General features: G+C 41.3%; 53 protein-coding genes, 1 pseudogene and 1 riboswitch. Of the genes and pseudogenes, 19 read left to right on the top strand and 35 right to left on the bottom strand.

Annotated elements, in window-relative coordinates; all coding sequences use genetic code 11:
* Nucleotides 1-166: 166 nt before the first annotated feature.
* The 7 genes from J7I80_RS06545 to pdxR form a co-directional block, all read right to left on the bottom strand.
* A complete protein-coding gene (locus tag J7I80_RS06545; protein ID WP_214736786.1) occupies nucleotides 167-2,743 on the bottom strand; it encodes a DEAD/DEAH box helicase in 2,577 nt (858 codons plus the stop codon).
* A gap of 183 nt (nucleotides 2,744-2,926) precedes the next feature.
* Nucleotides 2,927-3,307: a hypothetical protein gene (locus tag J7I80_RS06540; protein WP_214736784.1), complete on the bottom strand. Its 381-nt coding sequence runs from the start codon at nucleotides 3,305-3,307 to the stop codon at nucleotides 2,927-2,929.
* Between the two features lie 179 nt (nucleotides 3,308-3,486).
* Nucleotides 3,487-6,159, bottom strand: a complete 2,673-nt coding sequence (ppdK, locus tag J7I80_RS06535; protein WP_214736782.1) for a pyruvate, phosphate dikinase — start codon at nucleotides 6,157-6,159, stop codon at nucleotides 3,487-3,489.
* Nucleotides 6,160-6,164: 5 nt separating this feature from the next.
* Nucleotides 6,165-6,977, bottom strand: coding sequence for a pyruvate, water dikinase regulatory protein (locus tag J7I80_RS06530; RefSeq protein WP_192471751.1), 813 nt, complete (start codon nucleotides 6,975-6,977; stop codon nucleotides 6,165-6,167).
* Between the two features lie 14 nt (nucleotides 6,978-6,991).
* Nucleotides 6,992-7,639, bottom strand: coding sequence for a transcriptional regulator CcpN (gene ccpN / locus J7I80_RS06525; protein WP_192471750.1), 648 nt, complete (start codon nucleotides 7,637-7,639; stop codon nucleotides 6,992-6,994).
* A gap of 586 nt (nucleotides 7,640-8,225) precedes the next feature.
* Nucleotides 8,226-8,981, bottom strand: coding sequence for an exodeoxyribonuclease III (locus tag J7I80_RS06520; protein WP_214736780.1), 756 nt, complete (start codon nucleotides 8,979-8,981; stop codon nucleotides 8,226-8,228).
* 52 nt (nucleotides 8,982-9,033) lie between these two features.
* The gene (gene pdxR, locus J7I80_RS06515) at nucleotides 9,034-10,443 is read right to left on the bottom strand and encodes a MocR-like pyridoxine biosynthesis transcription factor PdxR (protein ID WP_214736778.1); all 1,410 of its coding nucleotides are present in this window, start codon (nucleotides 10,441-10,443) and stop codon (nucleotides 9,034-9,036) included.
* A gap of 138 nt (nucleotides 10,444-10,581) precedes the next feature.
* Between pdxR and J7I80_RS06510 the strand changes: the two genes are divergently transcribed.
* The gene (locus J7I80_RS06510; RefSeq protein WP_214736776.1) at nucleotides 10,582-11,475 is read left to right on the top strand and encodes a DMT family transporter; all 894 of its coding nucleotides are present in this window, start codon (nucleotides 10,582-10,584) and stop codon (nucleotides 11,473-11,475) included.
* Here the strand turns inward: J7I80_RS06510 and J7I80_RS06505 are convergent.
* From J7I80_RS06505 to J7I80_RS06490, 4 genes are all read right to left on the bottom strand, one after another.
* The gene (locus J7I80_RS06505) at nucleotides 11,458-12,846 is read right to left on the bottom strand and encodes an FAD-binding domain-containing protein (protein WP_214736773.1); all 1,389 of its coding nucleotides are present in this window, start codon (nucleotides 12,844-12,846) and stop codon (nucleotides 11,458-11,460) included. The two genes, J7I80_RS06510 and J7I80_RS06505, sit on opposite strands and share 18 nt — an antisense overlap.
* A gap of 100 nt (nucleotides 12,847-12,946) precedes the next feature.
* Nucleotides 12,947-13,819 carry a DUF3307 domain-containing protein gene (locus J7I80_RS06500; RefSeq protein WP_214736771.1) on the bottom strand — a complete coding sequence of 291 codons (873 nt, stop codon included), beginning with the start codon at nucleotides 13,817-13,819 and terminating at the stop codon, nucleotides 12,947-12,949.
* Between the two features lie 21 nt (nucleotides 13,820-13,840).
* Complete coding sequence (locus J7I80_RS06495) at nucleotides 13,841-14,584, bottom strand: hypothetical protein (RefSeq protein WP_214736769.1); 744 nt, start codon at nucleotides 14,582-14,584, stop codon at nucleotides 13,841-13,843.
* 208 nt (nucleotides 14,585-14,792) lie between these two features.
* Complete coding sequence (locus J7I80_RS06490) at nucleotides 14,793-15,230, bottom strand: peptidylprolyl isomerase (protein WP_214736767.1); 438 nt, start codon at nucleotides 15,228-15,230, stop codon at nucleotides 14,793-14,795.
* A gap of 381 nt (nucleotides 15,231-15,611) precedes the next feature.
* Between J7I80_RS06490 and J7I80_RS06485 the strand changes: the two genes are divergently transcribed.
* Together J7I80_RS06485 and J7I80_RS06480 are read left to right on the top strand one after the other, a co-directional pair.
* Nucleotides 15,612-16,103: a VanZ family protein gene (locus J7I80_RS06485; RefSeq protein WP_214736765.1), complete on the top strand. Its 492-nt coding sequence runs from the start codon at nucleotides 15,612-15,614 to the stop codon at nucleotides 16,101-16,103.
* The gene (locus tag J7I80_RS06480; RefSeq protein ID WP_214736763.1) at nucleotides 16,093-16,548 is read left to right on the top strand and encodes a GNAT family N-acetyltransferase; all 456 of its coding nucleotides are present in this window, start codon (nucleotides 16,093-16,095) and stop codon (nucleotides 16,546-16,548) included. Before J7I80_RS06485 ends, J7I80_RS06480 begins: the two co-directional genes overlap by 11 nt.
* A gap of 20 nt (nucleotides 16,549-16,568) precedes the next feature.
* Here the strand turns inward: J7I80_RS06480 and mug are convergent, their stop codons facing one another.
* The 6 genes from mug to J7I80_RS06450 all read right to left on the bottom strand — a co-directional run bounded on the left by mug (nucleotide 16,569) and on the right by J7I80_RS06450 (nucleotide 22,697).
* Entirely contained in the window at nucleotides 16,569-17,099 is a 531-nt protein-coding gene (gene mug, locus J7I80_RS06475) for a G/U mismatch-specific DNA glycosylase (protein WP_214736761.1), read from the bottom strand.
* A 39-nt stretch (nucleotides 17,100-17,138) separates the two neighbouring features.
* Nucleotides 17,139-17,384, bottom strand: a complete 246-nt coding sequence (locus J7I80_RS06470; RefSeq protein ID WP_214736759.1) for a hypothetical protein — start codon at nucleotides 17,382-17,384, stop codon at nucleotides 17,139-17,141.
* Nucleotides 17,385-17,518: 134 nt separating this feature from the next.
* Nucleotides 17,519-18,343, bottom strand: a complete 825-nt coding sequence (gene fdhD / locus J7I80_RS06465) for a formate dehydrogenase accessory sulfurtransferase FdhD (RefSeq protein ID WP_214736757.1) — start codon at nucleotides 18,341-18,343, stop codon at nucleotides 17,519-17,521.
* 125 nt (nucleotides 18,344-18,468) lie between these two features.
* Nucleotides 18,469-19,026: a helical membrane plugin domain-containing protein gene (locus J7I80_RS06460; RefSeq protein WP_214736755.1), complete on the bottom strand. Its 558-nt coding sequence runs from the start codon at nucleotides 19,024-19,026 to the stop codon at nucleotides 18,469-18,471.
* Entirely contained in the window at nucleotides 19,019-21,976 is a 2,958-nt protein-coding gene (gene fdhF / locus J7I80_RS06455) for a formate dehydrogenase subunit alpha (protein ID WP_214736753.1), read from the bottom strand. Before fdhF (J7I80_RS06455) ends, J7I80_RS06460 begins: the two co-directional genes overlap by 8 nt.
* Nucleotides 21,977-22,265: 289 nt before the next feature.
* Nucleotides 22,266-22,697 carry a hypothetical protein gene (locus J7I80_RS06450; protein WP_214736751.1) on the bottom strand — a complete coding sequence of 144 codons (432 nt, stop codon included), beginning with the start codon at nucleotides 22,695-22,697 and terminating at the stop codon, nucleotides 22,266-22,268.
* A gap of 178 nt (nucleotides 22,698-22,875) precedes the next feature.
* Between J7I80_RS06450 and J7I80_RS06445 the strand changes: the two genes are divergently transcribed.
* Entirely contained in the window at nucleotides 22,876-23,031 is a 156-nt protein-coding gene (locus J7I80_RS06445) for a hypothetical protein (RefSeq protein WP_214736749.1), read from the top strand.
* 111 nt (nucleotides 23,032-23,142) lie between these two features.
* On the opposite strand, the gene J7I80_RS06440 is transcribed toward J7I80_RS06445, so the two are convergent.
* Nucleotides 23,143-23,385 (bottom strand): hypothetical protein, encoded by a 243-nt coding sequence (locus tag J7I80_RS06440; protein ID WP_167832490.1) that lies wholly within the window; start codon nucleotides 23,383-23,385, stop codon nucleotides 23,143-23,145.
* Between the two features lie 174 nt (nucleotides 23,386-23,559).
* Nucleotides 23,560-23,748 (bottom strand): hypothetical protein, encoded by a 189-nt coding sequence (locus J7I80_RS06435; protein ID WP_214736747.1) that lies wholly within the window; start codon nucleotides 23,746-23,748, stop codon nucleotides 23,560-23,562.
* A 305-nt stretch (nucleotides 23,749-24,053) separates the two neighbouring features.
* Between J7I80_RS06435 and J7I80_RS06430 the strand changes: the two genes are divergently transcribed.
* From J7I80_RS06430 to J7I80_RS06410, 5 genes are all read left to right on the top strand, one after another.
* Nucleotides 24,054-24,302, top strand: a complete 249-nt coding sequence (locus J7I80_RS06430) for a hypothetical protein (RefSeq protein WP_214736745.1) — start codon at nucleotides 24,054-24,056, stop codon at nucleotides 24,300-24,302.
* Nucleotides 24,303-24,379: 77 nt separating this feature from the next.
* Nucleotides 24,380-24,478, top strand: a riboswitch (TPP riboswitch).
* Between the two features lie 100 nt (nucleotides 24,479-24,578).
* A complete protein-coding gene (locus J7I80_RS06425; RefSeq protein WP_214736743.1) occupies nucleotides 24,579-25,181 on the top strand; it encodes a YkoF family thiamine/hydroxymethylpyrimidine-binding protein in 603 nt (200 codons plus the stop codon).
* Complete coding sequence (locus tag J7I80_RS06420) at nucleotides 25,181-25,777, top strand: ECF transporter S component (protein ID WP_214736741.1); 597 nt, start codon at nucleotides 25,181-25,183, stop codon at nucleotides 25,775-25,777. The genes J7I80_RS06425 and J7I80_RS06420 overlap by 1 nt, the downstream gene beginning before the upstream one ends.
* Nucleotides 25,764-27,437, top strand: coding sequence for an ABC transporter ATP-binding protein (locus tag J7I80_RS06415; RefSeq protein WP_214736739.1), 1,674 nt, complete (start codon nucleotides 25,764-25,766; stop codon nucleotides 27,435-27,437). Before J7I80_RS06420 ends, J7I80_RS06415 begins: the two co-directional genes overlap by 14 nt.
* Nucleotides 27,424-28,203, top strand: a complete 780-nt coding sequence (locus tag J7I80_RS06410; protein WP_214736737.1) for an energy-coupling factor transporter transmembrane component T family protein — start codon at nucleotides 27,424-27,426, stop codon at nucleotides 28,201-28,203. The genes J7I80_RS06415 and J7I80_RS06410 overlap by 14 nt, the downstream gene beginning before the upstream one ends.
* 44 nt (nucleotides 28,204-28,247) lie before the next feature.
* On the opposite strand, the gene J7I80_RS06405 is transcribed toward J7I80_RS06410, so the two are convergent.
* The 4 genes from J7I80_RS06405 to J7I80_RS06390 all read right to left on the bottom strand — a co-directional run bounded on the left by J7I80_RS06405 (nucleotide 28,248) and on the right by J7I80_RS06390 (nucleotide 31,689).
* Complete coding sequence (locus J7I80_RS06405) at nucleotides 28,248-29,180, bottom strand: c-type cytochrome (protein WP_214736735.1); 933 nt, start codon at nucleotides 29,178-29,180, stop codon at nucleotides 28,248-28,250.
* Nucleotides 29,181-29,330: 150 nt separating this feature from the next.
* Complete coding sequence (locus tag J7I80_RS06400) at nucleotides 29,331-29,759, bottom strand: ferritin-like domain-containing protein (RefSeq protein ID WP_214736733.1); 429 nt, start codon at nucleotides 29,757-29,759, stop codon at nucleotides 29,331-29,333.
* Between the two features lie 66 nt (nucleotides 29,760-29,825).
* Nucleotides 29,826-30,425 (bottom strand): class I SAM-dependent methyltransferase, encoded by a 600-nt coding sequence (locus J7I80_RS06395; RefSeq protein WP_214736731.1) that lies wholly within the window; start codon nucleotides 30,423-30,425, stop codon nucleotides 29,826-29,828.
* Between the two features lie 130 nt (nucleotides 30,426-30,555).
* Nucleotides 30,556-31,689 carry a zinc-dependent alcohol dehydrogenase gene (locus J7I80_RS06390; protein ID WP_214736729.1) on the bottom strand — a complete coding sequence of 378 codons (1,134 nt, stop codon included), beginning with the start codon at nucleotides 31,687-31,689 and terminating at the stop codon, nucleotides 30,556-30,558.
* A 145-nt stretch (nucleotides 31,690-31,834) separates the two neighbouring features.
* Between J7I80_RS06390 and J7I80_RS06385 the strand changes: the two genes are divergently transcribed.
* The gene (locus tag J7I80_RS06385) at nucleotides 31,835-32,035 is read left to right on the top strand and encodes a hypothetical protein (protein WP_214736726.1); all 201 of its coding nucleotides are present in this window, start codon (nucleotides 31,835-31,837) and stop codon (nucleotides 32,033-32,035) included.
* Nucleotides 32,036-32,038: 3 nt separating this feature from the next.
* Complete coding sequence (locus tag J7I80_RS06380) at nucleotides 32,039-32,290, top strand: sigma-G-dependent sporulation-specific acid-soluble spore protein CsgA (protein WP_214736724.1); 252 nt, start codon at nucleotides 32,039-32,041, stop codon at nucleotides 32,288-32,290.
* A gap of 139 nt (nucleotides 32,291-32,429) precedes the next feature.
* Here J7I80_RS06380 and J7I80_RS06375 read toward each other — a convergent pair whose 3' ends face one another.
* On the bottom strand, nucleotides 32,430-33,290 hold the full coding sequence (locus J7I80_RS06375) for a YihY/virulence factor BrkB family protein (protein ID WP_214736723.1): 861 nt from the start codon (nucleotides 33,288-33,290) through the stop codon (nucleotides 32,430-32,432).
* A gap of 129 nt (nucleotides 33,291-33,419) precedes the next feature.
* Nucleotides 33,420-34,175: a TraR/DksA C4-type zinc finger protein gene (locus J7I80_RS06370; RefSeq protein ID WP_214736721.1), complete on the bottom strand. Its 756-nt coding sequence runs from the start codon at nucleotides 34,173-34,175 to the stop codon at nucleotides 33,420-33,422.
* Nucleotides 34,176-34,326: 151 nt separating this feature from the next.
* Between J7I80_RS06370 and J7I80_RS06365 the strand changes: the two genes are divergently transcribed.
* Complete coding sequence (locus J7I80_RS06365) at nucleotides 34,327-35,106, top strand: hypothetical protein (RefSeq protein WP_214736719.1); 780 nt, start codon at nucleotides 34,327-34,329, stop codon at nucleotides 35,104-35,106.
* A gap of 42 nt (nucleotides 35,107-35,148) precedes the next feature.
* Here the strand turns inward: J7I80_RS06365 and J7I80_RS06360 are convergent, their stop codons facing one another.
* From J7I80_RS06360 to J7I80_RS06345, 4 genes and pseudogenes are all read right to left on the bottom strand, one after another.
* Nucleotides 35,149-35,916, bottom strand: coding sequence for a 3D domain-containing protein (locus J7I80_RS06360; RefSeq protein WP_214736716.1), 768 nt, complete (start codon nucleotides 35,914-35,916; stop codon nucleotides 35,149-35,151).
* Between the two features lie 368 nt (nucleotides 35,917-36,284).
* Nucleotides 36,285-38,207 (bottom strand): formate dehydrogenase subunit alpha, encoded by a 1,923-nt coding sequence (gene fdhF / locus J7I80_RS23640; protein WP_353050088.1) that lies wholly within the window; start codon nucleotides 38,205-38,207, stop codon nucleotides 36,285-36,287.
* Nucleotides 38,187-38,345: pseudogene (locus tag J7I80_RS23635) on the bottom strand (hypothetical protein); the annotation flags it as partial. The pseudogene J7I80_RS23635 and the gene fdhF (J7I80_RS23640), both read right to left, overlap by 21 nt.
* 200 nt (nucleotides 38,346-38,545) lie before the next feature.
* The gene (locus tag J7I80_RS06345; RefSeq protein WP_214736710.1) at nucleotides 38,546-40,705 is read right to left on the bottom strand and encodes a PAS domain S-box protein; all 2,160 of its coding nucleotides are present in this window, start codon (nucleotides 40,703-40,705) and stop codon (nucleotides 38,546-38,548) included.
* 342 nt (nucleotides 40,706-41,047) lie between these two features.
* On the opposite strand from J7I80_RS06345, the gene yhfH reads away from it, so the two are divergent.
* The 4 genes from yhfH to J7I80_RS06325 all read left to right on the top strand — a co-directional run bounded on the left by yhfH (nucleotide 41,048) and on the right by J7I80_RS06325 (nucleotide 43,921).
* A complete protein-coding gene (gene yhfH / locus J7I80_RS06340) occupies nucleotides 41,048-41,179 on the top strand; it encodes a protein YhfH (protein ID WP_214736707.1) in 132 nt (43 codons plus the stop codon).
* 830 nt (nucleotides 41,180-42,009) lie between these two features.
* Nucleotides 42,010-42,180 carry a hypothetical protein gene (locus tag J7I80_RS06335; RefSeq protein ID WP_214736705.1) on the top strand — a complete coding sequence of 57 codons (171 nt, stop codon included), beginning with the start codon at nucleotides 42,010-42,012 and terminating at the stop codon, nucleotides 42,178-42,180.
* Nucleotides 42,181-42,302: 122 nt separating this feature from the next.
* Nucleotides 42,303-42,551 carry a transcriptional regulator SplA domain-containing protein gene (locus J7I80_RS06330; RefSeq protein ID WP_214736703.1) on the top strand — a complete coding sequence of 83 codons (249 nt, stop codon included), beginning with the start codon at nucleotides 42,303-42,305 and terminating at the stop codon, nucleotides 42,549-42,551.
* A 338-nt stretch (nucleotides 42,552-42,889) separates the two neighbouring features.
* Nucleotides 42,890-43,921, top strand: coding sequence for a class I SAM-dependent methyltransferase (locus tag J7I80_RS06325; protein WP_214736701.1), 1,032 nt, complete (start codon nucleotides 42,890-42,892; stop codon nucleotides 43,919-43,921).
* A 33-nt stretch (nucleotides 43,922-43,954) separates the two neighbouring features.
* Here J7I80_RS06325 and J7I80_RS06320 read toward each other — a convergent pair whose 3' ends face one another.
* The 3 genes from J7I80_RS06320 to J7I80_RS06310 all read right to left on the bottom strand — a co-directional run bounded on the left by J7I80_RS06320 (nucleotide 43,955) and on the right by J7I80_RS06310 (nucleotide 45,659).
* A complete protein-coding gene (locus tag J7I80_RS06320) occupies nucleotides 43,955-44,113 on the bottom strand; it encodes a hypothetical protein (protein ID WP_214736795.1) in 159 nt (52 codons plus the stop codon).
* A gap of 21 nt (nucleotides 44,114-44,134) precedes the next feature.
* Nucleotides 44,135-44,338: a DUF4025 domain-containing protein gene (locus J7I80_RS06315; RefSeq protein ID WP_214736699.1), complete on the bottom strand. Its 204-nt coding sequence runs from the start codon at nucleotides 44,336-44,338 to the stop codon at nucleotides 44,135-44,137.
* Between the two features lie 142 nt (nucleotides 44,339-44,480).
* Nucleotides 44,481-45,659, bottom strand: a complete 1,179-nt coding sequence (locus J7I80_RS06310; RefSeq protein ID WP_214736697.1) for an MFS transporter — start codon at nucleotides 45,657-45,659, stop codon at nucleotides 44,481-44,483.
* A 208-nt stretch (nucleotides 45,660-45,867) separates the two neighbouring features.
* Here J7I80_RS06310 and J7I80_RS06305 point away from each other — a divergent pair, with 208 nt between their 5' ends.
* Nucleotides 45,868-46,038: a XapX domain-containing protein gene (locus tag J7I80_RS06305; protein ID WP_214736695.1), complete on the top strand. Its 171-nt coding sequence runs from the start codon at nucleotides 45,868-45,870 to the stop codon at nucleotides 46,036-46,038.
* A gap of 180 nt (nucleotides 46,039-46,218) precedes the next feature.
* On the opposite strand, the gene J7I80_RS06300 is transcribed toward J7I80_RS06305, so the two are convergent.
* Nucleotides 46,219-47,055 (bottom strand): formate/nitrite transporter family protein, encoded by an 837-nt coding sequence (locus tag J7I80_RS06300; protein ID WP_214736693.1) that lies wholly within the window; start codon nucleotides 47,053-47,055, stop codon nucleotides 46,219-46,221.
* Nucleotides 47,056-47,358: 303 nt separating this feature from the next.
* Nucleotides 47,359-49,287, bottom strand: a complete 1,929-nt coding sequence (locus J7I80_RS06295; protein WP_214736691.1) for an endonuclease MutS2 — start codon at nucleotides 49,285-49,287, stop codon at nucleotides 47,359-47,361.
* 524 nt (nucleotides 49,288-49,811) lie between these two features.
* Here J7I80_RS06295 and J7I80_RS06290 point away from each other — a divergent pair.
* Both J7I80_RS06290 and J7I80_RS06285 read left to right on the top strand, forming a co-directional pair.
* Nucleotides 49,812-50,474 (top strand): Crp/Fnr family transcriptional regulator, encoded by a 663-nt coding sequence (locus J7I80_RS06290; protein ID WP_214736793.1) that lies wholly within the window; start codon nucleotides 49,812-49,814, stop codon nucleotides 50,472-50,474.
* 461 nt (nucleotides 50,475-50,935) lie between these two features.
* Nucleotides 50,936-51,535, top strand: coding sequence for an SCO family protein (locus tag J7I80_RS06285; protein WP_214736688.1), 600 nt, complete (start codon nucleotides 50,936-50,938; stop codon nucleotides 51,533-51,535).
* Between the two features lie 132 nt (nucleotides 51,536-51,667).
* On the opposite strand, the gene J7I80_RS06280 is transcribed toward J7I80_RS06285, so the two are convergent.
* The gene (locus J7I80_RS06280; protein WP_023627787.1) at nucleotides 51,668-51,805 is read right to left on the bottom strand and encodes a hypothetical protein; all 138 of its coding nucleotides are present in this window, start codon (nucleotides 51,803-51,805) and stop codon (nucleotides 51,668-51,670) included.
* Nucleotides 51,806-51,961 lie beyond the last annotated feature (156 nt).

Raw genomic sequence — 51,961 nt, 5'->3', positions numbered from 1 at the left:
CCATAACTGATATGGATGACGAGGTTTTTTGGAGTTTCACCACAAAACTCGGACTTTACCGAATTTATGACTAAATGCTGGCTTAAATTTTCGGACATAGATTTCGATAAAGACTACCTCAAAAAGAAGCAGAGCTTCCATATGAAAGCCCCGCTTACACTACTGGTTATCTCCATCGGTCCCTGTTGTCCGTCCTTTTCCTGTTTCTTGCTGAATAGCAGGAATCACAGATTTGATAAGGGGAATCGACATGGATTCCCTTGCCGCAATGCCTGCATTTCTTTTTATAATTTTTGACTTCTGACTTTAAAAACTCATGAACATCGTCACTTAATTCAGTACGAACCCTTTCCCAATAAACAGCCTCCGTTTTTCTGCCAAGCTTATATAAAAACAGCAAATGGAGCCCAATTGCTTTATAAGAAAGCTCCAGTTCCTCCAGGGAGGCAGTTTTAACAGGCGGTTCCGGCAATTCTGCACCATCTACAATCGCTTTTATTGTTTCAAGCCATTGTTCAATAAGAGCTGGTTCTTTTGATGAAAAAGGAAGATGAAGAAATCCATACAGCTCCATCATCGGTAGTCTTGCCTCAATTTCAGTATCCCTGACGTATTCATAAAGCTCTCTTTCTTCCGACAGCGAAGCTTTGCTAGTCCCTTTAGGGCTCTCGAACTTATTCCATAACTCAAAGAAAACAGCAAGCGACCGGTGATATTTTTGAAACCTTTCAAAAATACCCGCAGTCGGGGCAATTGAAAATGTCTCTACCGGTTTATCTTCTTTTTCGAGCAGCTTTGTCATCAAGCCAATATCTGACGTAAAAGCAACCCGGCCGACATTGTAAATGCCTTTTCTGCCAGCACGGCCAGCTATTTGCTTTACTTCCTGGGAAGTAAGTCTTCTTCTCCTCGTCCCATCGAATTTTTCAGTTTCTAAAAAGACAATTCTCCTGATTGGCAAATTCAGCCCCATGCCAATAGCGTCGGTAGCCACAACTACACTTGTTTCTCCTTTGATGAAACGGTCAATTTGCTTTTTTCTTGTTTCTGGCGGCATGCTGCCATAAATCATGCTTACCTGGCGACCGCTGTTTTGCAGTTTTGAGGCATTCTCAAGCACCTGTTTTCTTGAAAAGCAAACAAGTGCATCGCCTTTCTTTGTATGCTTTAGGCTGAATTCTTTGTTTTCAACCTGGAGTGGAATATCACGGCTGTATTCGTAAATCTCTGCCACACCTTCATCCAGCAGGTCCATCATCATAGCCTTGATATTCTTGCTTCCGATAATATGGACTTCCTCTGCATTTGCTTTAGTGATGGCTTTAAACCAGGAAAACCCTCGATCCTTATCAGCAATCATCTGTGATTCATCAATGACGACCACTTCATAAAAGTCCTTTTCGTAAAACATTTCAACTGTACAGGAAATATGGTTGGCCCCCTCAACTGGCTTTTCTTCCTCGCCTGTTTTAAGGGAACATGGAACACCCTCTGTATTGAGCTTTTCATAAACTTCAAGAGCAAGCAGACGAAGCGGAGCCAGATACAAACCTGTTTTTGCCTCCTTCATCCTTTCAAGAGCATGGTGGGTCTTTCCCGTATTCGTTTCACCGATGTGAAGAATATACCTGACATTTCTTCTCAGCGAAGGATTGTATTCGCGTCCAAATATGTCCTCGAGCATACGTGCTTCTTCTTTCCTTTTACGTTCAAGCTCTGCCTGCTCCTCTGCCTTCCTGCGTTCCCTCTCTACAAGGTCTCTTTCATATATCGCCTGATGTGTACTTTCTTCATATTCAATTTCAGCGAGACGCAATAGGTCAGTTACATACTCTTCCTGCAGCTTATAAAGAAATCCATCTAAATAAACTTCTGCTAGATCGTTAATGATTCTTTTAGTCTCTGCAGCTGAAAGTTTATCCTCAAACACTTCCTCGTACTCGCTGATTAATTGCTGATCTAGATTCTTCATTACTTCTTCAGCAGAAATCTGCGTATAATACTCCAATACCTTGTGTTCAAAATGATACTGGTAGGTCTCATATTCAAAATAAAATCGTCCCCAGTTGGCTGTTTGATGGATTTGGCCGGTCAATTCATCAAAAAAGTCAACCATCATTCTGTAATCATCTGGATTGAAGGATCCAATCACGGTTAATCTTTCTTCCAGCATGTTTGTATCGATATCCTCAAACTTTTGATTTTCATTTAAGATTGTCTTTAATTCCTTTGCCATCTTATATCTTATTTTAAGATAGGCTGACTCTTGAAAGTCACTTAAAACCGTGTGAGAAACCTGATAAATTTTTTCCTTAATGCCTGCCTTTTGCTCAAGCATCCGGTCTTCCTCAGCTTTTTTGAGGAAATTCTTTCTCGCGCTGTTATAGTGTGTTTCCCAACTGAGTTCATCAATAGCGGACTTAATCCACTCTTTTGTGTTGAAGGGCTTAAAGTCTCTCATTTCATTCCTGAAAAGCTTATTGATCAACTTTCTGTCCACACCTTCAACCACATATCCCCGCTCACTTAAAAAAGCCTTCTTATCACGCTTCGAAAAGTCATTCGTAGACTTTGTCAGCCACACATTGAGCCAGATTTGGCTGATATAAGTATTTCTTATTTCTAAGTAATTCTCGAATTCAGGAAGAACTTCATGTTCACCAAGGAATTTTTCGATATCATCCATTATTTTGGTTTTTGTGTTCTCCACCGCCTGCTGGTGGATTATTTCAATTTGTTTCATATTTGAACCCCTTAAAATATGTAAAGTATAAAAGCATCGTATACATAGTACTTTTTCTTTTTCATGAAAACTATGATATCGTACCCCGCACATGACTAACAATGACTATATAAATAAAAGGCCGCACAACAAATGTGCGTGCCCTTCCATTTAATTTGCTTCATAAATCAGTGGAACGGCTGACTATGCGTTCTTCACCTTCAACTTTTTCATTACTTTAGTCAGAACCTTTTTATCGTCCTTTGTTACACTTTTAGGTTTAATCGGTGATACTGGTTTAATTTTATCGACATTATCTATACTTAGGATTTCAAGGTAAAACGGTGTGGTTTGCCGATTCCCCTTCAGGTATCCCTTTAGAATTTTCATTTTTTCAGAGGTACCTGTTAGAGCACCCTGATAATCCCATTCTATTTCATTTTTGTATCTTGAATCCATCTTTTCTTTTAAAGCAAAGGCTTCTGCTAGTGCATCCTCCGGAGTCATGAAATAGGATTGCGTTCTCCTCAACCCCTTCTTTTTGCTGCCATCGCCCGCTTTTGCTTGATATAATTTTACTAACATTTCCCTCATCCTCTCTGGTTTGGTCTCACGCCTTCTCATGGTAAGTGGAAACACCAGAAGACCCGAGGAATTACGTATATATTTAGTATACCCTTTTTTCCATCAGTTACCTATTAATAAGGAAATTAATGATTTTAAAAACAAAGGAGCGTGTTTTCAATACACGCTCCTTTACAAAATTATTTAGAAATTACTGCCTCTTTTTCGTTGTTTCTCTCATGACGGATCGTTGCCTGGGCAGCAGCGAGTCTCGCAAGCGGTACACGGTATGGCGAGCAGCTTACATAGTCAAGTCCTGCATTGTAGCAAAATTCAATCGAACTCTTTTCACCGCCGTGCTCCCCGCAAATTCCTGTCTTTAGGCCCGGCTTAGTCTGGCGGCCAAGTTCCACACCAGTCTCAACCAGCTTGCCCACTCCCTCACGATCAAGCACTGCAAACGGGTTTTCGGGCAGAACCTTTTGTTCAATATACGCTTGAAGGAACTTTCCTTCTGCATCGTCGCGGCTGTAACCGAATGTAGTCTGTGTCAGGTCATTCGTACCAAATGAGAAGAAGTCAGCTTCCTCGGCAATCTGGTCCGCAGTCAATGCTGCACGCGGTATCTCAATCATTGTTCCAACAGTATATTCAAAATCCTTGGCAGTTTCTTCTTTTATGCTTTGCGCAGCTGCATTAACCAGTTCACGCATTTCCTTTAACTCATTGACATGGCCAACCAGCGGAATCATAATTTCAGGCTGGGCATTGATTCCTTTATCAGCTAAATTTGCTACAGCATAGAAAATGGCCCTTGCCTGCATTTCATAGATTTCCGGGTGAATCATGCCAAGTCGGCAGCCACGGTGGCCAAGCATCGGATTGAATTCGTCCAATTGCCTTACCTTCTTAAGCAACGCTTCCTTTTCCTTAAGTTCTTTTGATTCAGGGTCAAGGATTTGCAGTTTCGTAATTTCCACAATTAGTTCTTCTTTATCTGGCAAGAACTCATGTAAAGGCGGATCCAGCAAACGAATGGTTACTGGCAGTCCCTGCATGACTTCAAGGATTCCTTCAAAATCCCCTTGTTGCATCGGCAATAGCTCATCAAGTGCTTCATTTCGTTCTTCGAATGTTTCTGCAAGAATCATCTTCTGGACGATCGGCACTCTTGCTGCGTCCATGAACATATGCTCAGTACGGCATAGCCCAATTCCGCCTGCACCGAATTCCAAAGCCTTGGCAGAATCCTCAGGATTATCTGCGTTAGCACGGACGCCGATTTTACGCTCTTCATCAGCCCATGCGAGCAAAAGCTGGAACTCTTCGGACAGCTCAGGTTCGATCATAGGGATTTCACCCAGCATGATTTCACCTGTACCCCCATCAATCGTAATGATTTCACCATGATTAACTACCGTTTCACCAACACGGAATTGTTTTTCGTGCAGATCAATTTTCATCGCTTCGCATCCACAAATACAAGCTTTGCCCATTCCACGTGCTACTACAGCTGCATGGCTAGTCATTCCTCCACGGCTAGTAACGACAGCTTGTGCTGCGATGATGCCATGGATATCATCTGGTGTTGTTTCAGGTCGTACCAGAATGACCTTTACGCCTTCGTTAGCAAGCAATTCTGCTTCATCAGCATCAAATACTACTTTTCCCGTTGCTGCGCCAGGTGAAGCAGGAAGACCTTTGGCCAACTGTTTGCGCTCGAAATTCTCATCGATCCTGCGATGCAGGAGCTGGTCAAGCTGTTCCGGGTCAACACGAAGCAATGCAGCCTTTTTATCAATGATTCCTTCTTCGACCAACTCTGTAGCGATACGGATGGCAGCCTGTGCAGTGCGCTTCCCAGTCCTTGTCTGAAGGATGAACAGTTCTCCGCGTTCAACCGTGAATTCGATATCCTGCATATCCTCATAATGCTGTTCGAGATGGTTACAAGTATCAACAAACTGCTGATAAACTGCAGGCATTTCATCCTTTAACGTCTGAATTGGCTGTGGAGTCCTTATGCCTGCGACCACATCCTCTCCCTGTGCATTAATCAAATATTCACCATAAAGGATGCTTTCTCCAGTTGATGGGTCCCGGGTAAATGCTACACCTGTTCCTGAGTCATTGCCCATGTTTCCGAAGACCATGCTCTGGATGTTAACAGCAGTCCCCAGGTGTGAAGGAATTTTATTCAAACGGCGGTACACGATTGCCCGCTGGTTGTTCCAGGAATCAAATACAGCATTTATGGAAAGGAATAGTTGTTCTTTTGGATCCTGAGGGAAAGGCTTTCTTGTATGTTTGGCCACTATATTTTTATAGCCCTGGATGACTTCCTTCCAATCTTCAGCAGTCATTTCAGGGTCAGCCGCGTAGCCTTTTGCTTCCCTGGTTTCTTCCAGTAAACGCTCAAAGAAGAATACATCGACATCGAGGACGACATCACTGAACATCTGGATGAAACGGCGGTAAGAATCATAAGCAAACCTAGGGTTGTTCGTAAGTTTTGCCATACCCTCGACTGTTTCGTCATTCATCCCAAGGTTAAGAATTGTATCCATCATCCCAGGCATTGAGAATACAGCCCCAGAGCGAACAGATACAAGCAATGGGTTCTCAGGATTTCCGAGTTTCTTTCCAGTTTTCTGTTCCAATTCACCAAGCGCTTCTAAAACCTGTGCCTGCACTTCAGCAGGGATGGTCTTTCCAGCATCATAATAAGCATTACATGCCTCCGTGGAAATAGTGAACCCGAAAGGTACAGGAAGGCCGATGTTGGTCATTTCTGCCAGGTTAGCACCTTTTCCTCCCAGGATTTCCTTCATTCCGCTGTTTCCTTCATTAAAAAGATAAACAAATTTAGACATCAGCCTTAACTCCTCTCACTTTTTAAAATATCGAGTATCAATCCTGCTGTTTCTTCGATTGCCTTATTGGAAACATTGATGACTGGGCAGCCAACACGTTTCATGATTTTTTCAGCATAATCAAGCTCTTCCAGGATTCGTTCATAGCTTGCATAATTTGCCCTGGCACCCAGTCCAAGCGCTTTCAGCCTTTCCGTCCTGATTTCGTTCAGTTTATCCGGCGAGATGATCAGACCGACACATTTGCTTCTTGGTATCTGGAACAATTCATCTGGCGGCTTTACCTCTGGAACGATTGGTACATTGGCTACTTTGTAACGCTTGTGTGCAAGGTACATTGATAAAGGTGTTTTTGAAGTCCGTGAAACGCCGACCAGTACGATATCCGCCCTTAAAATGCCGCGCGGGTCTCTGCCATCGTCGTATTTGACGGCAAATTCAATGGCTTCAATTTTACGGAAGTATTCATCATCAAGCTTACGCATCATTCCCGGCCGATGGTTTGGTTCCTTATTGAACTTCTTCTCAAAGGCATTCATCAGTGGATTCAGCAGATCAACTGCATAGATTCCTTCCTCCTGCGCTCTTTTATCCAAATAAGCCTTAAGCGCTGGAACAACGATTGTATAAGCAATAATCGAACGCCCTTGCTTCGCAACCATGATGACGTCTTCAATGTCTTCCTCGTCTTCAACATATGAATTTCTTCTGATATCAACCTGGCCGCCGTTAAACTGGGTTGCAACAGCCTTAACTACAAATTCTGCCGTTTCCCCGACTGAATCGGATACCACGTAGACAACTTCCTTCATATCCAAAATACGCTCACTTCCTAGACAGATTTTTGCTCAGCTATTTCTAAATAAACCTTTGTAATGGTTGTTTTGGTTATTCGTCCTATAACTTCATATGAATCTGGTTTATGCTTGAGTTCCCGGACGACAGGGAGAGAATCAATTCTGTTTGTCACAAGCTTTTTAGCGGCCTGGACGAGTGTTTCTTCTGGCTTCACTGTTATAATGTTTGGCATCCTTGTCATGATGACGCTTACAGGAAGATCCTCGAGATTTTTGTTACCGATAGCTGCCCTCAACAGGTCTTTCCTTGAGATGACACCAGCAAGGCATCCTTCAGAATCAACTGCATAAAGTGTTCCTACATCCTCAAGGAACATCTGGACAATCGCATCATAAACAGAAGAAGATTTTTGAACGACAATCGGATGGCCCTTATAATCTTTGACTTTCAGATTAAGAACTTCTGTCGGTTCAAACAATCTTTCTTTATCCTTATTGAAAAAATAGCCAACCCTCGGCCTTGCCTCCAGACTGCCTGCCATTGTCAGGATTGCCAGGTCTGGCCTTAGAGTAGCCCGGGTAAGCTTAAGCTTCTCGGCTATCTGTTCACCGGTTATCGGACCATCCTCCTTGACAATTTGAACGATTTCTTCCTGCCGTTTTGTTAGTTTAATAGAACTCACCACCAACGTACCCCCAATAATTAATATGTAACATTATCAAGGAATTTTTTAATGTGTTATCCTTATTAATTTATAGTATATAACATTTAGCCAAAAAGCAAAAGAAAAGGTTTTGATAATTCTTTGAATATATTAAATGCGCAAGGTTTCTTGCGTTAAAAGGGGATATTTTAAAATTTTAATAACTTAAAATATGTCATACTGTTTCATACAATACAGGTTATAAGTCTTTGTCTGGGGCTGGGGCTGCTTCGGACAGGTTTGGGGAATTCAGTGTAAAGCTGTCTTAACTTCGGGCTTCTTTTGACAGCTTTGAAGGAAATCAGTGTAAAGCTGGCTGAACTTCGGGTAACTTCTGACAACTTTGAAGATAATCACCGAAAAGCTGTCTTAACTTCCGGCTTCTTTTGACAGCTTTGAAGGAAATCAGTGTAAAGCTGTCTTAACTTCGAGCTTCTTCTGACAACTTTGAAGCAAATCCAGATAAAGCTGTCTGAACCTGGCCTGCTTCCGACTGCATCGTGCTAAAACACGGAAAACACACTCAAAAAATCCCCTGAATTCCATTCAGGGGATCCATCCACTTTTATAGACTTAGTTCAAGCGTGACGGGGCAGTGGTCACTGCCCATGACAAAGCATTCTGCACCTGCTTCTTTAATTGCAGGTGCCAGTTTTTCGGAAACAATGAAATAATCAATACGCCATCCGATGTTCTTTTCTCTTACTTTATTCATGTAAGACCACCAGGTGTAGACATCTTTAACCTCAGGATGCAAGTGGCGGAAGGAATCAACGAATCCGCTGCTGAGGAGATCGGTCATCTTTCCTCGTTCCTCGTCTGTAAACCCGGAATTTCCGCGATTTGGTTTTGGATTTTTCAAATCAATCTCATTGTGGGCGACATTCAAATCGCCGCAAAGGATTACCGGTTTAGTCTCGTCCAATTCAAGCAAGTATTCCTTTAGCTTGTCTTCCCAGGATAGGCGGTAGCCGAGGCGCGCGAGATCACGCTGCGAATTTGGCGTATAGACATTAACGAGATAAAACTCATCAAATTCTACTGTGATTGCCCTGCCCTCATGGTCGTGTTCAGCCGATCCAATGCCATACTTTACTGATAAAGGCTCTTGTCTCGAAAAGACAGCTGTTCCGGAATAGCCTTTCTTTTCAGCGTAATTCCAGAACTGGTGATACCCTTCCAGATCAAGGCTGATCTGGCCTTCTTGCAGCTTCGTTTCCTGTATACAAAAAAGGTCTGCGTCCGCTTCTTTAAAGAAATCTAAAAATCCCTTACGAGCGCAAGCCCTGATGCCATTTACATTCCATGATACTAATTTCATAAATCCGTATTCTCCTTGTTTTGTGCATACTTATTCGTGCGTATCTTCTATTCTAGCAGTCTTCGATCAGCGATTCTAATATCGCGATTCCCTTTGTTATATCCTCAACAGGTGCATTCGCAAAAGAAAGTCTGAAATGCTGCATTTTTTGGGTTGCATAAATTCTCCCGGGATTGATCAGCACCCCATTGGCGAGAGCTTTCCTGTACAAATCAGGCAATGAGATATCAGGATTCATTTTTACCCATATGAAAAATCCGCCGGCAGGCTTTTCCCATTCGGCATAACGGCGCAAATGTATTTTCAGTGCTTCCAATGTCGCATTTCTTCGTACTCTTAGCTGCTTTCTTACATTCGCCAAATGCTGTTCATAAAATCCGCTGGATAGCCATTCTGCGGCAGCTCGCTGCGAGAGAGAACTTGAACCGTAGTCGGTCTGCATTTTCAGGTCAGCCAGCCGGTCAATGACCGCTTCCGGACCGGCAATCCATCCGATTCTCAATCCGGGATTCAGACTCTTCGACAGGCTGCCAAGATATAAAACATTTCCGTGCCGGTCTTGCGATTTAATGGGAGGAGGAGGCGGAGAATCCAGCCACAAATCGCCGTAAACATCATCCTCTATAATGGGAAGCTGGGCACTCTCAGCCAGTTTGAGCAGTTCCTGCCTTCTATTTTCTCCCATAAGAGTGCCAGTAGGATTATGGAAATTCGGGTGGCAGTACAGCACTGATTTCTTACTTAGATGTGATGCCTTTATCATCCCGGGAATGATGCCATCATTGTCAATCGGGATTCCATGGAGTTTCATCCCTGCAGACTGGAAGGTTGATAAAGAGTATAAATAAGATGGATCCTCGAGGAACACCGTTGATTCTCTTTCTAATAATCCTATGGAAATTAGGTGCAATGCCTGTAAAGCACCCGATACAATCAAAATTGATGAAGCATCGACCATGATTCCTTTTTGATTGAGGTGCTTGGCAATAGCTTCCCGCAACTGAAGGTTTCCTTTCGGGTCTTCGTAACCAAACGGCTTCAGTTCCTGCCCAACCTTTGTTAAAACAGCTCTCATTTCCTCCAGAGGGAATAATTCCTTGGAGAGTTCTCCTTTACTCAGCTGAATCAAATTCTCATCGGATTCTGCAAGATTTATAGCCTGGACTGTCGACAGGCTTGCCTGATGTGTGCCAAGTGCGACCTGTTCATTCCAATTTACCGTTGGTGCAGACCGCATGAGAGTCCAGGTATTGTTAACTACCACCGTTCCCATACCCATCCGGCCTTCAACAAGCCCTTCAGCAGCTAATTCATCCAGTGCCGTTACGACTGTGCTTCTGTTTACATCGAATTGTTTGGCAAGATCACGCTGACTCGGGAGCCTGCTGCCAACTGGCCAAATCCCGTTTGTAATCTGCTCTTTTATATAATTGATAATCACTTTGTATTTTGGCGCTTTCATGTCTCCTGCTCCATTCAAAATTGGTTGGTTCTAAAATACCCCTATTGGTTGGATACATTTTACCAAGACATCGTTATATTTAAAAGATAAAACTAATATGCAACGGAAAATTGGATGGTTTTTAATAGGGGTGGACACATGGACATAAGAATGGCATCGGCACACTTACTCGTTATTTTATTATGGGGATCGGCTTTTGCGGGGATCAGGCATGGTCTAGAAGGCTATTCGCCTGAGCACTTGTCATTCTTGCGGCTTTTGGTCGGGTCATCGGCACTTCTTTTCTACGCAGTAATAAGAAAAATGAAGCTGCCGGAAATAAAAGATTTGCCTGTTATATTCCTGTTTGGATTTTTGGGATTCGCAGTCTATCAAACCGCGCTGAATTTTGGTGAACAAACTGTCAGCGCAGGTGCCGCCAGCCTGCTTGTTTCTACTTCACCCGTTTTTATTGGATTATTGGGGAAACTGTTCAACAAGGAGCGCACCGGAAAATGGTACTGGACTGGCGCTTTAATCAGCATGGCAGGAATTGTTCTTATTTCTTTCGGAGCTGGCGGTGGTTTCGAGCTAGGAATTGGCGTTCTCTTAATATTAATTGCTTCATTATCTGAATCACTTTACTTTGTGTTCCAGAAAAATTACTTAGAAAAGTATGGGGCCCTGCCTTTTACTGCCTATACAATTTGGGCGGCAACCTTTTTCATGGGTTACTTTGCTCCTGGAATTGAATCTGAGATTGCTGAAGCCCCCTTAGGAGCAACCATTAGTGCTATTTACCTTGGACTTTTCCCTACGGTGGTTGCTTACTTTGCTATAGCCTATATTACCGCCCATTCTGGAGCCTCTGAAGCAGCAAGTTCCTTGTATCTTACTCCGGCTGTTTCTTTCATAATCGCCTGGATATGGCTTGGGGAAGTACCGGCAATCATGACCGTAGCTGGCGGTGTGATTACCCTTCTAGGAGTTTCCCTGACCTATCTCAAAGGGAGAAGCGAAATAGCAGGATCGTCTTTAGAAATCAAAGGATAGCTGCTCCGCTTCTCCTTCCTTTTCTTTTTTCCGGCCAGGTTTTCCTTTGCTCTTTATGGCCTGGTAGTGAAGTCTGGCATGTTTATATGCCTTCTTCACATCTACCATAGGTGCTTCATAGCCAAGTTGATAAAAAGCAGGATAAAGCCACGGTTCATGGATGTATTCCTCCGTGAGCCTGCCTAATTCAGGAATATATCGGCGGATGAACGCACCTTCTGGGTCAAGCTGCCTGCCTACCTTTACAGGATCAATGATTTTCATCTTCCCCTTCATTCCAGCCTGCTGTTGGATATAGAAATCATGTACAACTGGTTCATAATCTAAGTACAACCCTGCCAGAGCAGCAGATACTTTATGCTCATCAAGCAATAAAGTGTTAGCAATAAAAGATGTGACCATGGCCCGCAACGAAAAGTTCATCCATCCCGTTTTATCCAGACTCCTCATTGCTGCATCGATAATCGGGATTCCTGTCCTTCCCTGGAGCCAGCGGCGGAACAACTCCTCATTGTAATCCCTTTTGATTTCATTTACATCTGCCGGCTGCTGATCCTGCATTCTCAAATTGCTAATTTTTGCCCGTGTAGTAAGCTTTGCTAAAAACTCTTCCAGCTGGACCTTTTCTTCCCCCAGATCACATGCTTGCAACTTCCGGACGGTTTTTTGATAAATGGTCCTGGCCGAAATATTTCCCCATGTTATATAAGCAGAAAGCCTTGATGATGAAAGCGAGGAAGGCAGCGGTTTTTGGTGATTTTTAATATAGTTTTCGAATCTGCCTTCGAGGAATGATTCCAGCGTTTCAATAGCCTTTAATTCTCCCCCCTGCTGACCAAAGCGGATTTTATTACCCTTGAATCTCAATTTCTGCAATCTTTTAAAATCAGCAAACAGAAAATCAGGGATATTTGACGTTACTTCAATTTTGTTTGGAACTTCAGCTAGCGGTTCATTTAAATAAGAGTTTAAACGTTTATTAAGCAGCCTCCCCGGGACATTTTCAAGTTCCGGACCATAAGCAAACAGAAGCTGTTCTTTTTGTTTCGACCATTCCTTAACTATATCCATGAAGCTACTATTATTGTGCGCATATAAGTGTATAGAATCATAATGATTCAGCATTTTTTCGAGAACCGTCTCCATCTCATCGATAGCCAGAAAGAGTTTTCCATCCAGCCCCTCAATTTCTCGTGCGAGCTCTTCAAGACTTTCAACAACAAAATGAAAATGGCGCTCAGAAAGCGGCGTATCCTCCCACTGTGAAGGCTCAAATACATACAGCGGCAATACCTCTCCCGCTCTGGCTGCATCAGTCAAAGGCTGATGGTCGGCAATGCGCAAATCTTTATTGAAAAGGACGATGTTCATTCTAATCACTCCGCTATTGACGATTATCACTTGGCTCTTTAAAAATTGTACACCCGAACCGAAAATATTCTAAAAGCATCTATAGTGAAATTAAGCACTCCTAATTTACTATTTCTCTTAAAAGTATACCGAAGACGATACCTAAGAACATGGAAGTCAATGTACCAAGCAGAAAGTATTCCGCCCAGTCACGATCATCCATTTGCTTAAAACGGGCGATTGATTTAGCGGTAACAATGAAGGCGATTGCCGGATACGAACTGTAGTATGTAAGTAAAATGACCAGGAGTCGCTCGATATAGCCAATCAGCTTCCCACGTGACATATCGTGCTTGTTGAAAATCATATAGCTATATTGCTCAGATAAACCCTTTTCACTTTTACTGGTTTTCTGATATGCCGGCTCCCTAAACTCATTTTTAAAAGTATATTTCCCTTCAAAAGTCAGCAGCTGCCCGGGCAGAGAGCCGAGAAGGATGCGGATTATATGTCCGCTGACCGTTGTTCCCAATATTAAAATAATGGCAATGACGAGGATGGTACTAGAGGCGTCCAATTGGCGCCCTTCTTCAAACAGAAGCTGTATAAATCTATTAAAATTGGAAACTAGCGATATTTTATAAAACAACTGCATCGCTATCAAAAGCATGAATATGTGCAACAGCTGGTCTAATATAAAAAACCAGAGTTTATTCATGTTTTCGCTTGCCGTAAATTGATCCACAAGTTTGATTTTCAACAGGTCGATCATTAGATGTGTGGCTGTTATGAACAGCATCGGCCATATGACAGTCATGACGGGATCTTTCTGCTGATAAAAAAAGAGCCAGCCTGCCGCAAGTACAATTGTATTTACGAGGAAATGATGGAGTATATGCTTTTTAAGGTTCTTCAGCTTGTCCTGTACCATTCGATCCGTCTGAAGGTAAAAATCGGCTAGTAGATGTGCAATGATCAAACTCAATAAAAGCATGACTGCTCCTTTCACCAGAATCTAGAAGCTGAAAATATTTTGCACCTGGCTTTTAATTTTTGTTCTAATGCTGTCTTCAAGAACCTTCGTTTGGCTACTTCCTATTTCCGGAAATTCCTTTGCCTGACGTGCATCCAAAACGCTGACGATATCTCGGAAGCTGCGAAGGATATGCTCGCAATGCCCCTTCTTGAAATGGCTGTAAACCGTGGGAGCCGAGCGATCGAGAAGCTCTGCTACAGCATTTTGCTTGCCGTAAAGAAGATAAAGCGAGCACACAAGCCTTTGCACATCAGTTTGCTCCATTCTCAATACATGCTGCAGCATAAGCATGCCATTAATTAATGTCTGCAGAACCGATTCACCACCATGTCCTTGGAAAAAGAAAGATTCCCTGTCCTTTTGTTTATTTAGATGGTCGTTCGCGTTTCGGGCCTGCTTCGCCAATGGATGGATCCACTTTTCAATATCAATCTCTTCTACTTTCTTATTCAGCCTTCCATAGGCAAGCCCAAAATACGGCGGGTTATTTTGATATTTCCAGAGCAAGCTGATATAAAAGGCTGTAATAAAAGCAGAAGAATAGCCTTCGGCCAGTAGAATAAGTTCATCCCCAGACCGGTGCTTAATTTGTATAGAACCGATTCCGTCATACCAATTATTTATATATGTCACTAGCTGCCCTAAATAATCACTCAGCTCCTCCCCGTAAACTGCAGAGGAAGACTTTGTTACATCCATTATAAATATTGACACTGGCTGCATTGTCATTCCACCTAACATCTAAAATTAGATTATTAAATCTAATTTTATATAAATTAGATAGTATAGTCAAATTTATTAAACATTAGACTCTTTTACTTAACAAATTTATACAAATTTTCTTTGATTCATTATAACAAGAGCATACGTTCGCTTCAATGGGTAAATAAGTACAAAAAAAAGAGCCCTCAGGCTCTTTTTTAAGACGATCCTATTCTTCTGTTACAACTACCTTTTCCATAACATCGCCGTTTTTCATCGCTTTAGCAGCTTCCAAATTGGAAGTAACTTTTCCGAAAACAGTGTGCACACCATTTAAGTGTGGCTGTGATTCATGTACGATGAAGAACTGGCTGCCGCCTGTATCTTTACCTGCGTGAGCCATTGAAAGTGAACCCGGTTCGTGCTTGTGCGGGTTGCCCTCTGTTTCACATTTGATTGTGTAACCAGGACCCCCAGTACCTGTTCCAGAAGGGCACCCCCCCTGACTAACAAAGCCAGGAATTACTCGGTGGAAGTTTAAACCGTTATAGAAGCCTTCGTTTGCAAGCTTCTCAAAGTTTGCAACTGTACCAGGTGCTTCGTTTGGGTATAGTTCGAATTCAATTTTTTCACCATTTTGCATTTGTATGTATCCTTTTTTAGCCATGCAAATCATCTCCTTGTGTTAAAATCATTGTTATCATACCACTATTACAAAAAAAAATAAAAGTATCCACCTTCAAATTGTATTTTTCCAACATAGTTGTGTTAAAATATAACTGCCTCTGCCGAACATTCGCTTGTTGCGGGACACTTAACCACTGTACGGACGGCAGGGGCCCTGCGTTGGCAGGATAACCAAATACATATTCTCAAACCTTGCCATGTGGCAAGGTTTTTATTTTAATTATTAATAAAGGTATTAATTTCTAATTAAGTTATCGCCGGTTTGGGTAATTAATATCTAGTATGTCTTTTTTCAAAAATGCCTATGTATCTTTTAAAATATCATCGTTACTCTTATCTTTTACCAATCCAAGGAGAAGTTATGTTAAATCTAATAGATATTAAATACAAGAAATGGATCTCAGCAATATCCTATACTTTATTCATTGTCTACATCATCATTGCCGTCATTTTGTTGTTTCTCAGCCCATATCGGCAGGCTGCGTTTGAGCTCAATTCTGCAGGCTCCAACCCTTATAACATAATTCCATTTAAAACAATCACAGATTACATAAAAGCTTCTTCGCACATTAATCAAAATATCTGGATGTCCAACTTATTTGGCAATGTTCTTGCCTTTTTCCCGTTGGGAGTCTTTCTTCCCTGGCTGTTTAAAAGGTACATTGGATTTTGGCGAACGACCAGTACTGTCTTTCTGGCGACATTATCGGTAGAGATCCTCCAGTTTGCCACAAGGGTTGGCAGTTTTGACATCGATGATATCATCCTTAACACAATCGGCGGTGCAATTGGGTATCTCTTAATCAAGATCACTTATCTGCTTTTATTGAAGGAGAGAACACATGAAGATTAGGATGTTAAAAGAAAGCGAACAGCCGCCCTGGGATCTTCTGCTCCTGGCAGACCCTTCTCGAGATTTGGTTTCAGGATATGTAGATAAAGGTTTGTGCTATGTTATGGAATCAGAAAACGGAGAAAAAATTGGGGTAATCGTAATGGTCCCGGTTAGTATTCATACCATCGAAGTTATGAATCTGGCAGTCGATGAATTCCACCAATGCAGGGGTTTAGGGACCATCCTGCTTAAACATGGGATTCAAACTGCAGCCGAAAAGGGTTATAAAACCGTTGAAATCGGCACAGGGAATTCAAGTATCAGCCAATTGGCTCTTTATCAAAAAGTTGGCTTCAGAATTACTGGAATAGATCATGATTTTTTTATAAGGAATTATGAAGAACCTATTTTCGAAAATGGAATTCAGTGCAGGGATATGATCCGATTATCGATGTCCTTGTAGACTAAAGAAAGGACCTCAATTCAGGTCCTTTTTCCCTTGGATATTAAATGATTTTTCAAAAGCGGAAGTTCTTTATAAATCCCCACTACTTCATCCATTTTCATCCTTACGAGTCCGCTCGAGGACGGGGCGACGAAATCGACGGTACCATCCACAACAGATTCATCCTGCTTGCCCCATGGAATATCTTTTTTGCCGCTATATTGCTGGTAGACACCTTTACCGACAAAACAAACGATTTTCGGACTGTATTTTTCAATTTTTTGTCTTAGCTCCTGCTTTCCCTGCTGGTATTCCTCTTTCGTAATCTCATCTGCTGCTCTAGTTGGCCGCTCTACAATGTTCGTCATCCCGTAGCCTAAGTCCATGAGTTTATAATCCTCCGAAGAGTCATACTTCCTTGGTGTGATGCCAGCTTCAAAAAGGATCTTCCAGAATCTATTGTTTGGGTTAGCATAATGATGACCTGTTTCTGATGACCGGATGCTGGGATTGAAGCCGACAAAAATAACGTCCAGATTCTCCCGTAAATGATCGGTAATCGGCTTCATATTCTCTACTCCTCTCCTTTGCTGCCTATCTCTCTCCATTCACCATAATCGGTGAGGCAGCTCATTATTCTTGCTTATATTCTTGAAAATTCTTAAGTGGAACAAAAACTCGTCATAAAACATGGTTTCGGCACTTTCAAATGAATAAGCGTCCGAAAAATGATCCAATAGTTCGACATCAATGTTATCTTCAAGGCCGCTCAGCCACATTTTATAGCCATGCTGCTCATAAACATCTGATAAACCTGCCCATTCGAACATATCTTGCATTTCCTTTTCACCCATTCTATCACTCCTTCAACTATCACCTCCATTTTTCCATACTTTTACAGACCTTATACAGCGTTCATGTTCTTACCCTATATATGACCTGGAACTTTGAGTTTCCAATGCCATACCTGATTTCAAAAAAGCCAGGCTTATTCAACCTGGCTTTCCTTAACTCCGTATTTAGCCTCTGCAACTCGTTCAGGGTGTGTATAAACATTAAGTGATCGATTCCTGATAAAGCCAATTGTCGTAATCCCCAGTTCCTCCGCTAGCTTCAGGGCAAGTTCAGTGGGAGCTGATTTGGACAATACAATTGGGCAGCCGATTTTAGCTACCTTCAGTAAAATTTCTGAGGAAATCCTTCCACTGAAAACAATTACTTTATCGTGTATCGAAATATCATTTTTCAAACAATGCCCAAAAATTTTATCCAAGGCATTATGGCGGCCGATATCCATCCGTGACACAACTGGACCAAACAAACTGCAAAGAGAGGCGTTATGGACTCCCCCTGTATTTTGGAAAAGGCGAGCGGAATCCTGCATTTCTTCCATGAGCCTGAAGCAATCCTCTACTTCAATTTCCGTCTCTACATTGTGCAGCTTTTTTGCAGTCAATGCGTCTGTCGCAAATACAAAGCCAGTCCTGCTAGCCCCGCAGCAAGAAGTTAAGTAACGCTTTCCCTGTAAGTTCTTATAAACCGGATTCATTTGCGATGTTTTTACATGAACAAATCCCTCTTTTTCCTGGATCCATATATCTTCTATATCTGAATACTTCTTGATGATGCCTTCTGAAGCGAGGTATCCAATGACCATTTCTTCAATATAATCTGGTGTACAAACCATCGTAACTAATTCTTGACCATTCACTTTAATGGTAACGGAATATTCCGTTACGATGCTGTCTTCCAAGGTTTCGGCCTGGCCATCTCCAAAACGAAGAATTTCCCTTTTGACTTCGACTGGTTTCACAACAGCCATCCTCTCTGGTTGAAGTTTTATGCTCTGTGGTAATCTCCTTTTATCCATAAAGGTGAATAATGAAACTTGAAAAAGCAGGCGAACAAAGCTGGAATGCTTGTTGCCCGCTCATTGGATTACTTCTCTTCAAGGGTACCTTCCTGGCTCTGGTGGATATCCTGATTTTCCGGCAGCTGAGTGGTTCTTTCTAGTCCCTCGGTATCTTCACCCATCCCTTTGAGGAATTCAAAGAGTAAAGATAGAGCACGATTGATTTCCGGGTCTTTCAAAGAGCGGACAATATCAAAATACCCAAGCTTCTCTTCATCCTCGCTGTCAGTATATTCTGCTACTCTAGCAATGCCAGAATTCAATTTTAACAGCAATGGCTCAAGCTGCTGGACATTGATTGTACCGAGAACGCCAATCATCAGCAGCAGGTTCTTGATTGTATTGGTAGCTTCAGGCTTGTCTGCTGCTTTAACAAGAACATTCAAGACCTTATCACCTTCACTGAACAGCCCGTCCAACAGTGACAGCACCCCGCGCTGATTCATATGCTTGAGTATGTCCATCGACTGTAAAATCGCATCCTTATTATCAAGCAAGGCAGTCTCGATTTCCTCCAGGTCACTCTTACGTTTTTGTTCCTCAGTCATCTGTATACGATTGATGTTAGTGATTGCTTTAGCCATGCTGGGTACGCTCCTTTTTCACAAGATCTCCTGGAAAGCTGTAATCTGGACGAGCCCACTTCTTTTCGACTTGGACGCCGATTTGCGGCTGTGGATTACCGTATCGGAAATTATTCCTCGGCAAAGGATTGACTCCTTCAAATTGGAGAATTTCCATTTTGGCCTTCGTCTCTTTATAAGCTGGAGTATCCGTGTTTTTGTCCCCAAAGCTGCTTGTCAGAAGATTGATGGCTGCATCTCCCTGGTCGTTCATAGGCAGATAGACTTCCTTTCCTGCCACTCGATCAGTGACAACACATCTTACTTTCACATTGCCGTATGGTGATGTCAATCTGACAAGTGTTCCATCTTTTATGCCTCTTTCTTCGGCAAGCTCTGGTGAAACTTCAAGGAAAGTCTCAGGAGTCTTTGAGGTGATTCCCTCTGACTTATAAGTCAGGTTACCTTCATGGAAATGCTCAAGCAAACGGCCATTATTGACATGGATATCATATTCCTCTCCATATTGAATCGGAATCGACCATTTTACCGGATAGAGACGTGCCTTACCATCTGGGAATGGAAAGCCATCCAAATATAATACAGGACTGTCAGTTCCATCCGGCTGTACCGGCCATTGAAGGCTCTTATATCCTTCAAGGCGTTCATACGTCACGCCAGAGTAAATTGGCATAAGACTTGCCGCTTCAGCCATGATTTCAGAAGGATGCTCATATGTCCAGCCTGCACCAAGACGGTTGGCGACTTCAATCAGAATCTGCCAATCAGGTTTCGATTCACCTACTGGCTCGAAAACCTGGTACAAACGCTGAATCCTGCGCTCCGTATTCGTAAACGTGCCTTCTTTTTCGAAGCTCGGGCTTGCTGGCAGAACAACGTCTGCAAATTGTGCGGTTCTGGAGAAGAACACATCCTGGACTACAAAGAAGTCAAGCTTCTCATAGCCGGCCTGGACGTGGTTGATATTTGAATCCACAAGACCCATTTCTTCACCCTTGATGTAAAGGGCTTTAAGTGTTTCATTATGCATGCCTTCAACCATGTCATGGTTATTGATCCCTGGCTCAGCAGGCAGCCTGGTTCCCCATGCCTGCTCAAACTTCATGCGGGCCGCTTCATCGGTTACCTTCTGATATCCCGGCAGCGAGTCCGGGCTGCTGCCAAAATCGCCTGCGCCCTGGACATTATTATGTCCTCGCAGTGGATATGCACCAGTTCCTGGACGGCCGTAATTTCCAGTAATCAATAATAGGTTCGAAATCGCGGTACTGGTGTCGCTTCCGCCAATATGCTGTGTAACTCCCATTGCCCATAGTGCACAAACGCTTTTTGCTTTATGGATGCTCTCAGCAATCTCAATCAGCGTCTCTCTTGAAAGCCCAGTTGTTTTTTCTGCATATTCCAAAGTGAATCCTTCAAGACTGTGGACGTATTCCGAAAGTCCATTGACTTTATTGTTCAGGAATTCTTCATCAGCCCAGCCTTGGTCGATAATATATTTAGTGACAGCGGAAATCCAGACAAGGTCACTGCCTGCCTTAGGCCTTACGAACATATCAGCACGATCAGCCATTTCATGCTCACGAAGGTCGGCGACTATCACTTTTTGCCCATTCAGCTTTTGGGCGCGTTTCACCCTGGTTGCAAGGACAGGATGGGCTTCTGCTGTATTGGACCCGACGATGATGACCAAATCCGCCATCGCAATATCTGTGATTGATCCAGCATCGCCACCATGTCCAACTGTTCTGAACAAACCAACAGTAGCAGGCGTCTGGCAATATCGGGAGCAATTATCGACATTATTTGTGCCAATTACAGACCTTGCCAGTTTTTGCATTAGATACGATTCTTCATTCGTACATTTAGACGATGTTATGAAGCCAAGAGAGTCAGGACCATACTCATTCTTGATTTCTGTAAATTTATTGGAGATGAGATTCAATGCCTCATCCCATTCTGCTTCTCTAAAACTGTCTCCTTCACGGATTAGCGGCTTGGTTAGGCGCTCTTCGCTGTTAACGAAATCCCATCCGAATTTACCTTTTATACATGTAGAAATTCCATTGGCTGGAGCTTCAACCTGCGGCTCGACCTTCAGGATTTCTCGGCCCTTCGTCCACACATCAAAACTGCATCCCACTCCGCAGTATGTGCAAACAGTCTTCGTTTTCTTGATTCTGGATTCACGCATGGCGGCTTCCATATCGGAAATTGCCAGGATGGAACCGTAACCTGTCTCGACATTCTTGGTAATTTCAATCATCGGCCGCAAAGTATTTTTTGCGATTCCTGTTAAAAAGCCGGCTTCGCCTTCCATACCTTTTTCCATCATTGCATTACATGGACATACCGTTGAACAATGACCACAAGAAACACATGAGGATTCATTGATTGGTACATCATTATCCCAGATGACACGTGGACGTTCACGTTCCCAATCAATTCTCAGCGTCTCGGTTACCTGTACATCCTGACAGGCTTCCACACATCTCCCGCATAAAATACATTGATCAGGATCATATCGATAAAAAGGGTTTGATTCATCTTTTTCATATGGCTTTTGATCAAACGGGATGCTCTGGTGATTGATTTTCATTTCTTTTACTGTGTTATGTACCTCACACATCCCATTATTGTAGTCACAGACTGTACAGTACAATTCATGGTTGAATAGGATCTTGTCCATCGCCATAGTTTGTGCCTTCTTAACATCTGGTGCAACTGTGTCAATGGTATCCCCGTCCTTCATGATTGTCGAACAAGACCTGACCATTTCTCCGTTCACTTCTACAATACAAGTATCACAAGTTTCGATTGGGCCAAGGCTTGGATGATAGCATACACTCGGCACTTCAATCGAGCTATCTGAAAGGTATTGAAGGATTGTTTGATTTTCTTTAGCCGCGACGTCAGCACCGTTGATTGTTACATTTATTTTGCCAGACAAGACCTCATCTTCCTTTCTGTATAGAAATCGCTCTCTTTCTCACTACCCAAACCAAGAATAACTTTAACCACTTTTATGAGAGTTTTTTGAATATTGCTTTGTAACTGGAACCAAAAAAGGAATAAAGATCCATCCTTTTAAGATAAATTATTCTCCTCCAGCAGAACTTAGGAATAGGTCTGAATTTGTACGTCTTTCACTTTTTGTGCCCGTGAGTATGTTCAGGCCTAACATATTGGACAAAAATAAAAGCCCTACCTGGTTAAGGTAAAGGCTTTGAAATTATTCACTATAAAAAGCGGCAAGCATCATTTCCGGTTTCATCAGAGGAAAGAATATACAGCGGCTTTCCACTGGTTGTTTTTTCTTTAGTAAAACCAAAACTCTCTAGTTCATCATAATCTCCAACAACAATGATTGCTGAAGCAAAAAGTAATGCTTGCAGATGGAATAGAGAAACATCAAAAATTTCTGTTAGTGAATCTCCAGGTTTGGGTGCTTCCATGACAGCAATCCTGCCACGGTTTCCAAGGCTTTCAAAAGCATATTCAATACTGTCGGCCATGGTTTCGGAAATGACCGATGCAGAACTGATGATGTCATTCCAATTCTCATCAAAAACATAAGCATTCCAGGAAGATTGTTCATTTCCCAAGAGAAAATCAATTTTAAGAAATTGCTGGTCATCATCAAATTGATAAACCGATTTCACTATATTCACGCTTCCCTCCATTAGTAAAGTAGAGTTAGTTTCCCACTGTAAGCAACTGTTAATGAATCCGTTTTGCATGATTTTAAATCGTTAGTAAATACTTACAACGACGGTACCCGAGGCATGAATTTTTCTGTTAAGGGAAGAAGATATATAAAATACTAAACAGATGCAGGAGGATGAGAAAATGGACGAAAAACAAAATAACCATAAACATTTCAATGAAGAAAATGAACAGCACAGCATGGTATGCAATGACCAGTTATTTTTTCAAGAATTAAGGATAGCAGCTGAAGAGGCTGAAAGAGACCGCATCGATACAGACCAAAATAAAGCAAAATAAAAAGAGAAAGGCAAACCGCCTTTCTCTTCCTACTGAGGGTTAGTAATGCAAGCATTCACAAAAAGTGCCTTAACTAAGGCTCTTTTCTCAAAATTTGTTGCAATTACAACCTTAACTGATGAACCGGTCTCTTTCCGCTGCATCTTCTTCCCGCTGTGCTTCTCTTTCTTCATACCAAAACTTAATATGAGTCAGAATGGAGAAAACGAGGAAAAAGTTCATCGACCAGACACTGACAAACGGGGCCATCCCTCCGAACTCAATTGTCTCATACTGTTTTAATACCATTACAATATATGACTCAATGAACACAAGGACAAAGCCGGCTACACCTGCAATTGCCATTCGCATCATAATCAAAAACCACCTTATCGTATTATCAGATTATTTAAATAATACGACTAATTATTGATTAACGCAACTGTTTTGTTCACTAATTCGCCATAATTGAACCTTGACAATTTGGCATAGTCCGATTTGCCCATATCTCTTTTCCATGGACATATTAATCATTTATGTCAGTCCGACTTATCTATTCAACCTCTTTTGCTTTTGCATGATCTCATAAGATTTTTCTATTATATCTGTTAATACATCGCCTTTGTATATCCTGCCGATTTTTGTATTCTCTTGATAGTATTCAACAATCTCATCTAGTTTATCAGATGTTTCCTTGGACACTCTCACATTCAACTGAATTCTCTGGGCCTCATTCATGAAACAGATTTCCCTCCAAACTCTTTACTTCTATGTAAAAAAATACAATTCATCAACTTGCTAGCAGTTTGATATTATGTAGATATATGTCGCTAACTCTGCCGCAACGCCCTTTATTTTAACATAATCTATCACCTTACAACACTATGTTGTTTTTCCTATCCTCTTACAGGGTAATTTATATCAAGATTTGTTTTTAACGCGGGAATTATTTAGGGTTTCTATTTCCCGCACAACTGGATTACATAACTGTTTGAGCTTTTCATTGCTGCCCTATTAAAATTTCAATGACGTGGAGATTTTCTATGAAGCTTACAAATTGGTCATACACAAAGAGATATAATATTAAAGCCCAGTTTGACGTTTTTCCAAACTCGGTCGTCATATTTCGCCAAATCAAAGATTACTATTTCGTTTATACTGTTAAATGGTCTTTAAGTGACCCTGTCGTTTCAAAAAAAGAGCTAGGCGAAATGGAACTGCTGCTGAATACTGAGCTCGGTACTCTGGAGAGCTATTGCCAAAGAAAAGTATTCGGAAACCATTCCGAATGATATGAATTTTTAATATTAGCCATTTACAATCCAGTCTATTTACATTAAGATGATTCTGAAAACAAAAACTGCATAGGTTTTTGCACTAGGGGAGCTTTTGGCTGAGAAGAACTTTGTTCTGACCCTTATTACCCGATCTGGATAATACCAGCGTGGGGAAGTGCAGGCGAAGCTCTTCGTTATATCTCTCTTTATCTGACGATAGAATTCAACTGCATCCACCCGCTGGATGCAGTTTTTTGTTTTCTAACCAATGAACAAAGGAGATGTAATAGTATGAAAGAAATTTTTTGCGGTACAAGTGAGATTACAGGGGCCAGTTTTTCCATTTACCCAATGTCAGACAGGTTTGTGGACATTATTCTCTCTGCATTGAAGGAAGTTGATACATCAAAGGTTTGGATGAGGACAGATGATGTCAGCACATGTGTGCGGGGACGTTCTGAACATGTTTTTGACGTTGTTAAAGCGATATTCCTGAATGCTTCAATCGGTGGAGATCATGTGGTCTTGAATGCCACGTTTTCAAATGGATGTCCTGGTGACAGTGCAGGCGATGCTTTTATGGCGGAAGATTCATATTTAATGAATGATGAGCGTTCTCAAAAGATCAACCAGGAGGTCGCAGCACAGTTTGCTCTCTATCCTTTAGGAATTCCTGGATATATGAATGTAATCATGGACCAAATAAAAACGGTTGAGCAGCAAGGAGTCTTTAGCGGAGGAGTTCATTATGCCTCAAGATTGGATGGCGACGCCAATAAGGTTTTTACCGGAATGGAAAATGCTTTTGATGGTGCCCGGAACAGTGATTCTTCACATATCGTCATGACGGTGACCATGTCCGCAAACAGCCCTTCCCGTAAGGAGGGACGATAATGCTCGCAAACTGGAAACTTCGAGAGGTTGTAGTATTATCCGTACTGGCAGTCGTTTTTGGCGTCATCTACCTTCTGTTCTTACAGCTCGGCAATGTGCTTGTAGGCATGTTCGGACTAATCGGCTATGACTTGATCTTCGGGATCTGGTTCATCGTTTCCATCATAGCTGCATACATCATCAGGAAGCCTGGAGCAGCAGTGTTATCAGAAACAATCGCAGCAACAATCGAGGTCATGCTTGGAAATGCTATCGGTCCGCGTCTGATCCTGGCCGGAATTATCCAGGGATTGGGTGCAGAAGCCGCTTTTGCGGCAACCAAATGGAAGAACTATTCTACACGGGTTCTGGTAGCAGCAGGAATGGGATCTTCAATTACCAGCTTCGCATGGGGCTACTTTTTAGGCGGCTTCTCCGCTCTATCACCTGGTTATGTAACAGCCATGTTTTTCGTCAGGCTTATAAGCGGAGCAATCTTAGCAGGTCTTTTAGGTAAATACATAAGCGACAGTCTCGCTAAAACAGGAGCATTGAATAGCTTCCCGCTTGGAAAGGAAGCCAGAAAGGCAAAGCAGAACCATGATGTCTCCGCTTAGTCTTCCATTACTTGAAGTGTCAAACGTAACTTTCCGATTTGATGATGATCAGGATAATGTTATAAAGAATATCACTTTTGATATTAATGAAAATGAGAACATTCTTGTATTGGGTTCAAGCGGTTCAGGTAAGAGCACACTCGCATACTGCATGAATAATCTATACCCAGCGTCTGTTGATGGAATAATGAGCGGCAGCATAAAGTTCAGAGGAAAGGAATTATCCTCCTTCGAGTCCGGAAAGATAAATCAAAAAGTCGGGTTGGTTATGCAGGATCCTGATTCTCAGTTTTGCATGCTGACTGTCGAGGAAGAATTAGCTTTTGTTTTAGAGAATATTCAATTTCCTAGATCGGAAATGAAAGAAAGAATAGATTATGCCCTAGACTTAGTAGACATTAGGCACTTTAAACACAGGCCGATCCACTCACTCTCCGGCGGGCAAAAACAAAAGCTTGCGATTGCCTGTGCACTGGCAATGGAACCTGAGTTATTAATACTTGATGAACCTACTGCCAATCTAGACCCCGCCTCAGGATTCGAATTGGTCCGTACGTTAAAAAGATTAAAAAATAATCACTCGTTCAGCATCCTCGTAATCGAGCATAACCTGGATCATTGGCTTGAAATTATGGATCGCTGCATCATATTGAATTCTGCGGGTGAACTGTTTTTTAATGGTCCGCCTAGTGTTTGTTTTAATCACTTTGCAAATGAACTTGCAAGTGAAGGGATTTGGTTACCCCGCGCTATTGACGCAGGGTTGAAGCTTCGGGAGGCTGGATTGCTAATGTCCTCCTTCCTGCCTATGACGATTGATGAACTAATTGAGAATAGTACAGATATAGGAAGTACAGTTAAGTTTTTAAAAACTGATGTTCACAAGCAAAAACCGAATCCTTCTCCAGCTATTTTCGAAGTGAAGGATGTCAGTTATTCGAAAGATAAACATGTATTAATCGAGGATATTTCTATATCGATTAATGGTGGTGAAATAATTGCAATAGCCGGTTCAAACGGATCCGGAAAGACCACTTTTTCAAAATGTTTGGCCGGGTTGATTCCATCACGAGGCGCCATAAAGTTTTACGGTCACTCTTTAGGAGACTGGCCTAAGGAACAAAAGTGGAGAAGGCTCGGATACGTGTTCCAAAATCCTGAGCACCAATTTATTACTGATTCTGTGATAGAAGAAATAAATTACAGTCTTCAATCGAAAGAGCAAATGGCTCAAAAATATAAGAATAAAGATATTTTGAGAACCCTTCGCATGGCTGACCACGTTAACAGTCACCCATTCTCTTTGAGCCAGGGACAAAAAAGGAGACTGAGTGTGGCTGTCATGCTGGTGAACGGGCAGGAGGTTTTGATTATGGACGAACCAACATTTGGCCAGGATGCTGTCACTTCAAAGGAAATAATCGATTTTGCGGTCAATGCCGTATCTGAGACAGGAAGCATTATTATGATTACACATGATATGGATTTAGTTGATCGTTACGCAGACAAAGTATTAGTAATGGAAAAAGGAAAAAGGATATTTTACGGGGCTCCAGGAATGCTATGGAATCAACCTGGAATTTTGGCAAGGGCATGTTTAAGACTGCCATTCCTCAAGGAATTGGAAAGGCAGCTGGAGGGAAAATATGCTGTTAAATGAGATGAACCCCAGCATAAAAGCCCTGAGCATTCTTGTCAGCATCTTGCTGCTGTCGATATTTTTCGACCCAGTCACTCCCTTGTTAAGTCTCGTTTTGACCGTAGTGATCACATTTAGTTTTGCACAGGTAAGTTTTAAAAAGTGGATCCTGTTATTCTCTCCTTTTCTCTTTATGGCGATTGTCTATGTCTGGTCATCCTTATTGTTTCCGAGAGTAGATCCTGGAGACAGTATCATCTGGGAATGGAGGTTCATCACCATTACTGCGGAAGGATTCCAAAGAAGCATATCGCTTGGATTAAGAGTACTGAGTTTCGCTTCCCTTTCACTCTTATTTGCCCTTACGACAAACCCGATTAACTTTTTGCTTAGCTTGATGCAGCAATGCAGGCTTTCTCCCAAGATTGCCTATTCCATCATGGCAGGTTATCAATTTCTCCCCTTGATAAAAGATGAGTTTAGTATAATCAGAAGTGCCCATCAAATTCGAGGGGCAGGCAGAACCATAACTCTCCGGGATAAACTGAAGCAAATCAAGAGGTATGCAATTCCCCTGCTGGCAAGCGGGATCAGAAAAGCAGAAAGAACAGCTGTTGCAATGGAGTCAAAAGGTTTCACAGGAGATAAAAACCGAGAATTTTATAAAGTAATTTCCGTTTCTAAAAAAGATTGGCTGTTGTTATGTTTACTGGTCAGCGTCGTTCTCCTGAGTGCTTTTACCTCACACAAGCTTGGTTACCTTGCATTGTATAAAGGCGAACTATAATAAAACCCAGCCCTGCAAATGCAGGTGCCGGGTTTCTACTAGTCTTAATTTTTTACCGAGAGTATTGCTTCCCAATCAATTGTACCGTTTTTGACTTGCTCACGTTTTTCTTTATCCATTATGTCTGCCGGTCTTCCGCCTTTCGGCCAGTCGCCCTCATGCCCTTCGAATTCTGGTCGGTCATGCGAAAGGATAAATGCGGCCAAATCGATCGCTTGCTGGTCAGTTAAAGTTCCTCCCTGTCCTTTAGGCATGTTCTTCTGAACGTATCCCGCCATCTTGGTCATTCTTGACATTCCTGCACCGTCATTGAATGAATTTTCACCCCAAACAGCAGGGCCTGTATTCGTTCCAGTACCAGATCCATCAGCTGCATGGCAGCTTGCACAAGATTGTGCGTAAAGCTTTTCTCCATCCTCAACGCTAGGAACAGGATATTGCTTTGGCTCTTTAGGCGCTCTCCACGGAATATCTGCACTAGCAGGGACACCTTCTGACATGTATTGCAAATACGCAATCATAGCGCGCATTTCTTTGCTGTCAGTCGGGAACATTTTTCCATTCATGCTTCGGATCATACATCCATTTATACGATCTTCCAGAGTGTAAACTTCACCTTCGCGCGGCCTGTATTCTGGATAGACTGCAGAAAGCCCGACCATTGGGGCTTCTTCTTTCACTGTTCCTCCATTTGCGTGGCAGCTTGCACATGAAAGATTATTGCCAACGTACTCATCGGCGACTGTATTCGTTTCCATGACTAGCTCATGTCCATATTTAATACTTTCACCGAGAGGACCATCGGGTACATCCTCCATGCTTGGCGGGTTGAATTCAATTTCTTTGCTTGTGCTCTCAGTTTGCGGCTGAGGCGCTGTTGCTGTTTCAGCCGGCCCCAGGTCCTGGCTTATTTTCCAGCCAACAAATAATGATCCTACGATTAAAAATCCAATAATAATAGCAAGACTGTTTTTCATAATGATTTCCTCCTTATGCAGATTATTCAAATTGCTATTCAATTTCCCTATACCCATTCTAGTATAGATAACACTACTATTTTTATATTAAATATGTAGAAATAGTGAAAACTATAAGAATAGGAAAAAGGAGCTGGATTTCTCCAGCTCCTACTTTTCCATTCCTAAATAATACAGAAACCACACGGCGTGGTTCTGCTCATCATAAGCTGCACGCCTGAAAACTTCTTTTACGACCGGGTCTGCCGCTTCATCTGCTATTTCATGATAAAAATCAGTTGTTTTTTGTTCATCCTTAAAGGATGCTTCGATTCCTTCAAGATATGTGTCACCGCATTCTTCTGTCATCTGCATCTGTGGCCGCTTCCCTGTCAGTGTTGTATATATTTGAGTGAACTGGCGCAAATGCTTTTCTTCATCGTCAAGTATTTCATTGATTCGGTCTCGCTGTTCTGCATTTGGAGCCAAGGCGGCAAGCCTTGCATAGCATTGTGTCGCACTGTACTCGCCATTTATAGCCTTAATCAGGTCACTGACAAGCTTTTGGTTCTGTCTGTAATGGTCATAATATGGATACATGTCAAAACTCCCCAAACTATTTTTTATTAGTTTATGGAGAGGATAAAAGGGTGTGCCTGCTTCAGCTTATTCAGGATTTATACCCTCGTATTCAACAAAAATACCCTTAAAATATTTCTTTTCTTTTACCATTTTGATTCCTGATTCCTTCATATAGAGCCCCGTATCCCTGTTTAAGTGGCAGCCATCACACAGCCGTTTCCACGCAGGAGTCAGGACATCCTGCAGGGCAGCAAGCGATTTCGATTCTGTTCTCACATGCTCAAAAAGGACAATTTTTCCGCCTTTTTTACACACTCTTCTCACTTCCTGAAAAACCTTTTCCGGCTCACTCACGGAACAAAGAACAAGCGTGGCCACAACAGTATCAAACTCATCATCATTGAATGGAAGTGTCTCTGCCATCCCCTGATGGAACTCGACTGGCAATCCCGCTTCCTTCGCTCTAAGTCTTGCCTGATCAAGCATATGAGGATTGGGCTCCAGTGATACCACACTTTCAACCTTATCTTTGGAATAGTAAGGAAAATTCGCTCCTGTACCAGCACCAATTTCAAGGACATTTCCCTCTAAACCAGAAATTATTTTTTTCCTGACCCTCGCGATCCATTTCTTCTCAAGTGGTCCCATGAGTTTATCATAAGAAAAAGCAAACAGTCTTCCCAAAATTAATGCTCCTAACTATTACCGTTTTCATCATTATAATAAAAAAGGTCCTGGAAAAGCTATTGCTTAAACCAGGACCTTTCTATATGACGCCAAGGTTTGACTATTGCTTCTTTGCACACCCAAGTACCTAAGGCTTTAAAACTACCTTGATACAGTCATCTTTTCTATCATTGAATATCTCATACCCTTTTGCCGCATCTTCAAGCGGAATCTTGTGAGTAATGATGTCAGTTGGGTCGAATTCTCCGTTTGAGACCATATCAAATAGTTTTGGCATGTAATGAATAACTGGAGCCTGTCCCATTTTCATCGTAATATTGCGTTCAAAGAAACGGCCAAGCGGGAACATATTGTATCTTAAACCATAGACACCTGTTATTTGTACGGTTCCAAACTTCCTTACTGCTGTATGGGCGATTTCCAGCGCGGATAGGGTACCTCCCTGAAGCTTCAGTTTTTGTTCTACCTTTTCCACGACAGACTTCTTTCCATCCATTCCCACACAATCAATTACCACGTCCGCTCCGCCATCAGTCAAGTTTTGCAGGAATTTTCCCGGATCATCCTCCTGGGTAAAATCAAAGATTTCTACATTGTTGGTTGTTTTGGCATGCATCAGCCTGTAGTCGAGGTGATCGACAGCGATGACACGTTTTGCCCCTTTCATCCAGGCAAATTTCTGCGTCATTAATCCAATCGGCCCGCTGCCAAGTACTATTACCGTATCTCCCTTTTTCACACCAGCGTGTTCTACGCTCCACCATGCAGTTGGGATAACATCGGACAGGAACAGCAGCGACTCATCCTCCAGCTCACATGATTCAGGCACGACAAATGATGTGAAGTCAGCATATGGTACCTTTAAGTATTCTGCCTGTCCCCCCGGATGGTTGCCGTATTGTTCGGTGTATCCGAAATACGCTCCCGTATCCTTGTATTCATTGGTGTTATCACACTGACTTTCCATCTGATTCTGGCAATAAAAACACTCACCACATGAAACGTTGAAAGGAATGACCACACGATCTCCCTTTTTCAGATTTTTCACTCCAGGGCCCACTTCTTCAACGATCCCCATTGGCTCATGGCCGATGATATAGCCTGGACGAAGAGGCATATTGCCCTGATAAAGATGCAGGTCTGATCCGCAAATTGCCGTTGAGGTAATTTTCACAATCATATCTTGTTCATGTTCTATTTTTGGAGCTTCTACATTTTTCACTTGTACATCCTTTGAACCTTGGTAAGTAACTGCTTTCATAATTCTCCACCCCATTCCTATTAAGTACATTTTATGTTTCCCTGCAAGTTATCAGAGAAAACGCTTATGGAAAAGTTTCCAATAATTAGCTTTGTACATAAATTACTCTTCAATAATGCAAGTTATAAAATGGAGGTGTTGAAAAATGGAACCTAAACAGCCCGGAAATAAAAAACTGCCCGATTTCAAGGAAATGACTGACCGAGTTATCGCCGAACCAGCAAATGGACCACAACTGGTGATCAAAACAAATCTGGATCCAAGTGATGCAACGGAGGAAAACCCTTATTTCAAAAATGATCAAATGACTGATTCCGAACAATTCAAAGAGTACTTTAAGGAGTAGACAATGGAAAAAACACAGGCTTATCTACGTGAAATCATATCCAATTACACAGAGACCTATCCGCTTAGCAAAAAAATCTATAATCGCTTAGAACAAGGCGATTACCCGTCTGAAGGTGAATTTGTCAAAGACCTGACTGCCGAAGAAATAGAGTTTTTGAACAAAATTCTACCTGATGCCATTGAGTATGCAAAAAATGAACTGGACGACCAACGCGCACAGCAATTGAATGAAGTATATGAATTACTCTATTGAACAGGCGGAGTGAAATTTTTCATGCACTGGATCTAAAGAGAAACAAAAAAACAGCAGATGATGACTGCTGTTTTTTTACTATAATCCTTTTCACAAACAGTTTTGCTATCTCTAGAAAAGTAGAAATGCATAAACTGTCTTAACTATTTACTGAAGCTGCATGCTCTTCGACTGGCTCTTCACCTGTCTTGTCCCTGTGGTAAATTGCATTGATTTCTCCTCCAAGCACAAGGGCAAGCCCTGTGAGGAACAGCCAGAGCATCAAGACGATTACCCCGCCGATGCTTCCATATGTGGCTGAATAGTTTCCGAAATTACTAACGTAAAAAGAAAATCCCAATGAAATCAGCTGCCATACGACTGTTGCGAAAATCGCACCGGGAATTACATGCTTGAATGGATAATGTTTATTTGGAGCTACTCGATATAAGCCTGCCAAAACTGCGGCCATAACGACAATAGCGACAACCCATCTTACAATGTTGAACACAATATCAAACGGCTCTGGAATCTGGACGATCGATTCGACTGTATCCAAGATCACTTTACCGAATACCGGCAAGAGAAGCGCCACAACAAACGCCAGGATCAGACCGAATGTCAGCATAATTGAAACAAGCCTTGCTTTAATGAATGACCTCGTTTCCTTTACATCAAACGCAATATTCATTGCTTTTATAAATGCATTCATGCCGCTCGATGCTGACCATAACGTACCTATGATACCAAAAGTAAGCAGGCCTCCGTTTCGTTCGCTTACCAATTTGACAACATTATCTCTTAATAATTCGGCTGATTGAGAGGGCAATAATGTATTTACAACATTTATAGCTTTCTGGGGATCGATATTCAAGTAAGGAACAATTGCTATCATTAGAATCAGCAATGGGAACAGCGCTAGCATATAATAATACGCCTGTTGAGCAGCCAAACCCGTTGCCCGGTCTTTTTTCAACTCCCCCAGCAGGCTTTTACCATAGTACTTAAGTTTCTCTTTCAATTAAGACTCACCTCTCATGGACATTTAATTATGCTTGTCTTTTCCCCATCAACAGAGGTTTTAATCATGCCAAAAAATACTGTATGGTCATGAAAACAAAAAAGACCATCTCTGGTCTTTTTCATCGAATTACTTATCGTCCTCTACGTATGGGTCATGTTCGTAAGCAGGAAGGTCGCCAAAGGATGTCATAATTCCCTCTTCATCCAGCTCATTTTCGTATTTCTCATGCTGTTTATTTGGGTAAACGGTGATTTCCTTGCCGGTGATATCGTTGCCTACAAAATTCTCGAAATCCTCCACATAACCTACATTCTCTTCTGACTCAATATAGACGTCATTATAATGATTCTGTGGTGTCATAAAATCAGATGGAGTCTCTGAAGTTCCCCAGCTTGAAACCTCTTGCCAGGAATCTTCTGCGTCATAAGCGACATTTTCATCCTTGTTGTCCAGATCAAATTTTCCGAAAGGCGGCAACAGCACCCCTTCTTCTATAGGGCGATTATGGGAAACCGTGCGGTCAGGCGTATGTTCAATACAAAATGTCGTTTCGGGTACGGCTTGAAGTCGCTCATAAGGAATCTCGCGCCCGCACGCCTCACATTTTCCATAAGTTCCTTTCTCAATAGCCTTTATAGCTTTATCTATACTCTGGATTTGATATTCTACATGATCATTCAGCGCAATATCTTTCTCCCGTTCATACAACTCAGTTCCTTCATCCCCTGGATGGTTATCATAGCTTGAAAGCTCTCCTGTTGACTCATGGGCATGTCCACTTCTTAGATCAAAATGGTCATTTGCGTCAAGGTGGGACTCGAGATCTTTTTTATTTTTGAGAAGCTCTGCCTTGAATGCCGACAGCTGGCCTTTTGTTAGCATATCAGCTGCTCCTTTCTTAGTGCAGTTTTTATTAGCTTGCTGCAATCTGCCCCATTTAATAAAAGGTAATAAGTGTTATCTTTGCCGCAAGTACCATTATTGCGACACAAGTCATAGTATATATGACAACTTATAATCAGGAGTGATGCCTATGCCTTTATTTGTTAATGGATATGTTTCTCCACAGGTTTATTGCAGCACCGATGAACTCAAGGTACAGAGCAACCAGGATAAATTCCACCTCAATTATTTACAAGAAATCCTAAATGAGCAACAAAAGCTCAATAAAGATTTGACAGGCAGCGTAACAAAATTTGATCAAACATTGGAACATAGCAGACAAGAACAATTTTCACAATTTCAGGAATTAGTTTCATTTCTCGCTAAACAGGAAAATATTTCGGAAAGGGTCATGGAAAACATCTCGGAGCAGAAGGAATCCACAACGGAAATCGATGATAAACTGATTAAACTTGAAGAGATGCACGAACAATTTTCGAAGGCTCTTTTGAACCGGGAGCTGACAAGCGAGGCAATTTTAAATCAACTGGCCCATCAGCAATCAATGATACAGGACTTGAACCGCAAGCTTCTCGAATACGAAGATGTCACGAAAGCTCTGGTCATACAGGCTCAAAAACAGGAAGAACTGCAGGATATGCTGGCAAAACATGCCGATTTGCAGGGTATTTTTCATGAGACAGTCATGGAACGACTCGGAAAACAGGATGCCGTTGGTGAAACAATTAATGATCAGCTAGGGGAAATCAAGACTTCTTTATCGACAAAAGCTAACGCGATCCTTGAAAAAGTCGAAGAACAATACTCCAGATTCACACAGTTTTTCTTAAGTCTTATCATGCCCAATATCACTCAAAAGAAAATTATCAGAGGTAAAACGTTTAAGACTAAAGCAAAACAGGAAAAATAAAAAAAAGCATTGGCAAATTGCCAATGCTTTTCCAGACACCATTTAGTCCAAAATTGTCACTTTTACTTGCTTTCTTCCCCATTGAAGGGCCCCGCTTTGAGTAGGGATAAAGACATCAATGCGGTTACCTTTGATGGCTCCGCCAATATCTTCGGCAGTGGCATAGCCATAGCCTTCAACATATACTTTTGATCCAAGAGGAATAACAGTTGGATCGACAGCAATTACTTTTGCATTTGGATTAGCTTTCAGGTTCACACCTGTCTTTGTAATTCCAGAGCATCCTGTACAATTTGCTGTATAAGCCGTCGCTTCAACGGTAATCTGGTTTGTCGCTGCTGCTGGCTTTGCTGCAGCTGGTTGTGCTGTTACTTGAGCAGCAGGCGCTGCTACTGGTGTTGCTGCCGGTGTTGCTGCCGGTGTTGCAGTTTTCTCCACCTTCATCTCAACTGGCATATTTGTATAAACTGCCAAACTCATCCCTGGATGAATAAGGTCAGATGATAATTTATTCCAATCTTTTAGATCATTTACTGTTACACCATAAGCTTTGGCAATACTCCAAAGTGTATCTCCTTTTCTTACTTGTGCGTGCTTAATAGGAGATACTTCTAGCAAATCATTCGGATGTATTACATCACTCGTCAAGTTATTCCATTTCTTTAGTGAATCTACTGTTACGCCGTATTCCTTTGAAATACCCCAAAGTGTATCCCCCTTATGTACGACTATTTCCTCTGCCTGTGCTTGTGTGCCGGCAGCTCCAGAAATTGCCGCTGCTGCAACCAAAGATAATAATGACTTTTTCATTTGTTTGCCTCCCATCGGCTAATTTTTATCACGTGAATTATCGTAACATAGAATTTCGGTACAAAAAGAACAAGCATATTTAAATTGGATTACGAGAATAACAGAATTATAACGAGAACATGTCATATACACTGAATATTCAGTTAAAATAAAACTTTCGTAGGAATAATTTCAAATTGATTTCAAAATTATTCTATTCTTTTCTTGTACACCCATATTTTTCTTGTAATCTCGAGTTTCACCTTTTAAAATTTTTCGCTTTTCATGACATTAAACTTTAGGAGATCAAATCAGCAGCAAATGGTTTGTCTTATTTTTACATACAAAAAAGCTAAAATCTCCTGAGCGGGATTTTAGCTTTTATACTTCTATGCGATTGTTTCAATTTTCACAGCACAAGCCTTGAATTCTGCTGTGCCTGAAATTGGGTCATATTCATTCAGGGTAAGTACATTCGTCGGAACTTCGGACCAGTGGAAACTCATGAACACGAGTCCAGGAACAACCTGAGCTGTTATTTTTGCTTTTACCTTAAGTGTACCTCGACGTGAACTTACTCTTACGAGATCTCCATCATTGATATGAAGGTGAAGTGCATCTTCAGGGTGAATATCCAAGGTTTCCTCTGTCTGTTTAATTTTCACCCCTGCTGCATAGTGTCGTGTTTGTGTATGAGTATTGTAGGACTCATACCGTCTGCCGGTTGTCAGGGTAAAAGGATAATGTTCATCTGGCTGTTCCAAAGGTGGTGTGAATTCAACTGGTACGAAACTGGATCGTTTTTCATTTTCACTTTCAGCATGGAACCTTTCGTGAAGAACTTTCGTGCCTGGATGAGTCTCATCAGGACACGGGTAGTGGATTCCATACTCTTTTTCAAGGCGTTCATATGATATGCCCCCATACATCTCCCAGGCAAGTTCCCTCACTTCATTCCAAATTTCTTCGCTTGACTGATAACCCATTGGGTAACCCATTTTCGTCGATAGTTCACACAATATCTCCCAGTCTTCTTTTACTCCAGGCTGGGCAGTGACCGCAGTGCGGACACGCTGGACTCTCCTGTCTGTATTGGTGTAAGTCCCGTCAACTTCGCCCCATGACTTGGCAGGCAGCACCACATCTGCCATCTCGGCCGTTTCTGTCATGAATATATCCTGGACGATGAGTAAATCGAGTTTTTCCAATAGGCTTCTGGTATGGTTCATATGAACGTCTGCGACTAGCGGATTTTCCCCTATGCAATACAAGGCTTTAATTTCACCTGTATCAATTTTATCGAAGGTCCTCGTCTGGGTGTCGCCAACTTTTTTGCTGATTTCAATATTCCATAATTTTTCGAAACGTGCACGGTATTCGTCGTCCAATAGGCTGACAGCACCTGTAAGCTGGTTCGGCAGGCATCCCATGTCCCCGGCTCCCTGGACATTATTCTGTCCTCTTAAAGGCATAATGCCTGAACCTTTTTTGCCAATCTGGCCAGTCAGTAGAGCAAGGTTAGCGATATCGAACACATTGTTGACTCCGCAGTGATGTTCGGTAATACCGAGTGTGTATGCAATCATCCCTCTGCTGGCCTTTGCATATAGGTGAGCAACCTCAATGATATCTTCTGGCGCCAAACCGGTGATTTCTGCTGAATATTCTGGTGTATAGCGTTCGACCTTTGACAGCAATACATCAAAATCCTCAGTATGTCTGCCAATGAATCCTTGGTCATACAGCTTTTCTTTTATAATAATTCGGATCATCGCGTTGATCAGCGCAATATCTGTTCCAACGTTAATTTGCAGATGTTTATGTGCTGACTTGACCATATCGATTCTTCTCGGGTCAATGACGATGATCTTTAGACCGCCCTTGGCAGCTTTTTTCATTCTATTTCCTATGATCGGATGGGCTTCAGTCGTATTGGATCCCATAAGTAAAAGCACTTCGGCCCCATCGATATCTTCCAATGTGTTTGTTGGGAAACCGCTTCCAAAAACAGTCGCCAGACCGGCGACACTAGGAGCGTGTCAGGTTCGGTTACAGCCATCAATATTATTGCTTCCGATAGCAGTCCTCATGAACTTCTGGGTAACGTAGTTCGATTCATTGGTAGTCCGTGCGCAAGCAAACATCGAAATGGATTCTGGACCAAAATCCGCCTTGATTTCAGCCAATCGGCCTGCAATGTAATCATACGCTTCCTCCCAGGTAGCCTTTACCAGCTTTCCTGCTTTCCTGATCATAGGTGTATTTAGTCTTTTCGGAGCATGGACATATTGATATGCAAAAGCACCTTTTATACATGTTTGTCCTTTATTTACAGGTGCGTCCTTATCTCCTCTGATTTTCACTATTTTATTATCTTCTACATCCAATATTAAACCGCAGCCTGTACCACAATAACCACAGACCGTCTTTACCTGGCTAATCGATGACATAGCTTCCCCTCCCGCATTCTATTTAATTTTTCCCTTAGTTTAATAGTAGTCTAAATTTTCGTTGCAATGTGGAAATATTCATCATATTTTTTGTCATATTTTTAACAATTTATCGACAAATTCTGATAGCTAGACGGGATGTTGTTAATCATAAAAAAATAAGGCAGGAGTTAGCCCCTGCCTTATTTTTGTAATGTATACTATGCAGTTTTTGCCGGCAGCATGATCTTGAATGTTGTTCCTTTGTTTTGTTCGCTCTCGATATAAACTTTGCCGTTGTGGCTTTCAATAATCTTGAAGCTGACCATCAAGCCGAGTCCATTTCCATTTTTCTTGGTTGTATAAAACGGTTCACCAATTTTCTTCAAAGTTTCCGGAGGAATTCCTACACCGGTATCTTTGATGGAAATGACGACATTGCCATCCTGTATTTCCGTTCTTACTTTTAAATCTCCGCCATCAGGCATTGCTTCGATTCCATTCTTTATAAAATTCAGGAATACTTGCTTCAATCGGTTTTCATCACATTCGATTTGGATAATTTCCTCTGTAGCATCAAAATCCAGTTTGACGTTCCTTTTTCTTGCTTCAAATTTCAGCATAGAAACCACATTTTGGACAATCGGTATGATATTCTGTTCCTCAAGCTCTACAGCCTTAGGTTTTGCAAGTACCATGAACTCTTCAACAATATTATTGACTCTGTCAATTTCGTCAAGGATAATTTCAATAAACTCCTGGCGTTGCGGGTCTGTTTCATCGAGCTGCAGGAATTCTGCATATCCTTTCATCGATGTCAGCGGATTTCTGATTTCATGGGCAACACCAGCAGCGAGCTGGCCAACAGCAGCAAGCTTATCCTGGCGGTGAAGCATTTCCTCTGATTTTTTCTTCTCTGTGATATCATTACGTATTGCAAGGTACTGATATGGCTTCCCATTTTCATTCAAGAAAGGAACAATCGTGGTAGCCACCCAGTAAAATGAACCATCCTTTGCCCTGTTTCGGATATCGCCTTTCCAAACCTGACCTGATCCAATGATTTTCCACAGGTTTTTAAAGAACTCTTTGGAATGTAATCCAGAATTCAATATACTGTGGTCATTGCCAATCAATTCTTCCCTGCTGTATTTAGAGATCTCACAGAATTTATCATTCACACTTTTGATAATCCCCTTTTCGTCAGTAAAAGCAACGATAGAGGATTGGTCGAGGGCAAAATTGATATCACTGACCTCTTTCAGTGTTTCTTTCAGGCTCGCCTCTGCCTGCTTTCTTTGAGTTATATCAGAACGAATCGAGACATATTGATATGGCTTGCCTTTACTATTCAGGAATGGAACAATCGTGGTATCAACCCAATAATATGAACCATCCTTTTTCTTATTCCGGATTTCACCCTTCCAAACCTCCCCAGAACCAATTGTTTTCCACATATCCTTGAAAAATTCCTTTGCATGAAGTCCAGAATTCAAGATCGAGTGATTTTGACCTAATAGTTCTCCCTCACTGTAACCTGAAATCTCAATAAACTTTTCATTAACATAGGTGATATTACCTTTAGGATCTGTAATGGCAACAATCGCTGATGAATTAAGAGCATCCGTAATATCTTTTAAGTTTGTATCAGAAACTGCCAGCCTTTTGCTGATCAACGCACTTGAACCGATTAAACCAGCAAGGATGAGCACAGAGATAAAAACGATTAAATAACTGATTAACGACTCTGGAATTCCAGTCTGTTCTACAACTCCGTCTCTCATATTGATTGATGAAGCTCTTGTTAGAAGAAAATGACCTTCAACAATCGCAGCAGTAACAACAAGAGCGCTTAATGGTTTAATCCATCCATGATCTCCTTGAGTGAAATTTTTCGAAGAGAAAAGCATCCAAAAGGAAAAGTAGAATGATCCAAATACAAGAAGGAGGGCAATTAGTAAAATGGAAGGCTCATAACTGAAATCCATTTTCATTGAGTACATTCCCAGGATATGGACAACCAGGACTGCAAGCATCATGAACAAACTTCCTGCAATCAAATTGCTCTTGTTCACTGTCTTGCCAGTCATTGTATAGAAAGCCATTGCTGTGAAAGAAATAACCAGGATTATCGATAAGACCGTTATTGAAATACGGTAAGAGACAGTGCCATTGAGATTCAGAGCAAGCATTCCAAAGAAATTCATAACCCAAATCCCTATGCCAAGTGAAAATGTCCCGCCTAAAAACAAAAATCGTTTATTTCGATCAGAAGACTTGATGAGACTGAATAAATCGAGTGCTGTATAAGATGACATGATTGTCAATAAGATGGCTACTAGCAGTAGTATTGGATTAAAGGATAATTCCGGATTATCCATTTAGGCATCATTCCCCATTTAAAGTTTCATTTCGATTGTATGTTAAAACAGAAAAGAATAAAAGGGTTTATTAAATAAAATGTAATAATTTTGTCACTTTTATCTATTGACTATTGAAATTTTTGGCAAAACGCTTCTTCGCCGACTCCATGATGGGTACAGAAATCTAATTTAGTATTAGATTCCCATCTTACTAACTAATACCCCCATTTGATTTTATGAACAAACACCTATTTTTAAATTTTTTCAAAAAAAGTCTACACAATTTTTCAAATTACGTTTATACTGTACTATAACAGGTTAAGTAAAATATAAATTGTACTATAAAAGGAGGAGTTTTATATGATGAGTCCGGTTGAATTTTTTCGTACTTTACCAAAAAAGGTGTGCCCTGAATGTGGTGAGGGAATGCAGGAACAAGCAGAATCATATTTAATGGAATGCGACCGTTGTTTGTCGAAGAAAGAGGAGTAATATGAAAAGGCACCTTCAAGCTGAAAGGTGCCTTTTTACTGAATAGAAAAAAGAAGCTCAATTACGAGCTTCTTTTTTAACATCTTAGGAGACCCAACCAGCATCAGCCCAAAACATTTTTGGAACTATTGAGTTGTATGATCCTCTTACTATAGCCGATGTGTGCTTGTTCCGCATTAAGGGTGTCTTTCAAAAAAGGTTTCCCTGTTTGTATGACGTCCCTTTACAAACACATTTTTCGGTATAATCACCGAGAGACTCATTATTCGCTAGTGTGTTTTCGTCTTTTCTCCAATTAGGTCATGCATCCCTACTGACCACACCATTTGAATGGCAGCTGCTTTGAGGGAAATATTCTCCTAATGACTGTTTCACCTTGAAATTTGTTGACTTCCCTATCAGTTGGCACCTTTCCAAGTATCAAAATTGATACTCTGTTGGTAAAAAGCTTCTTTCCAACGTACACTTACTAATAGGCTGGACTCCTGCTTTTTCCCTTTTGAATTGAACCATCGGAAGGTCAGCAACTTTTTTTGGTTAACTCGTGAATAGGTCCTTTTCCCTTTAGCTGGTGGTACTGACTTTTTGAAGATTAGCTTCAAACACTTTAGGAATAACCACTTTTCGTTCACTACGGAACGAACACAATTGGTTGAGCCTCCTAAGATGTTAATCACTTTCTTTCTACACTTTTATTATACCACCTAATCTGAATGTAAACCCTTTCATTTGTGACAGATTAGTGTCCTTTCCATAATTAAGCACATAATTAATTTCCCAGTATATCCTCAATCTCAATACAAAAACTACACTTATCAGGGGGTGAGAAAATGGACATTCATAAAGATAATTTAAAAAGGGATAAAGATTTACTCAACTCGACATATACTCCAAATCAGCGGTACGTGCCCGGGGGATCAGTTGACGAGCACAGGGATTTTGAAGCGGGAAATATCATTCTGACGGGCGATGAAATAAAACAGCAAAATGAAAATTTATAGCTTGCCGCATATTTAAGTTATGTCCTTGCATGATCAAAATTAGTCCCTCAGTTCCGGATTAAACCATAAACTTGAATAGGTAAAACATAGCCATTTATAGACACAGCGAAAGGGGTATTCAATTGCATTTAATCGATCCGAAAAACTTGAAGTTTGGTGATGAAGTTTTCGTTATCTACCGTAATCCGCATGTACCATCTGTATCTAACATTAAAGCAGGTGAAATTGTCCAGCATCCTAAAGATCCTAACGCGTTCGCCCTATTCCTAAATGATACCTTGCATGTAATTGAAGATGATGATGCTCTCTTTGCTACACAAGAGGCGGCCGAAAATGCATATTTTGATGCAATGGATCCGTATCAGTCTTAGCCATCACCCTTCTTTTTAAGGTTTTAACCGCTTTTCAACGGGTAAATTCAATTACGCAAGCCAATTCAAACTAGGAGGGATGAAGATGAGGGTTTTAACAGCATCTTCTAAGCTCGTCATTGGCTCTGCACTCGAAGGAGGATTTGTCTACCTAAAGAAAGGCACTCTTACCCCCAACAAAGTGATACGACGCGGAAAGCTTTAAATGAGCAAATCCTCTTTCCTTTTAAAAGCACATCCATAAAGGGTGTGCTTTTTTGCAATTTTTAGAAAGTTGAAGGGTTTTACCTTTCTTTACTCGAATTTAGTAAGCAATAAAAATGTTTGGGGTGACTGTATTGCTTCAATTAGAAATTGAACCTGCATTAAAACTTGATGAAACCCGCTTGCAGCCTTCCTACAGAATGGACCTCAGGAGTTTTTCCGAAAGGGAATACAATAAGTTTGTAAAATTGAATACGGTTAATGATTGGAGCCAGCTTCGCTGGAAAGATGCAGGTAGACCATACGAGGTATCATCCTTCGCGCAGGAAAAAAAGGAATGGGAGAAAGTCAATCAACAAAGTCTGCCCGCACACACCTCCTGGCAAATGTTCAACAAGTCGTTTCACGAGTGGTTTGTGAAGGATGTTCCTGCAGAAATGGACAATTCGAAAAAAAATTTTATGGATAGCTTAAAGAGTTTTAAGCTGACTGAAACAAAGTCTGCATTAGGTGAACTGATCAGAATCCACCTATGGAACTACGCTCACCGGATTGAAGACGGAATCTGGGACCCAAGAGGCAAGCGCGCATTGTTCGAAGGACTTGACTTAATAAAGCCAAGAATCCTCTTCCTGGGAGCCGCTGAAGGTTACGAGGCAATGCAGCTGAGTGCCATGTATCCAGGCGGTGACATTGTGTTTGTAGATTATGATCCTTTCTGTAAGGACACGAGGTTTAGGGAATTTCCTGACACTTATCCCTTTCTCGGAACCAATCCCTCGACAGGAGGAAATAAAGTCTATCATAAAAGTGATTTTGAGACTGAATACATCGTGGAGGATATCCGCAACCTTCCTTTCGGCCGTGAATTTGATATCGTCCTTAGTGTCGGGCTGCTTGAGCACTTCCCGGATACTTTAAAAAGCGAAGTCGTTGATTGGCATAAGAAGTTCCTAAAAGAAGGCGGTTATATTATCATGACCACACCCAGAGCTCAGTTAAAATCCAAGCTGTATTATGAAATCATGGCTGATGTCATGAACCATACATACAGAGAACTGATGACCGTCGAGCAGATGGGACTTTATTTATACGAAAACGGTTTGGATATCTTAAGGCATGGCTATATCAAAGTCCATAACGGGATCATCGCACGTCCCAGATAAAAACAGGCCCTTTTTCAAAAGGGCCTGCACATTTTATAGATCCGATCTCTTGACCGGTTCATCTTCGTTATTTGTCTGATTGCCAGTGCTTGAAGTATAGCCTACTCTATAGACAAAATCCTTCTTTTGTTTTAACGCATCCGGCATTTTGTATTGATCTCGATTCGATTGAAATTCACCTTTATGCGACACCTGTACCCCTCACTTCCCGCTTTACTGATAGCCTCTGTTGTTCAGTTCATCTTCCGCTCCGGATGAGCGCTCAATTTTTCCGCCGACTTCCCCTTCTACATAGCTGTCACTAGCCTGCTCATGTGTCATTGCTAGCCCTTTCGAAAGTTCGTCATTTTTATGATAATCCGTTGTATCATACATCCGTCCTGCAATCTCATTACTTTTACCTTTATTATCTCTCATGAAAGTCCCTCCTTTCGTACTTCAATTATTTTTTGATATAAATACTAAATCCATACTTCTGTTTTCAATACTGTAGAACAATAATAAACCCTGCCTTCCATGGGGAAGAACAGGGTTTCGGCAATACTTTAAAACATTAATTTTAGTTTGCAGTAATTTGTTTCGACTGACTTCTTTTTTCATCCTTCATTAACCAGACTGTCAGCAAAACTCCCATTAAAGTCAGTGCAGCAAAAAATAAGTACACCCCATAAATACTGAATTCTTCAAAAATGATGCCGCCGAAGAATGTGAAAAACCAGTTGCCTAAGCCGTTGCCGACTGCCGAGTATATCGTTACGGCTGTTGCCGTAATATGCAGTGGAGTAATATCCCGAATGTACTGCAAACCTGCAGGAATGAACAATCCAAGCGAAAAGCCCTGGATAACAGCTGAGGCGTACACAAGAGATAAGGAAGGTTCTGTAAAATAAAAAAACCATCGAATTAATGAAACGATCGCTGCAATAAAAGCGACCTGAAGCAGCCCAAATTTACGGATCCAGTTTCCTGCAACCCTCATAAATGGAATTTCAGATAACACCGCAATAAGAAAGGCGATACCAATCCCTGTATAAGTGCCTCCCCGGTCCTCCACAAACAGGCTGAAGTAAAAGTTATTGGCCAAATTAGGACCGAAAATCATGAATGTTACTCCGAGGAAAATTAGAAACTTCTTCATCTGCATTAAATCCCTCATGCCAGCGAATAGCCCTATAGGCCGTCCTGATGGTTCTTTGGGCATTTTCATTGAAAAAGCTGCCGAGATTAATAATGTCAGGAAAAAAGCGAAAAATATCACTTGTGGGTTCCACTCGGACAACCGGCCCATTGCAAAGACCGCCAATCCAAATCCCAGTGAACCAAATAATCGGACATTTCCATAATTGACTCCTGCTTTGCTAGTGTACTTTAAGGAAATACTATCTGATAAAGGGATGATGGCACTCTGAAAAATCGCGAGGAGCGTTGCAATGATCAAGAACGAAATAAATCCATCGAAGAAAACATAACCCAAAGCGGCAACACCTGTTATCAAGGTAGTTAAAGTTAGAAGCATATTATGGACATTTTTCATGTCAGCGAGCATTCCCCAAAACGGCTGGAAGAAAATCATAATGACTGGACCAATGGACAGAATGATCCCAATCTGATATCCATTTAAATTTTCAACTTCGCTTAAGTAAACACTTAACAAAGGAAATAAACTGCCTATGCCAAAAAAAACAAAAAGATAAAAGCCTTGCAAAGTAAAGATATTGCGCTTAACGTGCATGTCCATCTGTATCCTCCGTACTGACGAGTTATAAAGCTATATTTTACCACTATTTTAATATAAGAATAGTTCATATTGTTTTATGCATTATAAAAGAATAAATAAAGCGTTTTCATTTCATCTAGGTCATGTTAAAATAATGTTGCTATGTGATCAGACGTCTGCTCACTGTAATAATTCATTAACCATCTTGCCAAAAGAGGCGGTGAAAAACATGAAAGAAATCATCTTAAGCTTAGTTGCTGGTTTAGTAGTAGGAATCCTTTTTAAATTCCTGAAGCTTCCTCTTCCAGCACCTCCAGTTCTTGCAGGTGTACTCGGAATTGTCGGAGTTTATTTAGGCGGAGTTGTTGGAGAATGGATTATTAATTCCTTTAAAGGTTGATCGGTCACTAATGTAGAGGGCTCTTTCTGTAATCCTCACTTCAGGCACTTCATATACTTATTGAATAGACCACGATGCGAATAGGAATACGGCTGCAAAGATCTGCTCAAATTGAACTGCCAATGCAGCGAAAAGCCTAAACAAAAAATCCACGGAAAGTTCCGCGGATTTTTTATTCTTTTACATTCGCTTTAATGCATTTTGTCCATATACTGCCCGGTTTGCAGATTCGCTCTCCTCTTTCGCTGCCCCTTTGGCATTCAGGTATACATAGAGAGTGCCAACGAAAAAGCCTCCGCCTATTATATTTCCCAAGGTCACAGGCATAAGGTTGTACAAACTGCCGGCAATACTGATTGTTTCAGGATGTGGTACGAGAAGCGCGATTGAAAAGAGGACCATATTTGCTACACTGTGCTCGAATCCAGAGACAACAAAAGCAAAGACCAAAAGCATTATGACTCCGATTTTTGCTCCATCTCCTTTTATACTAAATGGAACCCAGACAGCAAGACAAACGAGCCAATTGCACAGGATAGCACGAAAGAACAATTGATAAGCCGGTGTATTCATTTTCATGCTCACAGTTTCCATCATATACTGTGTTTTTTCTGGGGACAAAAATATTCCCGACAGCATAACAAGAATGCCAAAGAAAAATGCTCCCAGTAAATTTCCGGAATAACATGCTATCCAGTTTTCAATGGTATCCTTCCACGTCGTTGCTTTTTTCAAAGAGCTGATTGTCATCATCATTGTGTTGCTTGTGAACAGTTCTCCGCCGCCGTACAAAATCAGGACAAGTGCCAATCCGAAGAAGATCGAGCTGGCGATAGGTGTTGCAGCTGAATGAGCATCAAAAAAATATTCACCCAGCCGGTAAGAGACCATGAGGCCAAAGCCGATATACACACCAGCAAGAGCTGCTCGCAAGAGGTATTTACCCTTTGATTGACTAAGATACTCTTTCTTTTTTAATGCAGTGTTGATGGCTAGTTCCATTGGCTGTTCACTCATTATTAAGACTCCTCTATTTGTGAATAAAATCACATTTTTGCTGATAGATTAATCTTAAACCCGAAATCAGAGTTTGTTAATAGATAACACCATGAACTGTTTATGTCCATTTTCGAAGCGTTTTCATTTGCATTTTGGAGCGTTTTTATGAAGAACAGCCTTTTAACCCTATAAATGAATAGGGGAAATCCCTTAGGTGTTTGACAGAATCCTTCCTTTTACAAGCATTGCAAACGCTAAAAGAGCCCTTTCTGTTAAAAAGGCTCTCTAGCGGAATTCTATAAATAAATTCCCAGGTTTGATTCAAGTATCTTCACGCATAACACTTTCTTGGATATGTTTTTTATCCATTCTATTCAACAGCTTCCGATGGACTTTGGACTCAAAAATAATATTGAAATCATAGTCTTCCGGATAAAGCTCTGACGCAGGCAAGTTCAGCTTTAGGCGTTTATGATTCACCTCGACTTTTCGCTCCCTGACCCGGACGAGGTAATTCCCCTGAATGTCTGGTCCCCTATAAACAACACCCAGTTCCCCAGTGTTTAATACATGAACACTATCACCCATTTCAAACTTTACCACTGGCTTCTTTGAAACCTTAGAACGCTTCTGTCTTTTATGTCTGTTTGCAGTGATTTGCCGCTCTCTTGCTTTCAAGGCAGCAGGATCATCTGCAAATAACGAAGTGTAATCATGCTCTGCTTTGTAGGTTATTTCATGAGCCCGTTCAAGCAGCTTTGGATGAACGCCCAGTTTCAGCGCAATCGCAAAAGCCTGGCTTTCCCCACCCTTTCCGATCCGCAGACGATAAGTTGGCTTAAGTGTATCAAGATTAAATTCCATTGAACCATTCATGAAATCATCATGATTGTCAGCGAAGTCCTTAATCTCGCTGTAGTGCGTTGTCGCAAATATAGTCGCTCCCTTATTGTTCAGGTTCTCAAGAATGGCTGTGGCAAGCCCCATCCCTTCACCCGGATCAGTCCCTGAGCCCAGCTCATCAAGGAGGACAAGCGTCTTGTCATTGGTTTCCTTCAAGATCTCTATTATATTGACAATCCTGGAACTGAAAGTGCTCAGATTTTGCTCAATGCTTTGCCCATCTCCTATATCGACAAGGACTTTATGAAAAATTCCCGCAGTGCTCCCCTCGTCTACCGGCAGAAGCAGACCGCTTTGTGCCATTAATGAAAGCAGCCCTGCTGTCTTGATGGAAACGGTTTTCCCGCCTGTATTCGGTCCAGTAATGATAAGAGCATGATAATCTGTTCCGATTTCAATATTTAACGGAACCGCTTTTTCACCAAGCAGCGGATGGCGCGCTTCATTGAATAAAATGACTGGGTCGTCAATAATGGCAACTTTTTTTGCGTCAATAACCCTGCAATATTTCGCTTTTGCAAACAGGAAGTCATAGTGAACCATCGTCTCCATGGCCATCCGGATCTCCTTTTCTTTCTCCTCAGCCAGACCAGTCAAGGCGAACAGCACTTTCTCCACTTCGGTTTGCTCATCTAGATAAAGCCATTCCATTTGGTCCTGGAATGAGCCAATTTCTTCTGGTTCCATAAAAAGGGTTGAGCCTGATGCCGATGTATCAAGGACCGCTCCTCTTACCTTGCCGCGATATTCCTTCTTTACAGGAACAACATACCTGCCGTTTCTTTGGCTGATGACAGCTTCTTGAAGATATGGTTTTATTTTTGCAGATTTCAACAACTGGTTTAGCCTCTCTTTTAAACGTTCTTCCTGGATTCCTATTTGTTTCCGGACCCTCAATAGTTCCCTGGATGCGTAATCATCAATCTGCCCGTTTCGAATACACCTTTGTATCTCAGCAGCAAGTTCGGGAAGTTCTTCGATTCCATGGACATACGAAGAAACTCTGGGAGCGACATACTCCTTATCCTTCATAAAACGGCGAATCTTGTTGCAAGTCTCCAAGAAGGAAAGCAGCAGCACCAGTTGCTCTGTCCGAAGCGGAATTCCTTTGTTAAATCCCTTAAGCACTGTTTCCATCCCTTCAAGTCCATGGATGGGAACACTGGAACTAATCCTGAGAATTTCAATTGCTTCATAAACTTCCGCCTGCCATGATGTGATCTGCTGCAGATTGGTGGAAGGCTGCATATCCCTTGCTTTTATTCGCCCTGATTCCGTTAAAGCAAACCCGGCGATTTCTTCCTTTATTTTGTCATAACCAAGAACCGTAAATGTTTGTTCGTTCAAGTTAGTTTCCTCCTTTTAAATATAAAAAAGCCGCAATGGAACAAGTCCACAGCGGCTTCTAAAATACCTCGCAGACATGGCTGCGGGCACTCCTTTCCAAAAGAAAAAGCTGTGTACAAGTACACAGCTTCTGCTTACGGATATCAAGCATGCTTTACTATGTTCATTGTTCTTAACATTCAATCCAGCGCATAATTAAATAAACCTATAGCAGGCCTAATAAAAAATCCGGATTGACCGTATGAAATTAACGGTTTAGTTAAGAACGACACCTAACATAAAACATACTCCCTAATATAAAAAAATTATCTTCAACAATAGAATACTTCGATTACACCAGAATAGTCAACCACATTTATCCAATTAAGTTATAAAGTTAGAAACAACCAGTCCAAAACAGATTGTTCACATTTTCTCTATTGACCTATTGTTTATATTTCATTTTAAATTAGGGTTAAACAACGGACGGAAAAGGTGGAGATTGTGTGGCCAGCCAGGAAAATCAAACTAACCTAACTTATGAGATGAGCGAATTAATAAAAGCATCCGAAAAAATCATTAAATTCAAGAAAGGAACTTTTTTATTCCGCGAGGGGCAGGAAGCAAAGGAGATGTATGTTATTCTGTCCGGCAAGGTACAAATCTCAAAAATGAACGCCGAGGGAAAAGAATTGTATTTAAGATTATGTAATAAAAAAGACATTGTAGGTGAACTAACCCTCTTTACAGCAGGCCCTAGATACTTATTCAATGCACGAGTAGTTGAAGATGGTGAAGCAGCAGCTGTAAATATTGAAAATCTGGAACAAGTATTATTCAATAACAGCCAGCTTGCGTACCAATTCCTTAAGTGGATGAATGACCATATCCGAAGAACGATAACTAAATTCCGCGACCTTGTCTTGAACGGTAAAAAAGGAGCGTTGTATTCAACATTGATCAGGCTAAGCAATAGTTATGGCACTAAACAGGAGGATGGCATTCACATCAATGTACCAATCACAAACCAAGATTTAGCTAACTATTGTGGAACCGCGCGGGAAAGCGTCAGCCGCATGCTCGGTGAACTGCGTGATGAAGGAATCATCTCCATACACAAGAAGAGGATCATCATCCATAACCTGGACTACTTAAAACAACAAATCGACTGTGAAAATTGTCCAATCGAGTATTGCAATATTGAGTGATTACGGAAAATGGAAGCAACATAAAGCACAAAGATTCAAGCATGGGTACAATCAGGTTCGAACAATACCCTTATGCTGCCTTTCCACTCCTCATAAGGGCACCGTTCGGGGCGAGCTATGCCCTTATGCAGTCTTCCCGTTCCTCATAAGGGTACCGTTCAGGCCAAGCTATACCCTTATGTTGCTTTTCCTCTCTACAAGATAAAAACCAGCTTTGTTAATCAGGAGCAATCTTGCAATTTATAATATGTATTTTAAAATCTTATCAACTTTCAAGTTTTAGTCCCCTTTGTATTCCCATGGACATTGAAAATGTTTTTACAATTCATTATATCTCATTCATTTTATTTCAAGAATATTCACTGATTTTTTTCGAAAGTGCCATATTAAACATAGTTCACACAATGTCCATATGATTTTCCTTATATTTTTTATATCTTAATAAGGGGGAGGATTGTGTTATGAAAAAAATCTATCTTATCAGTTCATTAATTGTGTTAATAGGCATTACATCGGGAATTTCATTCTTTCTAATCAGGGATGCCAATGCGCAGATTCCAGAGGACATCACGCTCGTAACCATGGATGAAGAACTCTACACTTTTGGAGAAGAAACAGAGACCATCAAACTTGTGGAATTCATCTATACTCATTGTCCTGATATCTGCCCAACGACCACACAAAAAATGAACCTGCTGCGCAAAGACTTGATCGAAGAAGGAGTATATGGGAAGGAAGTTCAGTTTGTTACTGTTACAATTGACCCTTACCGGGATACCCCTGAAGTTTTAAGAAAATACATGGACAATTTCGGACTTGAAAATGATGGGAATTGGATATTCCTTACTGGTGATCAAGCCAACACTCTCGAAGAGCAAAAGAAAATCAAACAGGTTGCCGATACATTCCAATTCCAGTTTCGTGATCCAGGGAATGGCTTCTATGTCCATAGTACATTTACTTACCTGATTGATAAAAACAATAAATTCATAAAAAAATTCCCGATGGGGGAAGATTTCAATAAAGATGAAGTTTTCGATGAAATAATGGATGAGTTATAGACCACGAAAAAAAAGCGGCTGAATGCACCGCTTTTTTTGCTGTTCTATTTAGCTTACATGTTTACTTTTCATTATATCTGTTTTAATACTTCTTGAATGCAGAATCTGTATAATGATAAGCATGTCTATCTCTTAATGCGAATTCACTGTTGTGGGATGTTTCTCAGTTTTTTGCAGGGAGAAAAATTCTGATTTTGGCTTAGTGAAGCTGACTTTTATCCCTGATTCCTTTAGACGGTTAACAAAATCAACCAGCTGCTTTTTAGCCATTTCAAAAACTCCTTTTACCATCTTTATCTATTCTTATTTTACATGAAAAATAAGAAATATGTGTGAAAATGAGCAAAAAAATTGACAGTAGCTATCAAAAATAATCGCAAATTTCCCAATAGACACTCCGTAAACATTGTGATAAATCAGAAACAA

The sequence above is a fragment of the Bacillus sp. ISL-41 genome, from assembly GCF_018613235.1.
Classification (GTDB): domain Bacteria; phylum Bacillota; class Bacilli; order Bacillales; family Cytobacillaceae; genus Mesobacillus.
This window is presented reverse-complemented; position numbering and strand designations above follow the sequence as displayed.

Coding starts and splice junctions, on each gene's coding strand:
- J7I80_RS06545 (WP_214736786.1), bottom strand. CDS start 2,743: ATGAAACAAATTGAAATAATCCACCAGCAGGCGGTGGAGAACACAAAA.
- J7I80_RS06540 (WP_214736784.1), bottom strand. CDS start 3,307: ATGTTAGTAAAATTATATCAAGCAAAAGCGGGCGATGGCAGCAAAAAG.
- ppdK (WP_214736782.1), bottom strand. CDS start 6,159: ATGTCTAAATTTGTTTATCTTTTTAATGAAGGAAACAGCGGAATGAAG.
- J7I80_RS06520 (WP_214736780.1), bottom strand. CDS start 8,981: ATGAAATTAGTATCATGGAATGTAAATGGCATCAGGGCTTGCGCTCGT.
- pdxR (WP_214736778.1), bottom strand. CDS start 10,443: ATGAAAGCGCCAAAATACAAAGTGATTATCAATTATATAAAAGAGCAG.
- J7I80_RS06510 (WP_214736776.1), top strand. CDS start 10,582: ATGGACATAAGAATGGCATCGGCACACTTACTCGTTATTTTATTATGG.
- J7I80_RS06505 (WP_214736773.1), bottom strand. CDS start 12,846: ATGAACATCGTCCTTTTCAATAAAGATTTGCGCATTGCCGACCATCAG.
- J7I80_RS06500 (WP_214736771.1), bottom strand. CDS start 13,819: ATGCTTTTATTGAGTTTGATCATTGCACATCTACTAGCCGATTTTTAC.
- J7I80_RS06495 (WP_214736769.1), bottom strand. CDS start 14,584: ATGCAGCCAGTGTCAATATTTATAATGGATGTAACAAAGTCTTCCTCT.
- J7I80_RS06490 (WP_214736767.1), bottom strand. CDS start 15,230: ATGGCTAAAAAAGGATACATACAAATGCAAAATGGTGAAAAAATTGAA.
- J7I80_RS06485 (WP_214736765.1), top strand. CDS start 15,612: ATGTTAAATCTAATAGATATTAAATACAAGAAATGGATCTCAGCAATA.
- J7I80_RS06480 (WP_214736763.1), top strand. CDS start 16,093: ATGAAGATTAGGATGTTAAAAGAAAGCGAACAGCCGCCCTGGGATCTT.
- mug (WP_214736761.1), bottom strand. CDS start 17,099: ATGAAGCCGATTACCGATCATTTACGGGAGAATCTGGACGTTATTTTT.
- J7I80_RS06470 (WP_214736759.1), bottom strand. CDS start 17,384: ATGGGTGAAAAGGAAATGCAAGATATGTTCGAATGGGCAGGTTTATCA.
- J7I80_RS06460 (WP_214736755.1), bottom strand. CDS start 19,026: ATGGCTAAAGCAATCACTAACATCAATCGTATACAGATGACTGAGGAA.
- J7I80_RS06445 (WP_214736749.1), top strand. CDS start 22,876: ATGGACGAAAAACAAAATAACCATAAACATTTCAATGAAGAAAATGAA.
- J7I80_RS06440 (WP_167832490.1), bottom strand. CDS start 23,385: ATGATGCGAATGGCAATTGCAGGTGTAGCCGGCTTTGTCCTTGTGTTC.
- J7I80_RS06435 (WP_214736747.1), bottom strand. CDS start 23,748: ATGAATGAGGCCCAGAGAATTCAGTTGAATGTGAGAGTGTCCAAGGAA.
- J7I80_RS06430 (WP_214736745.1), top strand. CDS start 24,054: ATGAAGCTTACAAATTGGTCATACACAAAGAGATATAATATTAAAGCC.
- J7I80_RS06425 (WP_214736743.1), top strand. CDS start 24,579: ATGAAAGAAATTTTTTGCGGTACAAGTGAGATTACAGGGGCCAGTTTT.
- J7I80_RS06420 (WP_214736741.1), top strand. CDS start 25,181: ATGCTCGCAAACTGGAAACTTCGAGAGGTTGTAGTATTATCCGTACTG.
- J7I80_RS06415 (WP_214736739.1), top strand. CDS start 25,764: ATGTCTCCGCTTAGTCTTCCATTACTTGAAGTGTCAAACGTAACTTTC.
- J7I80_RS06410 (WP_214736737.1), top strand. CDS start 27,424: ATGCTGTTAAATGAGATGAACCCCAGCATAAAAGCCCTGAGCATTCTT.
- J7I80_RS06405 (WP_214736735.1), bottom strand. CDS start 29,180: ATGAAAAACAGTCTTGCTATTATTATTGGATTTTTAATCGTAGGATCA.
- J7I80_RS06400 (WP_214736733.1), bottom strand. CDS start 29,759: ATGTATCCATATTATGACCATTACAGACAGAACCAAAAGCTTGTCAGT.
- J7I80_RS06390 (WP_214736729.1), bottom strand. CDS start 31,689: ATGAAAGCAGTTACTTACCAAGGTTCAAAGGATGTACAAGTGAAAAAT.
- J7I80_RS06385 (WP_214736726.1), top strand. CDS start 31,835: ATGGAACCTAAACAGCCCGGAAATAAAAAACTGCCCGATTTCAAGGAA.
- J7I80_RS06380 (WP_214736724.1), top strand. CDS start 32,039: ATGGAAAAAACACAGGCTTATCTACGTGAAATCATATCCAATTACACA.
- J7I80_RS06370 (WP_214736721.1), bottom strand. CDS start 34,175: ATGCTAACAAAAGGCCAGCTGTCGGCATTCAAGGCAGAGCTTCTCAAA.
- J7I80_RS06365 (WP_214736719.1), top strand. CDS start 34,327: ATGCCTTTATTTGTTAATGGATATGTTTCTCCACAGGTTTATTGCAGC.
- J7I80_RS06360 (WP_214736716.1), bottom strand. CDS start 35,916: ATGAAAAAGTCATTATTATCTTTGGTTGCAGCAGCGGCAATTTCTGGA.
- J7I80_RS06345 (WP_214736710.1), bottom strand. CDS start 40,705: ATGGATAATCCGGAATTATCCTTTAATCCAATACTACTGCTAGTAGCC.
- yhfH (WP_214736707.1), top strand. CDS start 41,048: ATGATGAGTCCGGTTGAATTTTTTCGTACTTTACCAAAAAAGGTGTGC.
- J7I80_RS06335 (WP_214736705.1), top strand. CDS start 42,010: ATGGACATTCATAAAGATAATTTAAAAAGGGATAAAGATTTACTCAAC.
- J7I80_RS06315 (WP_214736699.1), bottom strand. CDS start 44,338: ATGAGAGATAATAAAGGTAAAAGTAATGAGATTGCAGGACGGATGTAT.
- J7I80_RS06310 (WP_214736697.1), bottom strand. CDS start 45,659: ATGGACATGCACGTTAAGCGCAATATCTTTACTTTGCAAGGCTTTTAT.
- J7I80_RS06305 (WP_214736695.1), top strand. CDS start 45,868: ATGAAAGAAATCATCTTAAGCTTAGTTGCTGGTTTAGTAGTAGGAATC.
- J7I80_RS06300 (WP_214736693.1), bottom strand. CDS start 47,055: ATGAGTGAACAGCCAATGGAACTAGCCATCAACACTGCATTAAAAAAG.
- J7I80_RS06290 (WP_214736793.1), top strand. CDS start 49,812: ATGAGCGAATTAATAAAAGCATCCGAAAAAATCATTAAATTCAAGAAA.
- J7I80_RS06285 (WP_214736688.1), top strand. CDS start 50,936: ATGAAAAAAATCTATCTTATCAGTTCATTAATTGTGTTAATAGGCATT.
- J7I80_RS06280 (WP_023627787.1), bottom strand. CDS start 51,805: ATGGCTAAAAAGCAGCTGGTTGATTTTGTTAACCGTCTAAAGGAATCA.